We start from the raw sequence: 57,671 nt of genomic DNA on the forward strand, positions 1-57,671 counted from the left end.
GCAGCAGGAGGAGTTCGGGGAGAACCTGACGGACGTCCTCGTCGACATCTCCGGGGACGTGCAGATGGACATCATCCGCTCGCTGCAGCTGGTGAGCATGACGATCCTCGCCGACGAGCACGGCGGTGCCGACCCGTTCGCGGTCCTGGAGTACGCGCTGGATGCCGACGCCACCGACGACGTGCTGCTCGTGCACCTCACGAGCGACGGAGCGGTCCAGTCGGTCACGAGCGCCGACTGAACCGCTCCGCTCACACGGCCTGAGCGAACGAGGCCTCTTCGGCCGCGCGCCCGAGATGGGCGAGGTGCGGCGGCAGCTCCCGCCCCTTCGACGCCATGGACTGAGCCCAGAGGCGCCCGGCGCGATACGACGAGCGCACGAGCGGTCCGGCGAGGACGCCGAGGAAGCCGATGCGCTCCGCCTCCTCCTTGAACCCGACGAACTCATCGGGCTTGACCCACCGAGCGACCGGCAGGTGGCGCGGGGAGGGGCGGAGGTACTGCGTGATCGTGATGATGTCCGTGCCGGCGTCGTGCAGATCGTGGAGCGCCTGCACGACCTCTTCGGGCTCCTCGCCCATGCCGAGGATGAGATTCGACTTGGTGATGAGCCCCGCCGCACGCGCCTGCGTCAGCACGTCGAGGGAGCGCTCGTAGCGGAAGGCGGGCCGGATGCGCTTGAAGATGCGCGGCACCGTCTCGACGTTGTGCGCGAACACCTCGGGGCGCGCGTCGAACACCTCGTTCAGGAGGCGCGGCTCGCCGTTGAAGTCCGTCGCGAGCAGTTCGACGCCCGTCTCGGGGTTCATCGCGTGGATCTGTCGGATCGTCTCCGCATTGAGCCAGGAGCCCCCGTCGGGGAGGTCGTCGCGGGCGACGCAGGTGACCGTGGCGTAGCGCAGCTGCATCCGGCGCACGCTGTCGGCGACGCGGCGCGGCTCGTCGGTGTCGTAGTCGGCGGGCTTGCCCGTATCGATCTGGCAGAAATCGCACCGCCGGGTGCACTGCGAGCCGCCGATCAGGAAGGTGGCCTCGCGGTCCTCCCAGCACTCGTAGATGTTCGGGCAGCCCGCTTCCTGGCAGACGGTGTGAAGCTCTTCGCCCTTCACGAGCGCCTGGAGGGCCTGATACTCCGGCCCCATCTTCGCCTTCGTCTTGATCCAGTCGGGCTTGCGCTCGATCGGCGTCTGGGCGTTGCGCACCTCGAGGCGCAGGAGCTTGCGTCCGTCAGGCGCCGACGCGGGAGCAGACGATGCGGGGGTGCCGCAGGCGCTCATGCCGCCGCCTCCGCCGGGGCGAAGGATGCCTGGAACGCGGCCGTCACGGCATCCACGACATCCGCGGGGCGGACATCGCGCCCGAGCACCTCGCTGATCGTGGTGACGCCGGCGTCGGAGATCCCGCAGGGGATGATCTGGGAGAACGGCAGGAGCGAGTTGTCGCAGTTCAGCGCGAAGCCGTGCATCGTGACGCCGCGCTGGACGCGGACGCCGATCGCGGCGATCTTGTCTTCGGACAGCGGTCGGCGCACCCACACCCCGCTGCGTCCGTCCACGCGGTACCCCTCGACACCGAGGCCGGCGAGCACATCGATGAGGATGCCTTCGAGCCGGCGCACGTGCGCGACGACATCGACGGGCTCCCTCAGGCGGACGATCGGATAGCCGACCAGCTGGCCCGGGCCGTGCCAGGTGATCTTCCCGCCGCGGTCGACGTCGACCACGGGGGTCCCGTCGGTCGGGCGCTCGTGGCGAGCTGTCCGCGCGCCGGCCGTGAAGACCGGTTCGTGTTCGAGGAGCAGCAGCGTGTCGGGGCGGGTGCCGGCGACGACGTCGGCGTGGATCTCACGCTGTTGCGCCCAGGCGTCGGGGTAGGGGACGAAGTCGGGGGCGAGCCCCTCGATGCGGACGTCGAGCATGACGCTCCTTCGGATCGGTTTGTGTACCGAGTCCAACAATACGCCTCGGGAGAACGGGACGCCCCGACGGAATCGAACGACTCACTACAGTGGCGGGATGAGCATCGGCCGTCCGCGCGCGACATCGCGAGACGTGATCGCCGAAGCCGCCTGCGAGCTCTTCCTCGAGCAGGGGTTCGAGGGGACGACCGTCGCCGACATCACGCAGCGGGCCGGCGTCAGCAGGTCGAGCTTCTTCAACTACTTCACCGCGAAGTCGGATGTGCTCTGGGCGGGCCTGGACGAGCGGATCGCCACGCTGGAGACGCTCCTTCTGGGGGACACGGCGGGGGATGCCGCGGCGGAGGTCCGCGCCGCCGTCCGGGGAGTGGGTGAGGGCTTCGCGCCCGACAGCCTCGCGCTCGCGCTCGTCCACACCGATGCGATGGGCCTCGCCGACGAGCTCGAACGCGACGCGGGCATCCGACGATCCCGGATCGCCGCGGCCATCTCCCATCGGCTGCGCGCGGACGGAGTGGTGCCCCTTCGGGCCGAGGTCGCCGGCGCTGCGCACGCGGGTGCCGTGCTCTCCGCGATCGAGGTCTGGGCGACGGCGGGCCCCGGCCGAGCGCCCCTGGGCGTCGTCCTCGCCGAGGCGATGGACGCCGCAGGCCCCACGCTTCCGTAGAATCGGGGGATCATGGCGACTTTCGGCACCCTGAGCGACCGGCTCACAGAGACCTTCAAGAACCTCCGCACCAAGGGCAAGCTGACGCCCGCGGACGTCGACGGCACGGTCCGCGAGATCCGGCGGGCGCTGCTGGATGCCGACGTCGCCCTCGTCGTGGTGAAGGACTTCACCGCCAAGGTCCGCGAGCGCGCCCTCGGCGACGAGGTGAACCGCGCACTCAATCCTGCGCAGCAGGTCGTCCAGATCGTCAACGAGGAGCTCGTGGCGATCCTCGGCGGCGAGCAGCGTCGTCTGCAGTTCGCCAAGACGGCCCCGACGGTCATCATGCTCGCGGGGCTCCAGGGCTCGGGCAAGACGACGTTCGCCGGCAAGCTCGCCAAGCAGCTGGAGAAGGACGGGCACACCCCCCTCCTCGTCGCCGCCGACCTGCAGCGTCCGAACGCCGTGAACCAGCTCCAGGTCGTCGCGCAGCAGGCCGGGGCCGCCGTGTACGCCCCGCAGCCGGGCAACGGCGTCGGCAACCCCGTGCAGGTCGCGCGCGACGGCGTGGAGACCGCGCGGCGCCAGCAGCACGATGTCGTCATCATCGACACCGCTGGCCGCCTCGGCGTCGACGCCGAACTCATGAAGCAGGCGGCCGACATCCGCAGGGCGACCGACCCCGACGAGGTCCTGTTCGTCATCGACGCGATGATCGGCCAGGACGCCGTGAACACCGCCAAGGCGTTCCAGGACGGCGTGGATTTCACCGGTGTCGTGCTCTCCAAGCTCGACGGCGATGCCCGCGGCGGCGCGGCGCTGTCCGTGGCATCCGTCACCGGCCGCCCGATCATCTACGCGTCGACCGGAGAGGGCCTCGACGACCTCGAGGCGTTCCACCCCGACCGCATGGCGAGCCGGATCCTCGATCTCGGCGACATCCTGACGCTCATCGAGCAGGCTCAGGAGGCGTTCGACGAGGAGGAGGCGCGGAAGGTCGCCGAGAAGCTCGCGACCGAGACCTTCACCCTCGAGGACTTCCTCGAACAGCTTCAGCAGATGAAGAAGATGGGCTCGATGAAGAAGATGCTCGGGATGCTCCCGGGCATGGGCCAGATGAAGCAGCAGCTCGAGAACTTCGACGACAGGGAGATCGACCGCACCGAGGCGATCATCCGCTCGATGACGCCCGTCGAGCGGCGGAACCCCAAGGTCCTCAACGGGTCGCGTCGCCTGCGGATCGCGCGCGGCTCCGGCATGACGGTGACCGATGTGAACCAGCTGGTGCAGCGGTTCGAGCAGGCCGCGAAGATGATGAAGACCGTCGCGCGCGGCGGGGTGCCCTCGATGCCCGGGATGGGTTCGCTCGGCGGAAAGCCCGGTGCCTCCAGCAAGCGGGGCGGCAAGCAGAAGAAGAGCACCGGGTCCCGTTCAGGGAACCCGGCCAAGCGGGCCGCGGAGAATACCGGTCTCGCGGCCGCACAGACCGCTCCGACCGGATCCGGCTTCGGGCTCGGCGCCGGCGGTGGCTCGGGTCAGCCCAGCGAGGCTGATCTCGCCGAGATCCAGAAGCTCTTCGGCAAGGGCTGATCCGCTACGGCAGGATGCCGGCGCCCTGCAGGCTCGTCAGCACCGCGTGCTCGATCGCCTGCTGCCCGCGCGGGGTGGGGTGCACGTCATCGGCCTGCATCCAATCCGCGTGGCCGCTGAGGGGCTGACCCACATCGAGGAAGACCCCGTCCACCATCCCGACCGCGATGCGCAGGTCGTCGGAGGTCGAGGCCACGTCGTCGGGGAGGTCGGCGTCGTCGTTCCAGATCGTGCTGAGTCCGATGATCCGGGCGTCCGGCGCGGCGTCGTGCATCTCCTGCACCGTCGTGATCGTCTCGGAGCGGATGTCGTCGGGATCCTCGCCGAAGTCGTTGCTCGAGGACTGGACGATGACGACATCCGGCTGCAGGGCGGCCAGGGCCGGGACGAGGCCCGCGTACGGCGTGCCGCAGTCGCCGGAGACGACGAACCCCATGCCCCCGCAGGCGAGGTTGGTGAGGGTGATGTGCTCCTTGTCGGCGAGGAGCGTCGGCCAGGCCTGGCCGAGGTCGAGGCCGTACCCGGACATGAGCGAGTCGCCGACTGTCGTCACGCGCAGCCTGTTCGCGGTCTTCGACGTCGGATTCGGGGTCGGCACCGGTGCGGCGAACGTGGGCGCCGCACCGCCGGCGGCATCCGCGGCCGATCCCGGATCGGGCGCGCAGCCGGAGATGAGAAGGGCGGTGACCGCGGTTCCGGTGATCGCGGCGATCGCCGCGATGCGGGGCCTGGGCGGGCGGACGGTCGAACCGGAGCGCGGGCGTGGCATAGGCGCACCCTACGCCCGCTCGGCTAGGACTGCGCCGTGAGCCCGTCCCCGCCGGCGAGATCGCGCAGGTGGTCGCGCAGCGTGGGTCCGGCGCGGAACTCGCGGATGAGGTGCTGGACCACCTGGCGCAGGTCACCTCCGGCGGCGTCGGCGACGAGGAGCTGACGTGACGAGCTGCCGCCTTCGTCGAGGATCCGCGCGACGCCGGCGAACTCCCGGGCGCAGTGCAGCTCCTCGGCGATCGGGGCGAGCTCGGACAGCGTCTCGCGGAGATGCTCGGACACGTGCCGCTGCGTGCCCTCGCGATCGACGATGACGCGGGCCTCGGCGCCGTACCGCGCGGCGCGCCACTTGTTCTCACGGACGAACCACGGCTGCAGCGCGGGGAGGTCCCGCCCGGCATCCAGCTCGCGGGAGAAGTGCTCCACGAGGACCTGGACGAGTGCGGCGACGGCCGCGAGCTCGGGAAGGGTGGACATCCCGTCGCACGCGCGCACCTCGATCGTGCCCCAGCGCGGTGCCGGGCGGATGTCCCACCGCACCTCCGTGGCATCGTCCATGACCCCGGTGCGGATCATGTCGTCGAGGTAGGACTCGTACTGGGCCCAGTCGGTGAGCGGCCAGGGGAGTCCCGCGGTGGGGAGCTGCTGGAAGACGAGGGAGCGGTTGGACGCGTAGCCCGTGCGCTCGCCCGCCCAGAACGGGCTGGAGGCCGACAGCGCCTGCAGGTGGGGCAGATAGGTCGCGAGGGCGCCGATGATGGGGAAGACCTTGTCCACGTCCTCGACGCCGACGTGGACGTGGATGCCCCAGATCATCATGTTGCGCCCCCACCACTGGGTGCGCTCGATGAGCTTGTGATAGCGGGTCTTGTCGGTGACCTCCTGGTCGTACCACTGCGCGAACGGGTGGCTCCCTGCCGAGAGCAGCTCGATCCCGAGCGGATCGCTGACGGTCCGGATCTGGGCGATGGCATCGGCGATGTCATCGATCACCGCAGCGACCGTGTCGCCGATGCCGCTCGTCACCTCGATCGTGTTGGTGAGGAGCTCCTCCGTGATCGTGTGCCGTTCGAGGTCCGCGCCTGCGCCGATGGCGGCGAGCACCTCGGGAGCCCGGGGTACGAGGTCGCCCGTGTCGGCGTCCGCCAGCATGATCTCCCACTCGACGCCCATCGAGGAACGGGCGGAGGTCGCGAAGGGCACCGTCATGGCGCCAGTCTGACACGAGCGGGGCGGACCGAACGCGTCGGTTCGCGGCATCCGCAACAATCTGGCAAAATGGACCGTTGGACCACTCGCGCGACCCTCTAACCGGGCGGGGACGGTCCACCTCAGAGCTCCCGCCGGGTGTGCACCCCACGCTCCAGGCGACGTTCATCACCTCACAACACCATTCAGGAGAATTGTGGCTGTCAAGATCCGTCTCAAGCGCCTCGGCAAGATCCGTGCGCCCTACTACCGCATCGTCGTCGCCGACTCGCGCACCAAGCGCGACGGCCGCGTCATCGAGGAGATCGGTCAGTACCACCCGACCGAGGAGCCCTCGATCATCAAGGTCGACTCCGACCGCGCCCAGTACTGGCTCTCCGTCGGCGCGCAGCCGACCGAGCAGGTCGCGGCACTGCTGAAGCTCACGGGCGACTGGGGCAAGTTCAAGGGCGACAAGAACGCCGTCTCGACGGTGAAGGTCGCCGGCGAGAAGGAGGAGTTCACGCTGGACTCCGGCAAGAAGTCGGTCATCGTCCCGAAGGCGGAGAAGAAGGCCGACGCGCCCGCCGCCGAGGCGGCCGACGCCGAGACCGAGGCCCCCGCGGCCGACGCCGAGTAATCGCTGTGCTGTCCGCCGCGCTCGAACACATCGTCAAGGGGATCGTCGATCACCCCGACGACGTCGTCATCCATTCCTCCACGTCGCCCCGCGGCGACGTCCTCGAGGTGCGCGTGCACCCCGATGACCGAGGTCGGGTGATCGGGCGCGGCGGTCGCACCGCGAAGGCGCTGCGCACCCTCGTCTCCGCTCTCGCCGACGGCGCCCGCGTGCGCGTCGACGTCGCGGACGACTGACGTGGCGGGCAAGAACCAGCTGCGCGTCGGCCGTCTCGTCAAGGCGCATGGCCTCAAGGGTGCGTTCAAGCTCGAGCTGTACACCGACGATCCGGACGGCCGCTTCATCCCGGGGGCGGCGTTCACGCTGCAGGTTCCCGACGCGTCCCCGTGGCACGGCAAGACCCTCACGGTGCGCGAGTTCCGATGGATGAACAGCCACCCCGTGGCATTCTTCGAGGGCATCGATGATCGCGACGCCGCGGAGGAGCTGATCAAGGCCATCCTGTGGATCGATGAGGACACCGCTGCTCCCGCCGAAGACGACGCCTGGTACGACCACCAGCTCATCGGCCTCGATGTGGTTCGCGACGATCACGTGATCGGCAAGGTCGTCCGCGTGGACCACTTTCCCGCCCAAGACCTTCTCACGGTCCGCGTCGCGGGCGATCACGAGGTCCTCGTGCCCTTCGTCCGGGCGATCGTGCCGACGGTGGACGTCGCGTCCGGGCGCATCGTGGTCACACCGCCGGCCGGACTCTTCGAGGACATCGTCGACGTCGACGTCGACGAGGCCCTCGCGGAAGACCCGACGGATGCCGACGCGACCGACGGCGACGCGGCATCCGACCCGGAGGACGCGCCCGAGCGCGACTGACCCGGGCCGACCTCACTGCGGCGACGCGGCGTTCGTGCGTCGAATGTGACATCGAGGAAACACCCCGAGCGACCCGCCGGAACCTCGATCGCGGATCATCGTGCTGTGGGTGCCATCGCAGAGACATCGGGAGCGTCGCAGAGCCTTCGGGCGTCGGCGTTCCGCACGGTCTGCTCCTACTGCGGGGTGGGGTGCGGGATATCGGTGACGACGACCGCCGAGCCGGGGCATCCGATCGCCCTCGACAAGGCCGTCGGCGACAAGGCGCATCCCACGAATGCGGGCCGCCTCTGCACGAAGGGCGCGACGCACATCGACCTGATGCGCGCGCCGGGACGGATGACGACGGCCCTGCGGCGCGCCTCGCGCGGAGCGGAGGCGATTCCCGTGCGGCTGGAGACGGCGATCGACGACGCGGGGGCGCGCCTGCGCGCGATCATCGACGAGCACGGTCCGGATGCCGTCGCGGTGTACGTCTCCGGTCAGATGACGATGGAGGCGCAGTACCTCTCGAACAAGCTGGTGAAGGGCTACCTGCGCGGCCTGCACATCGAGTCGAACTCGCGGCTGTGCATGGCTTCGGCAGGCACCGGGTACAAGCAGTCGCTCGGCGCCGACGGACCCCCGGGCTCGTACGAGGACTTCGAGCACGCCGACCTGTTCTTCGTCATCGGCTCCAATATGGCGGACTGTCACCCCATCCTCTTCCTGCGCATGGCGGACCGCCTGAAACAGGGCGCACGGCTGATCGTCGTGGACCCCCGACGGACGGCGACCGCGGAGCGCGCCGACCTGTTCCTGCAGATCGCGCCGGGCACCGACCTCGCGCTGCTGAACGGCCTGCTGCTTCTGCTCTGGGAGGCGGGGCACGTGGACCGCGACTTCATCGCCGCCCACACGGACGGCTGGGATGCGATGCCGGCCTTCCTCGCCGACTACACCCCGGAACGCGTCGCGCAGATCACGGGTCTGGCCGAGTCCGACATCCGCACCGCCGCCCAGTGGATCGGCGAAGCCGGCGAGTGGATGACGCTGTGGACGATGGGGCTCAATCAGTCCACGCACGGCACGTGGAACACCAACGCGATCTGCAACCTGCATCTGGCGACCGGCGCGATCTGCCGCCCGGGGAGCGGCCCGTTCTCGCTCACGGGACAGCCCAACGCCATGGGCGGGCGCGAGATGGGCTACATGGGGCCGGGGCTGCCAGGGCAGCGCTCGGTCTTCTCGGCGGAGGACCGCGCCTTCACCGAGGACGTCTGGGGGATCGACCGCGGCACGATCCGGCCGGAGGCGGGCACCGGGACGATCGACATGTTCCGGCAGATGGCCGAAGGGGCCATCAAAGCGGCATGGATCATCTGCACCAACCCGGCCGCCTCGGTGGCCAACCGCGCCACGGTCATCGATGCACTGACCTCCGCCGAGCTCGTGATCGTGCAGGACGTGTACACGGATTCGGCGACGAACGCCTACGCCGACATCCTGCTGCCCGCCACCCTCTGGGTGGAAGGCGACGGCGTCACGGTCAACAGCGACCGCACGCTGACGCTCGTGCGCAAGATCGTCGACCCTCCGGGCGACGCCCAGCCGGACTGGATGACGATCTGCAAGATCGCCCAGGCGCTCGGCGTCGCGGACGGGTTCACGTTCTCCTCGACGGAGGAGGTCTTCGACGAGATCCGCCGGTTCCACAACCCGCAGTCCGGATGGGACCTCCGCGGGATCGACTACGACCGGCTGCGCAGCGGACCCGTGCAGTGGCCGAGCCCCCCGGGAGACGCAGCGGAGCGCCACCCGATCCGCTATCTCAACGACGGCATCAGCCAGACCCTGCACGTGAGGAGCGACGGCACGACGCCCGCACTCGCGTTCCCCACCGCCTCGCGGCGCGCCCAGTTCCTCCCGCGCCCGCACATGGACGCTCGCGAACTGCCCGACGATGACTACCCCTGGGTGCTGAACACCGGACGGCTGCAGCACCAGTGGCACACGATGACCAAGACCGGCCGGGTGGGGAAGCTCAACAAGCTGAATCCGGGACCGTTCGTCGAGATCCATCCGGACGATGCGAAGGCGCTCGGCATCGACGAGGGCGATCAGCTCGAGATCGCCTCGCGTCGCGGCCTTTTCGTCGCCCCCGCCGTCGTGAGCGATCGCGTGCGCCCCGGCGGGCTGTTCGCGCCGTTCCACTGGAACGACGCCCATGGCCAGAATCTCACCGTCAACGCGGTCACCAGCGACGCCGTCGACGCGGCATCCTTCCAGCCGGAGTTCAAGATCGCGGCGGTGTCGGTGCGGCGCGTGGGTCCGGCGACGGTGACCGCCGGACCGTCTCCGGCGACCGCTCGCGCCGGCGGGCTCGCCGTCGCCGCGCAGGTGCTCGGCCAGACCGTCACCGCCCCGACCTTGGACGACGACGAGCGCGCGTACGTGGGCGGTTTCCTCGCCGCCCTCGACGTGAGCGTTCTCGATGACGGGTCGGTCCCGGTCGTGCCGGTGACCTCGCCGCTGCGTCCGTCGACGCGCGCCTGGGTCGACGGCGTCCTGGCCGGGGCGTTCTCCCGCACGCGCGTTCCGCACGAGGTGCATCGTGCCGACGCCGCCGCTCCTGACCCCGTGACGGTGCTCTGGGCGTCGCAGACCGGCAATGCCGAGGATTTCGCGGCCACGACCGCGGCCGCGCTGGGGCGCCGCGGTGTTCCCGCCCGGGTGCTCAGCATGATCGATGCGCGCGTCGCGGATCTCGTGGACGTGCGTCGACTGCTCGTGATCACCTCCACCTTCGGCGACGGAGGGCCTCCGGACAACGGAGCCGACTTCTGGGGCCAGCTGAGCGCCGAGGGCGCACCGGCGCTCGATGACCTGCGGTACGCGGTGCTCGCGATGGGCGACTCGAGCTACGACGACTTCTGCGGGCACGGGCGCAGCGTCGACGACCGTCTCGGCGCGCTCGGCGCCACGGCTCTCGTGCCACGCGTGGACTGCGAACCCGACTTCGCCGACGCGGCATCGGCCTGGCTGGAACAGGTGCTCGGGGCGCTGACGAACACGAATGGTGCGGATGCGACGACCGTCCCCACCACCGCGCCCGCCGAGCCGGTCGCGGCGCGCCGTCTGTTCACGCGCGCGAACCCGGTGCGCGCCGCGCTCGTGACGAACGTGCTGCTGAGCGGGCCGGGGTCGGGCAAGGAAGTGCGCCAGATCGGTCTTGACCTCGCCGACTCCGGCGCCGAGTACGAAGCGGGCGATTCGCTGGGCGTGATCTGCTCCAACGCCTCCGGCGTCGTGAACGAATGGCTGGAGGCCACGGGACTCGCCGCACGCTCGGTCATCGAGCTCGACGGCGAGGAGCGCGCGCTCGGACACGCCCTGCGCACGCGCCTCGACATCACGAAGATCACGCCCGCCCTGATCGAGTTCGTCGCCGGACGGACGCCGGACACGGCACTGTCGGTGCTCACGCGACGCGAGAACAAGGCCAGGCTCGAGCAGTTCCTCTGGCGGATGCAGGCCGTGGACCTGCTTCGCGCGTTCCCCGTGATGGCCGACCCCGAGGAATGGGTGCAGGTGCTCAAACGCCTGCAGCCACGCCAGTACTCGATCTCGTCCAGCCCGAAGACGCACCCCGACGAAGTGCAGCTGACCGTCTCGGTCGTGCGCTTCCAGACCGACGCCGCGGTCGAACGCGGCGGCGTGTGCTCCACGTTCCTCGCCGATCGGGCGGCGGACACGGCATCCGGCGTCTACCTGCAGAAGTCCTCGCACTTCCGCCCTCCCGCGAACCCCGACGCGCCGATGATCATGATCGGTCCGGGCACCGGGATCGCCCCGTTCCGGGCGTTCCTGCACGATCGCCGAGCCGATGCGCACCGCGGCCGCAACTGGCTGTTCTTCGGCGAGCAGCACGAGGCGACCGACTTCTACTACCGCGACGAACTCGAGCAGATGCGCCGTGACGGCTTCCTCACGCGCCTGGACGTGGCGTTCTCGCGCGATCAGCGCCAGAAGATCTACGTGCAGGACCGCATGATCGAGCACGGAGCCGAGCTGTGGCGCTGGCTGCAGGACGGCGCACACGTGTACGTCTGCGGCGACGCGGCGCGAATGGCGCAGGATGTCGAGGCCGCCCTCGTCGCGATCAGTCAGACCCATGGGGGGATGCCGCACGATCACGCTGTCGAGTTCATCAAGAAGCTCGCCGCGCAGCGTCGCTACGCACGCGACGTGTACTGACGGCGGCACCCTCATCGGACCTCAGACAGACCGAACGGGCCGCATCCCGAAGGATGCGGCCCGTTCCGTTCGACTGCGTCAGATGCGCTGACCGGCCAGTGCCCGCCGAGGAACGACGTACACGGCCAGGGTGAGCAGCATGAGCACCACGTAGGCACCGACGAAACCGTAGAACGCCGCCGTGTACCCGCCGGTCGACAGCTGGGACGCGTTGAGCACCTGTGGCACGAGGAACCCGCCGTACGCGCCGATCGCCGAGATGAGGCCCAGCGCGGCGGCGGCCTTGCGCTGCATCGCCACGCCGTGCGCACCGCCGTCGGCGGAACGGGCGACGGCGCGGGCGGCGAAGACGCTCGGGATCATGCGGTACGTCGAGCCGTTTCCCGCGCCCGTCGCGGCGAAGAGGACGAGGAAGCACCCCAGGAACAGCCAGAAGTTCCCGACCGGCAGCGTCCACACGAGGGCGAGGGCGCCGACGGCCATCACCGCGAAGGCGATCGTCGTGATGCGCGCTCCACCGAACCGGTCGGCCAGGCGTCCGCCGAAGGGGCGCACGAGCGAGCCGATGAGCGCCCCGAGGAAGGCCAGTGACACGGCGGCCTGTCCGACCTGGATCGTGGAGAAGTCCGGGAACTGGTCGGCGATCAGCTTGGGGAAGACGCTGGCGAAGCCGATGAACGATCCGAACGTGCCGATGTAGAGCAGCGCCAGCAGCCACAGGTGCGGTTCGCGCAGCGCGGCCGCCGAGCCGGCGAAATCGGCTTTGGCGGACGTGAGGTTGTCCATGTGGCGCCAGGCACCCCAGATCGCCACGAGGATCAGCGGGATCCACATCCACCCGGCGAGGGAGATGCTCAGGCTCAGGCCTGCTGTGGTCGTCACGACGATGGGCACGGCGAACTGCGCGACAGACGTGCCGAGGTTGCCGCCGGCGGCGTTGAGTCCGAGCGCCCACCCCTTCTCCTTCTGCGGATAGAAGTAGGTGATGTTCGCCATCGAACTGGCGAAGTTGCCACCGCCGACGCCCGCGAGCGCGGCGACGGCCAGCATTACGCCGAACGGCGTCTCGGGGTTGGCCACGACGATGCCCAGTAGCGTCGTCGGGATGAGCAGGAGCGCCGCCGAGACCATCGTCCAGTTGCGGCCGCCGAACCGCGCGACCATGAACGTGTACGGAAAGCGCAGGGTCGCGCCCACGAGACTCGGGAGGGAGATGAGCCAGAAGATCTGCGACGTGGTGAAGGTGAAGCCCGCACTGGGGAGCATCACCACGACGATGCTCCACAGCTGCCAGACGATGAAGCCGAGGAACTCGGCGAAGATCGACCAGCCCAGGTTCCTGCGGGCGATGGATCGGCCGGTCGACTGCCAGAACGCGACGTTCTCGGGGTTCCACCCGTCGACCCAGCGGCCCGGGCGCCTGACGAGCGTCACGGTCTGGTCGGCCGGCGTCGTCTCGGCGGAGGGGGCGGGAGGTGTCACTGCAAGAGCCATGCGAACTCCTTCGGAAGGTATGAGCCGACGCTACGGAACGCGTGTTTCGGCCCGGCCACCCGAGCGATTACCTCTTGATCACCAGTGCGTCACCGCACGGCGGCGGCGCGCGTTAGGCCTTCGTCACACCCTCGAAACATGCGACGGCTCCCTACACTCGAGATCATGCGCATCGACATCGTGACGATCTTCCCGACCTTCTTCGACGTGCTCGATGTCTCACTGATCGGGAAGGCTCGTGCCCGCGGCATCCTGGATCTGCGCGTGCACGACCTGCGGGACTGGACCCACGACCGTCACCGAACCGTCGACGACACCCCGTACGGCGGCGGGGCGGGGATGGTGATGAAGCCGGAGCCGTGGGGCGAGGCGCTCGACGAGGTGCTGGGCACGGATGCGGTGCTCGTGGTGACATCGCCCGCGGGGGAGCTCTTCACCCAGCGGATGGCGCGCGAGTTCGCCGAGGAGGAGCAGATCGTGTTCGCCTGCGGACGCTACGAGGGCATCGACCAGCGGGTGGTCGATCACTTCGCGGCGCGCGGCCGCGTGCGCCTGATCAGTCTCGGCGACTACGTGCTCAACGGTGGGGAGGTGGCCGCGATGGCGGTGATCGAGGCGGTGACCAGGCTGGTGCCGGGAGTCGTCGGCAACCCGGAGAGCCTCGTGGAGGAGTCGCACGAGGACGGTCTGCTGGAGTACCCGATCTACACCAAGCCGCCGGTCTGGCGCGACCTCGAGGTGCCGCCGGTGCTTCTGAGCGGAAACCATGGTGCGATCACGGCGTGGCGGAGGGAGGAGAGCCTGCGCCGCACACGCGCGACCCGGCCCGATCTGCTGGGAGCGGGTCAGTCGTCCGAGGGGTCGACGACGTCGAGCCGGTAGCCGCGCTTGACGACGGTCTTGATGAGGTCAGGCACCCCGAGAGCCTCGCGCACGCGCGCCACCGCCATCTCGACGGCGTGACTGCTCTCGCCCGATCGGGGGAGCGAGGCCTGCAGCACCGGACGTGAGACGACGCGTCCGGCTGCCTCGAACAGCGTGCCGAGCACGTCGACGCCAGTGCGCGAAAGCGGGATGAAGCGTCCGTCGAGAACGGCGCCGGCGCTGCGGACCTCCAGGCGGCCCGCCGTCGTCACGAGCGAGACGGCATGGCCGCCTCCGAAGTGGGTCACGACCGAGCGCACGAGCGAGCCGAGACGCCCACGTTCGGCGATCAGCGGTTCGAGCCCCGCCTCGATCAGGGGACCGGCGGTGATCGGGCCGACCGCTGCGAGGAGGAGACGGCCCTTGCCGCTCCGCGCGCGGATGTCGTGCAGCGCGTCCGCCCGTTCCGCCTCGGCGATCCACTCGTAGGCTCCCGGCGCCGAGGTGAACAGCACCGCGTCGACCTCGCCCGCGGCTGCCGACACGACCGAGCGACGCACGGCGGTCGCATCCGGCGGGGGACCCCAGCGGTACACGGTGAGGCTCACGACATCCGCGCCGTGATCGGTGAACAGCTCGTCGAGCCCGTCGGCGCCCGAGCCGTGATGCTGCACGGCGACGCGGCGGCCGGTCACGCCCTCGGCGACCAGGAACTCGCCCAGCTCTCCGGAGGTCTCCGACTCCGCCACCCAGTCGGCGGCGAATCCCGCCTGCTGGATCGCGCCGCGCGCCTTCGGGCCGCGTGCCACGATCTGGGCGTCGCGCAGGGCGACGTGCACGTCGTCGATCAGCCCCGCTTCGTCGGCCGCCTCCATCCACCCGCGAAACCCGACGCCGGTCGTCACGACGAGGATCTCGGGCGGCGTACGGATCAGCTCGCGCGTGCGGGCGATCAGGGCATCGTCATCGATGTGCGACACAATCGTGAGCGCCGGGGCGTGACGCACGTGTGCACCGTGCCGCTCCAGCGCCGCCGCGAGCTCACCGGAGCGACGATCGACGGCGATCACGATGGTGCAGCCTTCGAGAGCAGAGGAGATCTGGGCGGGCGATGTCAACGGAGCGCGTCACCCGCCCATGTCGGAGACGGCATCAGCAGCTCGGCGCGCGCCACATCGCCGATCACGATGACCGCCGGATTTCGGACGCCCACCGCAGCGGCGTCGCCGAGCACCTGCGCGAGCGTGGAGCGTGTCGTCCGCTGCTGCGCGGTGTGCCCGCTCTCGATGATCGCCACAGGACGATCATCCGGCACTCCGGCACCCCGTGCGACCGCGATCAGCCGGGGGAGCGCGGCCACTCCCATCAACACCACCGTCGTCACGCTCGGATCGGCGAGGGCCGCGACGGTGCTGGGCGACGTCTCGGCCTGCCCGTTGACGATGTGCACCGACGCGGCGACACCGCGATGCGTGATCGGGATGCCGGCTGCCTGCGGCACGGAGACGACGCTGGTGAGTCCGGGCACGACGTCCACGGGCACGCCCGCGGCGAGGCACGCGGCGACCTCTTCGCCGCCCCGACCGTAGACGAACGGATCGCCACCCTTCAGTCGCACGACGCGGCGACCCGCCCGCGCATGCGCCACCAGGATCGCGTTGATCTCCTCCTGCGGCACGGGGTGATGCCCCGGCCGCTTGCCGACGTCGATCACCTCGACGTCGGCATCGAGTTCATCGATGACATCGATCGGACCGAGACGGTCCGCCACGACCACGTCGGCCTCGGCCAGGAGCCGGCGACCACGGACGGTCATGAGGTCGGTGGGCCCCGGGCCGCCACCCACCAGGTCGACGCGGCCGGCGGCCGATTTCCGCCGCCGTCGCACCGGCAGGCGGCCTTCGCGCAGCAGCGCGCCGATCGCGTCGCGCACGCGCCCGGCACGACGAGGATCGACACCCGCGTCGGAGACGACTCCCACGAGAACGTCTCCGGAGCGCGCCTGAGCAGTGAGGCGGGCGGTGCCGTGCGCGCCGTCGGACGCGTTCACGCAGAGCACGCGGAGACGTTCGGCCATCGCCGCGACGTCCGCGTCGACGCGCTGGTCGCCGGTTGCGGTGTGCACGAGCCACGCCGCGCCGATGTCGCCACGGCGCACGCGGCGGGGCGTCCACGACAGGCCGTGCGTCGCGATCGCGGCACGCACGTCGTCGCAGACCTCCGGTGCGACGACGCGCACGCGGGCACCCTCATCGAGCAGCCGAACGAGCCGTCGGGCGGTGACGGCGCCGCCGCCGACCATCAGGACGTCGCGACCGGCGAGATCGACTCCGAGCATCGTCGTCACGAGCGACCCGCCCATTTCACGTAGACCGCGCCGTCGCGCACGGTGGTCGGCCACGACCGCAGATGTGCGGGCTCCTTGCCCTGCGCGTCCACACACGCCCCGGTGCGCAGATGGAAGACCTGCTTGAACATGGGGGAGGCGACCGTGGGGGCATCCTGTCTCGTGCCGACGATGCCGCGGGAGATGACGTGCGCGCCGCTGAAGGGATCGAGGTTGCTCACGGCGAAGACGCGGCCGCTGTGCAGGAGGAAGAGCGCGACCTGGGTGTCATGCACGAGGGCCGCCCGCCCGCGCTCGATCTCGAGGTCGCCCAGCGCGCAGATGCGGATCCACGCCTCGGCTCCGGCCGCCTCCGGGGGTGCCGTCGCATCCGTGAGGGTCACCGTCGCACCTCCAGGGTGGTGCCGGCGATCAGAACCCGGGGGTCGTCGCGCTCGGCATCGGTGGCCGGCCGGGGCTGCCCGCGTTCGACCGTGTAGGCCAGGGATGGATCGGGAGTGGTGGGGGCGTTCACGAACGACGCGAACCGGCGGAGCTTGTCGGGGTCGTCGAGGGTCGCCTTCCACTCGTCTTCGTAGTTCGCCACGTGCAGGGCCATCGCGCGATCGAGGTCCTCGCAGATGCCCAGACTGTCCTCGAAGACCACGGCGCGCAGCGCCTCGACGCCGCCCTCCATGTCCTGGAACCAGGGTGCGGTGCGCTGCAGGCGATCCGCCGTGAAGATGTAGTACATCAGGAAGCGGTCGATCGCCTGCAGGAGCTCCGCGTCGCTGAGCCCTTCGGCGAACAGGACCGCATGCCGCGGGGTGAACCCGCCGTTGCCGCCCACGTACATGTTCCACCCGGACTCCGTGGCGATCACGCCGACGTCCTTTCCCCGGGCCTCGGCGCACTCGCGTGCGCAGCCCGATACGCCGAGCTTGATCTTGTGGGGCGAGCGCAGGCCGCGGTAGCGCAGCTCGAGCTGCACCGCCATCCCCACCGAGTCCTGCACGCCGTAGCGGCACCAGGTCGACCCGACGCACGACTTCACGGTGCGCAACGACTTCCCGTACGCGTGGCCGGACTCGAAGCCGGCATCCACGAGTCGCTTCCAGATCTCGGGGAGCTGCTCGAGGCGCGCTCCGAACATGTCGATGCGCTGGCCGCCGGTGATCTTCGTGTAGAGGCCGTAGTCCTGGGCGACCTGCCCGATCACGAGGAGCCCCTCGGGGGTGATCTCGCCGCCGGCGATACGCGGCACGACGGAGTAGCTGCCGTCCTTCTGGAGGTTCGCCATGACGTGGTCGTTCGTATCCTGCAATGCGGCGTTCTCGCCATCCAGCACGTGTCCGCCGACGAGCGTCGACAGGATGCTGGCCAGCGCCGGCTTGCAGATGTCGCAACCGCGGCCGACCCCGAAGCGCTCGATGACGGCGCTGAACGTGGTGAGACCCGACACCCGAACGGCGTCGAAGAGCTGACGGCGCGACATGTCGAAGTGCTCGCACAGCGCGGTGCTGAGCACGGCACCCGACTTGGCGAGCTCCGCACCGACGAGCTTTTTCACCATCGTCACGCATGAACCGCACGCCGCTCCCGCCTTCGTGCACGCCTTCACGGATGCCACGTCGGTGCAGCCCTGTTCGCCGACCGCGTGCCGGATCGCGCCCCCGGTGACGCTGTTGCACGAGCACACGAGCGCCGCATCGGGGAGATCGCCGGTCGGAGCTTCCACGCCATCGGCGGGGATGAGGTAGGCGACCGGGTCGCCTCCCAGCGGACCGCCCACGAGCGGACGCAGCGCGCCGTACGCGGAGGCATCTCCGACGAGGATGCCGCCGAGCAGCGTCTTGGCATCGTCGGAGACGACGAGCTTCTTGTAGACCCCGGCCACGGGGTCGACATACACCACATCGAGAGCTCCGGGGGTGGCGGCGAACGCATCGCCGAAGCTCGCCACATCGACACCGGAGAGCTTGAGCTTCGTCGACAGGTCGTAGCCGGGGAAGAACGCCTCCCCGCCGAGCAGCCGCGTGGCGGCGACCTCGGCCATGGCGTAGCCGGGGGCGACCAGCCCCACGCACGCGCCGTCGAAGTTCGCCACCTCGCCGATCGCGAAGATGCACGGATCCGAGGTCTGGCAGGCCTGATCGATCAGCACGCCGCCGCGAGGGTGCACGTCCAGCCGCGCGGTCCGGGCGAGCTCGTCGCGCGGTCGGACTCCGACGGTGAACACGACGACATCGGTGCGCTCCCACGAGCCGTCGCGGAACTCCAGGCCGGCGACCCGCCCGCTCCTGTCGGCATCGAGACGCGTGGTGCTCGTGCCGGTCTTGACTGCGATGCCCTTCGCCTCGATGAGACGCCGGAGCGCCGTCCCCCCCTGGAGATCGAGCTGTGCCGACATCAGCCGGTCGCTGGACTGCACGACCGTGCACTCCACATCGAGCCCCTGCAGCGCTCCGGCCGCTTCGAGGCCGAGGAGTCCTCCGCCGATCACCATGCCCGTGAGGGGACGCCCGAGTTCGTGCGCGCGCAGCTCGACGAAGGAACGCAGGGCCTCGACGTCGTCGAGGGTGCGGTAGACGAAGCATCCGTCGAGCCCGAACCCCTCCACCGCCAGGCGCGCCGCGTACGAACCGGTGGCCAGCACGAGGCGGTCGTAGGCGATGCTCGTGTCGGCGTCCGTGGTGACCCGCCGCGCCTCGCGATCGATGCGCGACACGGTGCGCCCCCGGAGGAAGCGCACTCGGGGGTCGGAGAGCGGAGCGGCGTCCAGCGACAGCTCGTCGGCGGTGGCGCCGCCGAAGAAGCCGGTCAGCCCGACGCGATCGTACGGGTGTCGGTCCTCCTCGCCGATCACGGTGACCTGCCAGGTCTCGTCTGCCCGCGCGAGCAGGCTCTCGACGAAGCGATGCGCCACCATGCCTGCGCCGACCACGACGATGTGGGGACCGCGACGCACGCTCTCGAGCATGCCGTCACCATACGGCGCGGTTGTTGCGCGGGCGTCAGGGCTGTGTTTCGGGCGATCGACGGATGCCCCGCGGGAGCTGCCCGGGGTCGTCGGTGGGGTTTCGGTCATGACCTCTCCTGCCGCCTGGTCTCTTCTGGACGTAGCGGCGAGGTTACGAGGACGGTGTTTCGCGCCTCCGCAGAGTTCGGTTACCCCGGTCGAACGTTTCCCTCACACCGACATCCGCGAGGTTGTGAGGCGCAGGCGCCGTGCAGGTGATCCGCGTGGTCGACCTGCGGGAATCGGCGGTCAGGCGACGCCGAGGAACGACCGGTCGGTGAGGATCAGGGGACCGTCCTCGGTGATCGCGACGGTGTGCTCGGCGTGGGCGCCGCGCGAGCCGTCCGCGCTGCGCAGGGTCCAGCCGTCGGGGTCGGTCACGAGCTCGTCCGTGCTCTGCAGGAACCACGGCTCGAGCGCGATCACGAGCCCCGGCCGCAGCGGGTACCCGCGGTTCGGCTTGCCGTCGTTGGGGACGTGGGGGTCGCCGTGCATCGTGCGGCCGACGCCGTGGCCGCCGAAGTCGGTGTTGATCGAATAGCCGTCTGCCCGCGCGACCTCGGCGACCGCGTGCGAGATGTCCCCGATCCGGCCGCCCGTGACAGCCGCGCCGATCGCGGCATCCAGCGCACGCTCGGTCATGTCGATGAGCGCAAGGTCCTCGTCGCGGGGGGACCCGACCACGAACGACACGGCGGAGTCCGCGACCCACCCGTCGACCGAGACCGCGAAGTCCAGCGAGACGAGGTCGCCGTCGCGCAGCGTGTAGTCGTGGGGGAGTCCGTGGAGCACGGCGTCGTTGATCGACGTGCAGATCACCTTCCCGAAGGGGCTGGCGCCGAAGGAGGGGTGGTAATCGATGTAGCAGGATTCGGCGCCGGCCTTGCGGATCATCTCGTGGGCCCGCTTGTCGATCGACAGCAGGTTCGTTCCCACCTTGGTGTCGTCGCGCAACGTGGCGAGCACCTCCGCGACGAAACGGCCCGCGGGTCGCATCGCATCGATCTCGGACGGGGTGCGCAGCTCGATCATCGTGATCCTTTCCTCAGGTTCCATTGTGGCGGGTCGGCGTACCATCGAGGACATGGCACTGCACGAGATGTTCTGGCTTCGTCGGGGGTTCTACCGCTGGCTGATCCCGGCGGCGTTCGTCCTGCCGCTTTGGCTGTTCGTCGGGTGGATCGTCTTCGGTGCCAACCCGCTGTCGCTCCTGTGGGTGCTGCTGTCGGCCCCGATCGTCTTCGTCGGCCAGCTGGTGCTCACCCTGCTCGTTCGCGCGCGTGGCACCGCCCGCGCCGAGCGCGCCGTCTCGTGGCCCGACCTCGGGCTCATCGGCGGCTGGAACGTCCTCGTCATCGCTCTTGGCGTGTTCTCGAACCCGTGGTGGTGGGCGCTGTTCTTCCTCACCATCGTCGTCGGGATCGGAGCGCTCTGGTCCACGCTCTCCCAGCTGTGGCGCGAAGCGCGGCCCAGCCGCCTCGTGATGCACACCGCCGAGGGCATCGGCTACGTCCCGGCTCCGTCGCAGGAGTCGGCCCCCCGGGCGGATGCCGAGGTCATCGTCATCCGTGAGAAGGGCGCCGGCCCCGTCGGCTGACCGCCGCGGCCCTCGCCGCGTTTTGGCCCCGGGCGCCCGGCATGGCAGAATGGATGTTTGTGCCCGATGAAGGCTCTGCCTCAGGGGAGCACGGCGATGCCTGGCGTCGCTGCGGGCACACCTCACCTTTCCAACTCATCTCGCGATCGACCTGTGGCGGTCGCAGGAAGTGACGATCATGCAGATCCTCGACTCCGTCGACGCGGCATCTCTCCGCTCCGACATTCCCGCCTTCGGCCCCGGTGACACCGTCAAGGTGCACGTCAACATCACCGAGGGCAGCCGCTCCCGCGTCCAGGTCTTCCAGGGCGTCGTCATCGGTCGCTCGGGCGACGGCGTGCGCGAGACCTTCACGGTCCGCAAGATCAGCTTCCAGGTGGGCGTCGAGCGCACCTTCCCGGTGCACTCCCCGGTGATCGACCACATCGAGGTCGTCACGCGCGGTGACGTGCGCCGCGCGAAGCTGTACTACCTGCGCGAGCTCCGTGGCAAGAAGGCCAAGATCAAGGAGAAGCGCGGCAACTGACGCGCCTCGCATCAGAAAGCCCCGGACCGGCCGAGCCGTCCGGGGCTTTTTGCGTCCGCCGCGTCATCGTGGGCCGCCGAGGGGCGCGGCGCGGCACGTGGGGGCGCGCGGATGTGCGAACCTTGTGGGGGCGCGCGCCGAGCCGCGGCGCGCCGGCGAGAAGGACGTGCATGACCTCCGACAACGTGGCCGCGCCCGGGGTCCCCGAGACCGGTCTGCTCCGGCGCCGACGCCGGCGGGGGATCTGGCCCCTCCTGCGCGACATCCTCATCATCGTGGTCGTCGCCGTCCTCGTCTCCTTCGTCATCAAGACGTTCTTCGTCCGCTCCTTCTACATCCCGTCGGGATCGATGGAGCAGACCCTCCTCGTGAAGGACCGCATCCTCGTCGACGAGCTGACGCCTCGGTTCGGGGGCTATCAGCGCGGCGACGTCGTCGTCTTCCGCGACCCCGGCGGCTGGCTTCCGGTGACGGTCTCCCCGCCGCGGCCGCCCCTCGTCGAGGCATCCGACTGGCTCCTGTCGATCGTGGGGATCTCCGCGCCGGACAGCGAGGATCACCTCATCAAGCGCATCATCGGCGTCGGCGGCGATCATGTCGTCTGCTGCAATGCGCTCGGACAGGTGACCGTCAACGGCACCCCGATCGATGAGACCTCCTATCTGGACCTCGCGGAGGGGCAGAGCGCTCCCCAGGTGGTGCCGTACGACGTGACCGTCCCCGACGGCTCCCTCTGGGTGCTGGGCGACAACCGCGATCACTCCAAGGACTCGCGCTACAACGTCGAGCAGCCCTCGCGCGGATTCGTTCCCCTCGACAACGTCGTCGGGCGTGCCTTCCTCATCACCTGGCCGTTCCCGAGGTTCGGTCTGATCGACTTCCACCACGACGTCTTCGCGGGCGTTCCCGCCGGGTCCGCGGCTCGTGGCGGCGCGGGCTGATGGCCGTCATCACGCCGCGGCTCACGGTGGAGCGCGCTCTGCTCCGCGAGCACACGCTCGTCATCGCGTGCGACGAGGTCGGGCGTGGCGCGCTGGCGGGCCCGGTCGCCGTCGGCGCCGTCGTGATGGATGCCGCGCACGCGCGTCGCCGGGTGCCGGAGGGCCTTCGCGACTCGAAGCTCGTCGCGGAGCATCGCCGCCCCGAGGTGGCCGCGCGGGCCGCCGCCTGGGTGTCTGCGTCAGCGGTCGGCTGGTCCTCGCCGGCCGAGATCGACGAGGTGGGGATCATCCGGGCCCTGGGGCTCGCCGCGCTCCGCGCGATCGCCGACCTCCGCGCGTCCGGAGTGGCGCCCGAGGAGGCGATCGTGATCCTCGACGGCAATCACGACTACATCACCCCCGCGGGAGGCGCCGGCCTGCGCGTGCGTCCGATCATCAAAGCCGACCGCGACTGCGCGTCGGCGGCCGCGGCATCCGTCCTGGCGAAGGTGGCCCGGGACGAGGTGATGGTGGGTCTCCACGACGCGCATCCGCACTACCGCTGGGAGCGGAACAAGGGCTACGCGAGCGCGGAGCACCGGGCGGCGATCCGATCGCACGGGCTGAGCCCGCAGCATCGCGCGTCGTGGGCGATCGCCGACGCGCCGACGCTCTTCTGACGCCCGCCTAGACTGGAGTCACCATGGATGACGAAGTCTTCGAGGATTACGACCGCGAGCTCGAACTGGCCCTGTACAAGGAGTACCGCGACGTCGTGTCGCAGTTCCAATACGTCATCGAGACCGAGCGGCGCTTCTATCTCGCCAACGATGTCAACGTGGTCCGCCGCGACACCGAGCACGACTTCTACTTCGAGATCTCGATGACGGACGTCTGGGTGTGGGACATCTACCGGGCGGACCGCTTCGTGAAGTCGGTGCGCGTGCTCACGTTCAAGGACGTGAACGTGGAGGAGCTTCAGCGTCGAGACTTCCAGCTCCCGGAGGAGCTGTCGCTCGACTCCTGAGGTCCGCCATCGCGCCGTCCCCAGCGGGCTTCTTCGCGAAACGATCCACAGATCGTTCCGAACCCCCGGCGCGGGCGCCGTAGCCGGGCACGATTCCCGGTATGGCTCAGAAGGACATCCGCGGACGGGACGGTGAGGAGCGCGCGGCGCGTCATCTGGCCGCGCTCGGGTACACGATCCTCGACCGAAACTGGCGGACGGCAGGCGGTGAGCTCGACATCGTCGCCGCCCACGGGGCGGATCTGGTGGTCGTCGAGGTGAAGACTCGACGCACGGACGGGTTCGGTCATCCGTTCGAGGCGATCGATGCGCGCAAGCGCGACCGCCTGTGGCGGCTGTCGTGCGCGTGGGCGGCATCCCATCCGGATGCCGCACGGCGTCGACGCCTGAGGCTGGACGTCATCGGGATCACGGGGGAGGATCCCGCCACCGCCACCGTCGAGCACCTCGAGGACCTCCGGTGACCGTCGGCCGGACGTGGGGGGTCGTGCTGACCGGACTGCAGGGCGACCTCGTCGAGGTCGAAGCGGACCTCTCCAACCAGACCCCGGGATTCGCGATCATCGGGCTGGTGGATAAGGCGATCGGCGAAGCGCACCAGCGTGTGCACAACGCCTGCGCGAACGCCGGTCTGCCCCTGCCGCGTCGAAAGCTCACGGTCAACCTGTCGCCCGCGAACCTGCCCAAGCACGGGACGGGTCTCGATGTGGCGATCGCGATCGCGGCGCTGGCCACGGAGGCGCCGATGGATGCCGCGTCGCTCCTCGCCACGGCGCATATCGGCGAGCTGGGCCTCGACGGACGGCTCCGCCCGGTCCCGGGCGTCCTCCCGGCCGTCGCGGCGGCGGCACGCGCCGGCATCCGCCGGGTGATCGTCCCGCACGCGAACCTCGCGGAGGCCGAACTCGTCGCGGACATCGAGGTCTGCGGCGCGGTGGGTCTGCGCGACGTCGCACGCCGGCACGGCCTGGACCTCGACCTCCCCGACCGCGAGCTCGAGCCGGTCCCGCTGAGCGCGAGCGCCGAGCCCGAGGCGTCGGCGGCGCCCGATCTCGCCGACGTGATCGGTCAGCGCGACGCCGTGGACGCCCTCGTCCTGGCCGCCGCCGGGGGCCATCACCTTTTGATGAGCGGCCCGCCGGGCGCCGGCAAGACGATGCTCGCCCGTCGGCTCCCCGGCATTCTGCCCGACCTCGACGACGAGGCAGCGATCCAGGCCGCCTCGATGCGGTCGCTCGCGGGGCTCCCCGTCGTGGCGCTGACCCGGACCCCGCCCTTCGAGGCTCCGCATCATTCCGCGAGTGTCGGAGCCCTCGTGGGCGGCGGATCGCGCGCGGTCCGCCCGGGGGCGATCGCCCGCGCGAGCGGCGGGGTGCTCTTCCTCGACGAGGCGGGCGAGTTCGGGGCGCATGCGCTCGACGCGCTCCGCCAGCCGCTCGAGACGGGCAGCATCGAGATCCACCGCGCGGGGTTCCGCGCCACCTTTCCCGCGCGGTTCCAGCTGGTGCTCGCGATGAACCCGTGTCCCTGCGGGAACTACGGCGTGCTCCACGCCGAGTGTCGGTGCCCCTCGCTCGCCATCCGCCGGCACGCGGGCAAGCTCTCCGGGCCGCTTCGAGACCGCATCGACATCGAGCTCGGGCTGCAGCGCGTCGCCGTCGCGCGGCTGCGCCGCGGCGACGACAGCCGCGTCACGACGGCCGCGGCGCGCGCGGAGGTCGTGGAGGCGCGGAGTCGCGCCGCGCACCGCCTCGCATCCACGCCCTGGCGGACGAACGCGGAGGTGCCGGGCACCTGGCTGCGGGATGGACCGCTGGCTCCCGAGCCCGCGATCCGACGGCCGCTGGATGCCGCGCTGCAGCGCGGGGCGCTCACGCTGCGCGGATATGACCGGGTGCTGCGGCTCGCATGGACGAGTGCCGACCTCGCGGCGCGCGACCGCGTCTCACCGCAGGACATCGGCCGCGCGCTCTATCTGAAGAACGGTGCGCAGGGATGAGCGGGATGCTCCCGGACGGAGCTGCGATGCGGCGGGCGTTGAGCGAGGTGTCGGACGCTGCCTCCGGCGGAGCGGCGGAAGACGCCTACGCGCGCGCGGTGTGGTCGACGCTCATCGAGCCGGGGGACCGCATCGCCGGGGCGCTCATCGAGACCGCGGGCCCGGTGCGTGCTCTGGAGATCGCGGTCGCCACGGGCAGCGTCCGCGGTGCGGAGCTCGGCGAGATCACCCCCACCGAGCTCCGCGCGGCTCGCGACCGCTGGGCCCCCCGACGGGGCCGGGCCGAGGAGGCGATCGCGCTGGCGCGACGGTCCGGCGTGCGTCTCGTGACCCCGGAGGATGCGCGCTGGCCGGCGCGTACGGCAGACCTGGGGCCGTTCGCTCCGGTCTGTCTCTGGGTTCGGGGAGACACGAGACTCCTGGATGCCGGGATCCCGGCGATCGCGCTCGTCGGCGCCCGCGCGGCCTCCTCCTACGGTGAGTTCCTCGCCGCGGAGTTCGCGGCGGAGGGCGGACAGGCGGGGATCACGGTCTACTCGGGAGGAGCCTACGGCATCGACGGCGCGGCGCACCGCGGCGCGCTCTCCGCAGACGGCGGCACTGTCGCTGTCATGGCGGGCGGTGTCGAGCGACCGTACCCGGCGGGGCACCGCGAGTTGATCGACCGGATCGCGCAGGTCGGGCTCGTGATCGCGGAGGTCCCCTGCGGCACGGCGCCGACGAAGCATCGCTTCCTCGCGCGAAACCGGCTGATCGCCGCGTGCAGCGACGCCACCGTCGTCGTCGAAGCGGGGTGGCGCAGCGGCGCGCTGAACACGGCACATCACGCCCAGGCGCTCGGCCGACCTCTCGGCGTCATCCCCGGTCCGGTGACGAGCGCGAGCTCGATGGGGTGCCACCGGTTGCTCCGGGAGGGGGAGGCGATCTGCGTGACGTGCTTCGCCGACGTGCGGGAGATGCTCGGTGACCCGCCCGCGTGCGGGGACCGTGGACGCCCTCCCGCAGGGGGTGATCGGGGAATGACCGACGACGCGACCCGTATCCGTGATGCTCTCAGCACGCGATCGGCACGCACCGTCGAGGACATCGCGCGCCGTGCGGGCTTCGGTGTTCACGAGGCCGCCGGGCTCCTCGGGATGCTCGAGCTCACCGGGCTTGCGGCACGGCGCGGCGCCGGGTGGGTGCACGTGTCCGGAGCAGGGCCCGTGACCCTGTGGTGAGCAACCCGGGCGCGGCGGAGCGTCCTCGCCCGGTCGGCGCGACATGCTGGGAGGGTGAGGATCTCCGAGGCAGCAGGCCGCTACGCGGCGCACCTCGAACGCGTGCGCCGGCTCTCCCCGGCGACGGTGCGCGCGTACGCCGCCGATCTGCGGTCTCTCACCGAAGCGGTCGGGGACACCGACCTTGCCGCCGTCGGCCTCGAGGACCTCCGGGACTGGCTGTGGCGCCTCGCCGAGAACGACGCCGCGCGCGCCACGATCGCGCGGCGCACGGCCTCCGCGCGCAGCTTCTTCACCTGGGCACTGGGCGAACGGATCATCGAGACCGATCCGAGCATCCGCCTCATCGCGCCGAAGCGCGGTCGCGCTCTCCCGAAGGTCGCGACGGCACAGACCCTGGACGAGGTGCTGGCGGCAGCACACACTCGCGCCGCCGAAGGAGATCCCGCCGCGCTGCGCGATGCCGCGCTTCTCGAGATCCTCTACGCGTCAGCCTTGCGTGTCGCGGAGGTGTGCGCATGCGACGTCGACGACCTCGATCATGACCAACGGACCGTCCGCGTCCTGGGCAAGGGATCCAAGGAGCGCGTCGTCCCGTTCGGCGCGCCCGCGGCCGGCGCGCTCACGGCCTACCTTGTCCGCGGGCGACCCGTCCTCGCTGCACGCGGCGCCGGGACCTCGGCGCTGTTCCTCGGGGCGCGCGGCGGAAGACTCGGGACCCGAGCCGCCTACGACATCGTCTCGGCGGCGCTCGCCCCCGCGATCGGGGCCGACACCGTGGGCCCACACGCGCTCCGGCACTCCGCGGCCACTCACCTGCTCGACGGGGGAGCGGACCTGCGGACGGTGCAGGAGATGCTCGGACACGCGAGCCTCGGGACGACACAGATCTACACGCACGTCTCGGCGGAGAAGCTCACGGCCGCCTACCGCCTCGCTCACCCGCGCGCGTGAGAGCCGGCGGCGCGCTCACGTAGCCTGGAACCATGCGGATTCCCACCACAGCCCTCGCGGTCGCCGCCGTGCTGGTCGCCGCCGTCACGCTCAGTGCCTGTGCGGCGGAACCGCGCCCCTTCCGCACCGTCGTCCCGCCGCCGGCGCAATCGTCCGCCTCGGTCCCGGATGCGCCGACGGGGGCAGCGCCGAGCCTCACCACGCCGCCCTTATCCTCCTCGGACGATGCGACCGCTGTGGCGTGCGTCGACGGAACCGCGACCGCGAGTGGTGAGGGAGGCATGTACCTCCTCGACGCGGACTGCGCACGGGTGGTGATCGGCGGCAACGCGATGACGGTGCGGATCACGGCGGCATCCACCGGCGAGGTCGTCGTGCGCGGCGAGGGGAATGCCGTCACGTCCGGGAGCCTCGAATCCGTGACCGTCGAAGGTCAGAAGAACTCCGTCGCGGGCGCTCGAATCGGCGCGGTCACCGTGCGAGGCGACGACAACCTCGTGAGCGCCCAGGAGGAGATCGGGGCCCTGGTCGTCTCCGGGAGCGGCAACACGGTCACCGCGCCCAACGTCGGGACGAAGGACGTCAGCGGTTCGGGAAACACCGTTCCCTGAGGACGACCGGCGGCTCATCCCTCGCAGCACGGCAGCAGGACGGCTCGGGGGAGGGTTCCGAGCAGCAGCATGGGGTTGATGTACGCTCCGTCCTTGCGGACGCCGAAGTGCACGCTGCCCGGTGCGGCGTGCCCGCCGGTACCCGCGCGCGCGACGACATCGCCCGCCTCGACCTCCCGGCCGATCGCGGCGGCGTCGCTGACCGGCTCCAACGTGGTGACGTACCCGTCCCCGTGATCGATCGTCACGACCCCGCGGCCCGCGACCGAGCCGGCGAAGGCGATCACTCCCGCGGCGGGGCTGGAGAGCGGCGTACCGAGGGGCGCGGCAAGGTCGATGCCGCGATGGCCGGGGCCGTACTCGTGCGCCGGCGCGGCATAGGGCGCCGTGATCCGCGGCGGGGTCACCGGCCACACCCATCCCGTCCTCGCCTCCGCCGGGGCGAGGACGGATGCCTGCGCGGCGGCACTGGCGGGGCCGATGAGCGCGCCGAGCATCGAAAGGCCGAGGACGAGCGCGGCGACACGCGGCCAGGCATCTCGGGTGCGGCGTCGGGAGGAGCCCGCAGCCGGGGCCCGCGGTCCAGGAGGAAACGGAGACATGCCGCCACTGTGCCGAGCCCGCCCGTCCGGGGACATCGGCACCCGCGATCTGTGGAGGGCTGGGGGGATCGCGGCGCTGGGGAGGAGGCGATGACCGCCCCGTCCGACCCCGACTGATACACTGGAGGCCGCACCCCGCTCGTCGGGGTGACTACGCGTGCCCAGAGCGCAGGCCGGACGAGTCCGGCAGCGCGGCATCCACACCCAGAGGTCTCACCGCTCCGGCGGTGGGCGGGTGCGTGCCGGGTACCAGGAGCATCGGCCGCCGGCCGAGCGAGAACCCAGAGAACAGAAGGAGAACGGCCATGGCCGTCGTCACCATTCGCCAGCTGCTCGACAGCGGCGTCCACTTCGGACACCAGACCCGCCGGTGGAACCCGAAAGTCAAGCGCTTCATCCTGACCGAGCGCAGCGGCATCCACATCATCGACCTGCAGCAGTCGCTCGGGTACATCGACAAGGCGTACGAGTACGTCCGTGAGACGGTCGCCCACGGCGGCACGATCCTCTTCGTCGGTACCAAGAAGCAGGCGCAGGAAGTCATCGCCGAGCAGGCGACGCGCGTCGGCCAGCCCTTCGTGAACCAGCGCTGGCTCGGTGGCCTCCTCACCAACTTCCAGACGGTCAGCAAGCGCCTGGCGCGCATGAAGGAGCTCGAGGAGCTCGACTTCGAGAACCCGGCCGACTCGGGCTTCACCAAGAAGGAGCTCCTGCTCAAGAAGCGCGAGCTCGACAAGCTCCACAAGTCCCTCGGCGGTATCCGCAACCTGCAGAAGACCCCGTCGGCCCTCTGGGTCGTCGACGCCAAGCGCGAGCACCTCGCCATCGACGAGGCCCGCAAGCTCGGCATCCCGGTCATCGGCATCCTCGACACGAACGCCGACCCCGACGAGTTCCAGTTCCCGATCCCGGGCAACGACGACGCGATCCGCTCCGTGGGCCTGCTCACGCGCATCATCGCGGACGCCGCCGCGGAGGGTCTGATCCAGCGCCACAACCCGACCGACGAGTCCGCCGAGGCCGAGCCGCTCGCCGACTGGGAGCGCGAGCTGCTCGAGGCTCCCGTGACCGAGGCTGCCGACGCCGCCGAGGCCGTCGAGGCTCCTGCCGACGAGACCCCGATCGTCACCGATGTGGCCGAGGTCGAGACGATCGCGACCGAGTCGGCCGCCGACGAGGCCGGCGCTGCGGCCAAGGCCGAGGGCGACGCCGCGGCCATCGCCGAGTAAGACATTTCCCGTTCGATGCGGGGCCGCCACCGATCCGGTGACGGTCCCGCATCGGCATCCACGAACGCACACAGTTTTCCACGCACTTAAGGAGCCACCACCCATGGCAAACTTCACGATCGCCGACATCAAGGCGCTGCGCGAGCAGCTCGGTACCGGCATGGTCGACACCAAGAAGGCGCTCGAGGAGGCCGACGGCGACCTCGAGAAGGCCGTCGAGATCCTGCGCCTCAAGGGCGCGAAGGGCAACGCGAAGCGTGCCGACCGCTCCACCAGCGAAGGGCTCGTCACCGCTGTCCAGCACGGCGACAAGGTCACGATCCTCGAGCTGAACACCGAGACCGACTTCGTCGCGAAGAACGAGCGCTTCATCGCCCTCGCGGAGAAGGTGCTCGAGGCGGCCGCCGCCGTCGACGCGGACTCGGTCGAGGCGGCCCTCGCCGCCCCCGCCGGCGCGCAGTCGGTGGCCGAGCTCATCTCGGACGAGGCCGCCATCATCGGCGAGAAGGTGGAGCTGCGTCGCGTGCGCACCCTCTCCGGCACGGCGTTCGAGATCTACCTCCACAAGACGAGCAAGGACCTGCCGCCGCAGGTCGGCGTCGTCCTCGCCTACGCGGGTGAGGATGCCGAGACGGCGCGGTCGATCGCGCAGCACATCTCCTTCGCCAACCCGACCTACCTCTCCCGCGAGGACGTCCCCGAGGACGAGGTCGAGAAGGAGCGCCAGATCGTCACCGAGATCTCGCGCAACGAGGGCAAGCCGGAGGCGGCGCTGCCCAAGATCGTCGAGGGTCGCGTGGGCGCCTTCTTCAAGCAGGTGGCCCTGCTCGACCAGGACTACGCGAAGGACAACAAGCAGTCCGTCGCGAAGGTCGCCGGCGACGCGGGGATCACGATCGAGGGCTTCGCCCGCTTCAAGGTCGGCGCGTAAGTCACGGACGGGGTCCGCATCCTGAGGGGTGCGGACCCCTTTCCATGCCCGCCACCCGGTAATCTGCAACGAGACGAGAGGACCCCCCTGTGACCGATGAGAACACCGGACGCCGCCGCGTCCTTCTGAAGCTGTCCGGAGAAGCGTTCGGCGGTGGCCAGCTCGGAGTGAATCCGGACGTGGTCGGCCAGATCGCCCGCGAGATCGCCGAGGCCGTCGACCGCGTGGAGATCGCGATCGTCGTCGGCGGCGGGAACTTCTTCCGCGGCGCCGAACTCAGCCAGCGGGGGATGGATCGTGGCCGGGCGGACTACATGGGCATGCTCGGGACCGTCATGAACGCGCTGGCGCTGCAGGACTTCCTCGAGCAGGCCGGCGCCGCCACGCGCGTCCAGTCCGCCATCTCGATGACCCAGGTCGCCGAGCCGTACATCCCGCGCCGGGCGGAGCGGCACATGGAGAAGGGGCGCGTCGTCATCTTCGGCGCGGGGGCGGGTCTGCCCTACTTCTCGACCGACACGGTCGCCGCCCAGCGCGCGCTGGAGATCGGGGCCGACGAGGTGCTCGTCGCCAAGAACGGCGTCGACGGGGTCTACACCGCCGACCCGAAGAAGGATGCCACGGCCACCAGGATCGACGAGATCACCTACCAGGACGCATTGCGGCAGGGCCTCAAGGTCGTCGACTCGACCGCGTTCAGCCTCTGCATGGACAACGGCATCGACATGCGCGTGTTCGGCATGGAGCCCGAGGGCAACGTGACCCGGGCGCTCCTGGGCGAGCGCATCGGCACCCTCGTCACGGTGTGACGGGGCACGCCCCACTAGACTCGTGAACTGACGTAACAACGAATGGAGTGACCGTGATCGCCGAGATCCTGGCCGACACGTCCGGGCGCATGGACCGCGCCGTCGAGGCCGCGAAGGATGACTTCGCGACCGTCCGCACGGGCCGCGCGAACCCCCAGCTCTTCCAGAAGGTCATGGTCGACTACTACGGCTCGCCGACGCCCCTCTCGCAGCTCGCGTCGCTGAACGCCCCCGAGGCGCGGATGCTGGTCGTCACGCCCTACGACAAGTCGGCCCTCAAGGCGATCGAGCAGGCGATCCGCGACATCCCGAACCTCGGCGTCAACCCGACGAACGACGGCAACCTCGTCCGCGTCACGATGCCCGAGCTCACCGCCGACCGCCGCAAGGAGTACGTCAAGCTCGTCCGCACCAAGGGCGAGGATGCCAAGGTGCACCTCCGTGGCATCCGCCGCAAGGGGAAGGACGAGCTCGACGCGCTCAAGAGCGAGGTCGGCGAAGACGATCTCGTGCGCGCGGAGAAGGAGCTCGACGCCATCACGCGCTCCCACGTCGATGAGATCGACGAGGCCCTCAAGCGCAAAGAGGCCGAGCTTCTCGAGGTCTGAGCGATGACCGATCCTTCCGGTGAGCCCGCCGAAGGCTCGGACGCTCCGCCGACCCCGGCGACACGCGCCGACGCGCGTCGGGACGGGGATTCGTCGACCGCGTTCCAGGAGCACGTGCGGGCGGCGCGCAGCGAGTTCGAGCATCAGATCGACCGTGCGCGGGCCGACTTCGACAAGGCGCGGGCCGACTTCGAGCAGGTCAACGATCGGATCAAGGAGCGGACGGGTCGCAACCTCCTCATGGCGACCCTGATCGGAGTCCTCGTCGGCGCCGCGGTGCTGGCATCCCTGCTCTTCGTGAAGTGGCTGTTCCTCCTGTTCGCCATCCCCGTGTGCCTCCTGGGGGTGTTCGAGTTCTCCCGCGCGCTGCAGACAGCCGGGCGGAAGGTCGACGTCATCCCGCAGCTGGTGGCGGGCGGCGTGATCATGCTCGCGGGGTTCTTCGTCGGGCACTGGACCCATTGGGTGCTGAGCTTCGCCTGCGTCGCCGCGCTCATCATCTGGCGCCTGCTCGCGCAGATGGCCGCCCGAGACGGACGCCGCTACAGCGATGTGCTCGACGACGTTCTCGCCGCAGGATTCGTGCCGATCTACGTCTCGTTCCTCGCATCGCTGACCCTTGTGCTCCTGCGACTCGAGCAGGGGGAGTACTGGCTGCTCGGGATGGTCATCGCCGTCGTCGCCGCCGACACCGGCGCCTACGCGAGCGGTCTCGCCTTCGGATCCCACCCCATGGCCCCGCGCATCAGTCCCAAGAAGACGTGGGAGGGGTTCGCCGGCGGAGCGCTCGCGACCGTCGTCGTCGCCGTCGTCTACGGGATCTTCGTGCTGCACATCCCGTGGTGGTCCGGCATCATCTTCGGCCTCGTGATGGTCGGCTGCGCGACTCTGGGCGACCTCGGCGAATCCATGATCAAGCGCGACCTCGGCATCAAGGACATGAGCTCGTGGCTCCCTGGCCACGGCGGCGTCCTCGACCGGCTCGACTCCATCCTCCCGTCCGCCGCGGCGGCCCTTGCGATGTACTTCCTGTTCTTCCCGCTGGTGAGTGTATGACCGATCAGATGACCGCCGAATCCGCCCATTTCCCGCACGCCGTGGGCCGCCAGAAGGGCTATCGCGCGCAGGAGGTGGACGACTTCCTCGCCCGCGCGCGCGCCGCCTTCGAGAATCCGGAGGCCGCCGACATCGACGCCGGCACGGTCCGGACCGTCGCTTTCCCCTTGGTCAAGCGCGGCTATCAGGTGGCAGCCGTGGATGCGGCGCTCGGACGGATCGAAGACGCCTTCGCGGCCCGCGAGCGCGAAGACGCCCTCGGGCGCGCCGGGGCCCGCGCATGGGTCGGCCAGTCGCGCCGGCTCGCGCAGGAGATCCTCGATCGCCTCAGCCGTGCCCGCGGGCACCGGTTCCGCCGAGTGGGCATCCTCCGCTACGGCTACCGGATCGATGAGGTGGACATCGTGGCCGACAAGATCGCCGCCTTCCTCGAGGCGGGCGAGCCGGTGACCGTCGACCAGGTGCGCACCGTGGCCTTCCGGATGCAGCGGCGCGGCTACAGCGAGGCGCAGGTGGACGCCGTGCTCGATGCCGTCGTGGGAGTGATGCTCGCCGTCGTCTGAGTTTGGACGTGCGACGGGGCCGACGTGCGCCGCGGCGTGGACCCGGCGCGGACGCGTCGGTAGAATCGGACACTGTGACCCCCGACGACCTCGAGACCCGCGCGCGGACGCGCGAGCTCTCGACGCGCGCCGCTGCGACGCCGCGTCAGAGCCCGCCGACTCGGTGGTCGCGGCGCCGCGGCGTCGTCGCTGTCTTCGCCGCCCTCGCCGTCGCGGGGCTCGGTGCCGCCTACGTCGGCCCTTTGGGCGCCGCCGCGCCGCGGGCGGAGGCCGCGCAGCTCGACCCGGTGTCGCTGTACGCGACGACGATCGCCGACGCGCAGTCGCTCGTCGCGGCATCCCGCGCCGACGGCTCCCTGGGCCGCGAAGCGATCACCTACTCGGTCTACATGACACCCAAGCCCACCCCCACCCCGACACCGTCGGCGTCGGCGTCGGCGGGGAGCGACAGCGGCGAGGCCGCCGCGGAATGGTCGCCGCCGTTCGTGTCTCCCGATCCGGGCACGGCGCAGGCGATCGCCTACGTCATGGTCCAGGAGCGAGGCTGGGGTGACGGGGAGTTCGCCTGCCTCGTGGCGCTCTGGAACAAGGAGTCCGGGTGGCGGGTGAACGCGTACAACGCGGGAAGCGGCGCCTACGGCATCCCGCAGTCGCTGCCGGGAAACAAGATGGCATCGGCCGGCGGGGACTGGGAGACGAACCCGGCGACGCAGATCGCGTGGGGTCTCGGCTACATCGGCGGTCGCTACGGGTCTCCGTGCGGCGCATGGGGGCATTCGCAGTCCTCGGGTTGGTACTGACGCGATGCCCCGCGCGAACCGTCGCCGTCCCGAACGCGGCGATGACTCCCTCGATCGCCTGCTGAGCGGGTGGAAGCGCACCGAAGACCGTCGCGGGGTCACGTGGACCGTGCAGCCGGTCAGCGCGGCCGCGGCCCAGAAGGCGTATTCCTGCCCCGGCTGCGGGCGGGAAGTATCCCCGGGCACCGCACACGTCGTGGTGTGGCGTGCGGACGGGGTCCTTGGCGATGCCGCCGACCTGGCGGCGCGCCGGCATTGGCACACGAACTGCTGGAGGATCGGCTGACATGGAGATCCGAGGACCGGTGCTCCTCCCCGCCCGGCGGGAGGACGTCGAGCTGCGCACGCTGGACGAGTTGACCCTGGTCGGCGAGCTCGCCCTTCCCGCGGAGCGCGAGCCCGTCGCGACCCTCGTCACGCTCCATCCGCTGCCGACGGCAGGCGGGTTCATGGACTCGCACATCCTGCGGAAGGCGGCGGCGCGCCTGCCGGCGCTCGCTGATCTCGCGGTTCTCCGCTTCAACACGCGCGGGACCACCTCACCGCGGGGGACGAGCGAGGGCGCCTTCGACGGGGGACGCTCCGAGGAGTTCGACGTCGCCGCGGCGATGGATCTCGTCCGCGACCGCGAGCTCCCGCGGCCGTGGCTCGTCGGCTGGTCGTTCGGGACCGAGCTCGCGCTCAAATTCGGGCGCGACCACGACATCGAAGGCGTGATCCTGCTCTCACCGCCGCTGCACCGCGCGACCGACGCGGACGTGGCCGCGTGGGCGGGGGACAGACGGCGAATGGTCGTCGTCGTTCCCGAGCTCGATGACTACCTGCGTCCGCCGGAGGCGCGGGAGCGCTTCGCGTCGGTGCCGGACGCGACCCTCGTCGCCGTCGACGGCGGCAAGCATCTGTGGGTGGGGGAGTCCCAGACCCGTCGGGTGCTCACCGAGATCGTCGCGGCCGTCAACCCGGACGCACTGCCCCTTCCGACCGAGTGGGACGACTGATCACTTCTCGTTCTGCCGCGGGATGATCACCTGGCGGTAGATGATCAGGATGCTCGCGGCGACGGGGATCGCGATCAGTGCGCCCAGGAGGCCGAGGAGCGACCCCCCCGCGAGGGCCGCGATCACGACGACGGCGCCGGGGACCGAGACGGCTCGGTTCATGATGCGGGGCGACAGGAAGTACGCCTCCACCTGCATGTAGATCGCGTACCAGATGAGGGCGACCAGTGCCGTCAGCGGTGACCCGAGGCCGGGGATGAGGCACGTGAGGACGATGATCGCGGAGCCGGTGAGCGTTCCGACGAGCGGGATGAGCGAGAAGAAGAACGCGATGACGGCGAGCACGGCGGGGAAAGGGGCCTGGATGATGGTGAGGAAGATCGCGCTCAGGACACCGTTGATGACGCCGAGGGACACCTGCCCCATGACATAGAACCCCACCGAGGCGGTGATCTGCTCGGAGAGGTCGATGAACCGCGCGCGCTTGGAAGCGGGCACGAGCTGGTAGACGGAGGCCTTCAGGTTCGGCGTCGAGGCCGTGAAGTAGATCGTCAGGATGAGCACGATGATCGCACCGGTGAAGCCGGCGATGATCCCGGCGCCGATGTTGAGGATGACGCCCGTCGCCGCCCCGCCGATCTGGCCGTAGTTGAGCGAGTTCATCCACTCGGTGATGTACTGGAACACCTCGTCGACCTTGAGCGTCGGGAAGGTGGACTTCAGCCAGGTGCTGAGCTCCTCCGTCGGGTTCCACGATCCGTCGACGATCTTGGCGATCAGCCCCTGGACCTGGGTGATCAGCTGGGTGATCTGTCCGACGAGCACCGGGATGACGATGAGGATGATCCCGGCGAAGACCGCGAGCACGACGGCGAAGGTGATGAGGAGCGCAGCCCAGCGCTTCAGTCCCTTCCGCTCGAGCCACGACACCGCAGGATCGAGGCCGAGCGCGAGGAAGAGCGCCGTCCCCACGTAGAGGAGGACGGTCGAGAGCGACTCGACGCTCGTGATGAGCAGCACGCCCACGCCGACGCCGAGGGTGGCGATCAGCGCGGTGCGGAAGGGGTGGTGCAGCTTCACTCGTACTCCTCTGGAACCGGGCACGCGAGGAGCCGGACACGGTCTGCTGACGGACTGTCAGGATATGCACGCTAGCGCGCGGGGGACGGCGGCGCGCGGGGTTGACACCTTCCCGGGCGACACACAGGTCGTTTTCGCTAGTCTGGAACGTCGTATGCGCGCCGAGATCGCTCCCGTGATCACCCCGGCGGCGAGGAGGTTGGATTCGTGCGTTTCGTCTGGGCCGTGGCCGCTTTCGTGCTGGCCGCTCTCATGATCGGCGCCGGCATCGCCCAACGGACGGTGTTCGAAGGCCCGACCACCGCGAGCCAGGCCATCGCCGTGGATGCCGACGCGCCGTACGTCCTCATCGACGGCGCCGTGCTCGGCGCCCACCCCGGCGCGCAGAACGTGCGCATCGAGGGCTCAGGGCCGATCTTCGCCTCCTACGCCCGCACCGCGGATGCGACGAGCTGGCTCTCCACGAGCGACTACGTGCACGTGACTCCCGCCGCCGACGGCGCACTCGACTCCGCGCTCGTCGCCCCTGCATCCTCCGACACCGCCGACGGCGCGAGCTCCGAGCCGCCGACGCCGAAGGGCTCGGACCTCTGGCTCGACGAGTACGAAGGCACGGGAACGCTCGACGAGACCCTTCAGCTCCCCGACGGCATGAGCCTGCTGATCGCCGCCGACGGGACCGCGCCCGCGCCCGCCGCGATCACCGTCACCTGGCCGATCCGCAACGCGACGCCGTGGGCGGGCCCGCTGATCCTCGGGGGCTGCGTCCTCCTCGTCGCCGGTCTCGTCCTCTACCTCCTGGCCCTGCGCCACGCGCGCCGCTCGCGCGGGCCGCGGCGCAAGGGCCTCCCCATGCCGGTCACCGAGCCGATCGACATCGCGGCAGCCGACGACCAGAAGGGCGTCATCAGCGCGACGCCGACCCGTCGTCGACTCACCCGTGGTCGACGTGCGTTCGCGGCGGTTCCCGCGGTCGCGGTGTCCGCTCTTCTGTTCGCCGGGTGCAGCGCCGACGCGTGGCCGCAGCTCGCGCCGAGCGCCACGCCGAGCCCGTCCGCGACGGTCGTGGCTCCTAAGGATCAGGAGAGCCCCGTCGTCACCGAGGCTCAGGCAGAGCGCATCGTCGCGCGGATCGCCGACGAGGTCGCGACCGCTGACGCGGCGCGCGACGGCGTGGCGGCGGCGACGCGTCTGGACGGGACCGTCCTCGCGGCGCGGCAGACGAACTACACGCTCCTCGCCGCGATCCCCGACTACAAGCCGCTGCCGGCGATCCCGAGCGGCCGTCTGCAGGTCATCCTCCCCGAGGCGAACGACGAGTGGCCGCGCACGTTCTTCGCCGTCGCTCCGCCCGCAGGCAGCGACGAGGCGTCGACCGTCATGAGCATCACCCAGAAGGACCCCTGGGCGCCGTACAAGCTCACGTACCTCGCGCAGCTGACGTCGGACACCGATCTCAACCTCGCGCCCGCGTACGTGGGCGCGATCGCGATCCCGAAGGACTCGCCGTTCCTCGCGATCGCGCCGGAGAAGCTCGCCGGCGCCTACGCGGACATCCTCACGAAGGGTTCGGGGAGCGAGTTCGCCTCGCTGTTCGACAACACCGACGACGCGTTCCAGACCCAGTTGGAGAGCGATCGGTCGACGCGTCTGACCGCCTTCAACTCGACGGGGGCGACAACCGGTGCGATGACCTTCTCGGCGACGGCCGGCACGACCGAGCCGGTGGCCCTGGCCACCCTGGATTCGGGTGCCATCGTGGCCGTCACGGTCGATGATCTCGACACCGTCGCGCCGACGAACTCCGACGCCGTCATCAAGACGGGCGACAACACCGCCGTCCAGGCGCTCGCGGGAGTCGACCAGTCTTCGACCGGGTTCGTCACGACGTACGGAAACCAGCTCTTCTTCTTCGTCCCCAGTCAGAGTTCCAAGGAGCGCATCCAGCTCCTCGGCTACTCCTCCAACATCCTGACCTCGAAGGTGGCCGGCTGATGACCGATTCCCGTCCCGAGGCCGTTCTGCGCGGCGCCGTCGACCTCTCCTCCCTCCGCTCGCGCCCCGCCGCGCCGCCGGTCGATGCGGATGCCGGGGCCGCTGCCCCGGTCTCGCTCGTGTTCGACGTCACCGACGCCTCCTTCCCCCAGGTGCTCGAGCTCTCCCGCACCGTTCCCGTCGTCGTCGACCTCTGGGCCACGTGGTGCGGGCCGTGCACGCAGCTCAGCCCGATCCTGGAGAAGCTCGTCGTGGAGGCGTCCGGCTCACTCGTCCTCGCGAAGGTCGACGTCGACGCGAACCCGCAGCTCGCCCAGGCGTTCCGTGCGCAGTCGATCCCGATGGTCGTCGCGCTCGTCGCCGGTCAGCCCGTCCCGCTGTTCACCGGTGCCGTTCCCGAGCAGCAGGTGCGCGAGGTGTTCGCGCAGCTCCTCCAGCTCGCGGCACAGCAGGGCGTGACCGGAGTCGTCCCCGTGGGCGAAGCGGCCGCCGAGGCATCCGAGGCCACCGAGATCCCGCTGCCGCCGCACCACCAGGACGCCTTCGACGCGATCGAGGCGGGCGATTACGCCCGCGCGGTCACGGCGTACGAGGCTGCACTGGCCGAGGACCCTCACGACGAGCAGGCGCGCGCCGGTCTCGGACAGGTGCGACTGCTGGACCGGGTGCAGAACCTGGACCTGCAGGCGGCGCGTGATGCCGCAGCGGCCGCGCCCACCGACCCGGTCGCGCAGTTCGCGGTCGCCGACCTCGACCTCGCAGGGGGCCATGTCGACGACGCGTTCGCACGCCTGCTCGACCTGTTCGCCGTCCTGCCCGACGAGGACCGCGCGCCGGTGCGCGAGCGCCTGCTCGAGCTGTTCGGGCTCGTCGGCGACACGGACCCGCGCGTCATCCGTGCGCGCGGGCGCCTGTCCAGCCTGCTCTTCTGAGTCCGCCCGCGCGCGTTCCGGTCAGGCCCGGTGGCCGAGCCACAGCACGCCGAGCGGGGGCAGCACCATGGTCGCGCGTCCGTTCTCGTCCGCGTGCACGCTGCCGAGGTTCCCGACACCCGATCCGCCGTAGGCCATCGCGTCCGAGTTGAGGAGCTCGGTCCATTCTCCGGCCTCGGGGAGATCGAGCGTGTACCCGGAGATCGGCTCGCCGGAGAAGTTGCAGACGATGGCGACCGTGTTGCCGTGGTGGTCGACGCGCGAGAAGGCGATCACGTTGGGGTTCCAATTCGGCTCGCCCAGGCGGCGGAACGCACTCCCGTCGCTGTCGCGGGACCAGAGCGGCGCCTGCTCCTTGTAGACGCGGTTGAGCGCCCCGACGAACTCCCACAGCTGACGGTGCGGCGGCTGATCGAGGATCCACCAGTCGAGGCTGCGCGACTCCGACCACTCCGACATCTGCCCGAAGTCCTGGCCCATGAACAGGAGCTGCTTGCCGGGGTGACCCCACATGTAGGCGAGGAAGGCGCGCATGTTCGCGAGCTTCTGCCAGTGATCTCCGGGCATCCGGGTGAAGAGCGTCCCCTTGCCGTGGACGACCTCGTCGTGGCTGATCGGCAGGACGAAGTGCTCGCTGAAGGCGTAGACGAACGAGAACGACAGCTCGCCCTCGTGGTGTGAGCGGTACATCGGGTCACGCTTGAAGTACTCGAGCGTGTCGTTCATCCAGCCCATGTTCCACTTGAGCCCGAACCCGAGTCCCCCCGCGCTCGTGGGCGCCGTGACACCGGGGTAGCTCGTCGACTCCTCGGCGATCATCGCGATGCCCGGGTAGCGCTTGTAGGCGGTCGCGTTGACCTCCTGGAGGAACCGGATGGCTTCGAGGTTCTCGCGGCCGCCGTAGATGTTCGGCTCCCACTCGCCGTCCTCACGGGAGTAGTCGAGGTAGAGCATCGAGGCGACCGCATCCACCCGCAGTCCGTCGACGTGGAACTCCTCGTACCAGTACAGCGCGTTAGCGACGAGGAAGTTCCGCACCTCATTGCGTCCGTAGTCGAAGATGAGCGTGCCCCAGTCCTTGTGCTCGCCGCGACGCGGGTCCGGGTGCTCGTAGAGGGGCGCGCCGTCGAAGCGCGCGAGGGCGAAGGCGTCCTTCGGGAAGTGACCGGGAACCCAGTCCATGATCACGCCGAACCCGGCCTGGTGCAGACGATCGATGAGATAGCGGAGGTCATCGGGCGTACCGAACCGGCTCGTGGGCGCGTAGTAGCCCGAGACCTGGTAGCCCCACGAGCCGCCGAAGGGGTGCTCGGACAGCGGCAGGAACTCCACGTGCGTGTAGCCGGTCTCGGTGAGATACTCCACGAGCGGGTCGGCTGCGTCCCGATAGCCGAGGCCGGGGCGCCACGATCCGAGGTGCAGCTCATAGGTGGACATGGGCTGATCGATGGGGGAGCGCTGGGCGCGCGCGTCCAGCCACGCCCCGTCTCCCCAGGTGTAGGAGGACTCGGTGACGACCGATCCGGTCGCGGGAGACACCTCGGCCTGCTGCGCCATCGGGTCGGCCTTCATGATCCAGCCGTCATGCGGCGTGAGGATCTCGTACTTGTACGTCGTCCCGGCGCCGAGCCCGGGGACGAAGATCTCCCAGACCCCCGACGATCCGAGGCTGCGCATCGCGTGCGAGCGGCCGTCCCAACCGTTCAGGTCGCCGACCACGCGCACGGCGCGGGCATCAGGCGCCCAGACCGCGAAAGAGACGCCGTCCACACCCGCGTAGTGGCGCACGTGCGCCCCGAGGACGCGCCACAGCTCCTCGTGGCGTCCTTCGCGGATGAGGTGCTGATCGATCTCGCCGAGGCTCGGCAGGTGACGGTACGGATCGTCGCTGCGGAAGTCCGGTGCGCCGTCGTAGGTCGCGACGATCTCGTACGCGGTGGGCCGCGTGTCGGCGCGCCCCTCCCAGATGCCGCCGCGGAGGTGCTGAAGAGTGACATCCGTGCCGTCGGAGGTGACGGCGGTCACCGTTTCGGCCATCGGGCGCCGGGTGCGGATCAGCCAGCCCGTGTCGCCCTCGTGGACGCCGAGGACATCGTGGGGCGCGTGGTAGGAACCGTCGGCGACGGCGTCGAGGATACCCTCGGGGACGGTGCTCATCTGCGCTCCTTCACGTGCAGGATGTGGACGGGTTCGGCGAAGGCGTCCAGGCGCACGAAGGCATCCTGGTTCCAGGTCCAGACGGCGCCGGTGATCAGGTCCTCGACCTCGAACGGGGTCCCGGGCTCGACGCCCCAGATGCGCGTGTCGAGATGGATCGTCGTCTGACGCACGGAGTGCGGGTCGACGTTGGCGACGACGATGATCGTGTCGCTACGACCGTCGGGGGAGAGGGCGGCATCGAGGTGCTTGGAGTAGACGAGGATGGCGTCGTCGTCGCTCCAATGCGCCGACCAGTTGCGCAGTTGCCGGAGCGCGGGATGGGCGGTGCGGATCTCGTTGAGGCGGCGGAGATAGGGGGCGAGCGACTCGCCTCGGGCTTCGGCGCCCTCCCAATCGCGCAGCTTGTATTCGTACTTCTCGTTGTCGATGTTCTCTTCGGAGCCGGGCCGGGCGATGTTCTCGACGAGTTCGTAGCCGGCATACACCCCCCACGAGGGGGCCGACGTCGCCGCGATCGCCGCGCGGATCTTGTACGCGGGCCACCCGCCGTACTGGAGGTATTCGGTGAGGATGTCGTGCGTGTTCACGAACAGGTTCGGGCGCATGTAGTCGCTCGTCTCGTGCGAGACGGACGCGAGGAACTCCTCGAGCTCGGCCTTCGTGTTGCGCCACGTGAAGTACGAGTAGCTCTGCTGGAAGCCGACCATCGCGAGCGCGCGCATCACCGCCGGGCGGGTGAACGCCTCGGAGAGGAAGATGACGTCGGGGTCCGCGGCGTTCACCGTGCCGATGAGCCATTCCCAGAACTGCAGCGGCTTGGTGTGCGGGTTGTCGACCCGGAAGATCTTCACCCCCTGCGACACCCAGTGCTGCACGACTCTGAGCATCTCGGCGTAGCTGCCCGTCGGGTCGTTGTCGAAGTTCAACGGGTAGATGTCCTGGTACTTCTTCGGCGGGTTCTCCGCGAACGCGATCGTTCCGTCCGGGAGAGTCGTGAACCACTCCGGATGCTCGGTGACCCAGGGGTGGTCGGGCGCCGCCTGGAGGGCGAGGTCGATCGCGACCTCGAGACCCTCCGCGCGCGCGGCGCGCACGAAGAAGCGGAAGTCGGCAGGCGTTCCGAGATCGGGATGGATCGCGTCGTGGCCGCCGAGGGGCGAGCCGATCGCGTACGGCGATCCCGGGTCCTCGGGCTGAGCCTTCAGGGTGTTGTTGCGTCCCTTGCGATTGATCTCGCCGATGGGATGGATCGGCACGATGTAGATCACGTCGAAACCCATGCCGGCCACGCCGGGAAGGCGCTTGGCGGCGGTGCGGAAGGTGCCGCTCTTGATCGATCCGTCCTTGCGGCGAACAGCGCCTTCGGAGCGTGGGAAGAACTCGTACCAGGACCCGACACCGGCGCGCTCGCGCTCGACGAGCAGGGGGAGATCGGGCCCGAGCGTCACGAGCGACTGCACCGGCCGATCCCGGAAGTACACGGCGATGGCGGGGTCGCGGACGATCTCGAGCGCGACGTCGTCGCTGAGCGACGCGTCGCGCAGGCTACCCGCTGCGGCCTTCAATGCGCGGACCTGCGCGGCGCCGCGGTCCTTCTCGGTCGCCGCGCGAGCGAACAGCAGAGCGCCCATCTCGCGCATCAGAGCACTGTCCACCCCCGCGGCGATCTTCAGATCCGCGGCGTGCTGCCAGGTCGCGAACTCGTCGGCGAACGCTTCGAAACGGAACGTCCACCGCCCCTGCTCGAGGAGGACGACGGATGCGCGCCAATGGTCGAGGCCGTTGCGCAGAGGGCTCAGCCGATGGAGCGACTCGACGCCTGCGGGCGACGTGAGACGGACGTTCACGCCGATCAGGTCGTGCCCCTCGCGGAAGGCCGTCACCTGGAACGGCACAGCCTCGCCGACGAAAGCGGAGGGGGCGAACCGCGGATCGAGTGTGGACGGGTACGGGCTCAGCAGCGGGATCCGACCCATGAGGGTGGCCGGAGCTCCCGTCCACGGATCGGCGGGCCGGAGCGGAACCGAGGAAGCGCTGCGGACCGTGGATGCCGGTTCAGGTCGGGCTGGGGTTCGCGTCGTCGAGGCCACGTGTCGAACCTACCGCCGTCATCCCTCCATCCGGAACAGGTGAAGGGCCGTGCCGGGCAGGATCACCGTATCGCCGGGCGCGAAGGACGGTGCCTCGTCGGCGGGACGCTCGGGCACACTGGACCAGAGCGACGTGTACCGGGCGACCCCTTCGATGCGGGGCAGGGTCACCTCGATGGCACGCTCATTGCCGTGCACGATCAGGAGGATCGCGTTCGGCTCCTCGTGTTCGGGCGTCGAACGGGCGGCGTACTGCAGGGTGCGGTGCTCGGCGCTCGTCCAGCGGTCGTGCGACATCGTCTCGCCGTTCTCGTCGTACCAGTCGATGACGGAGGCGTTGGGCACGATCTGCGTGTCGTGGGCGAACCGACGCGGCCGGATGGCGGGGTTCTCGTGCCGCAGCCGGATGAGCGTCCGCGCGTGGGCGAGAAGGTCCTCCTGCCACGGGGCGAGGTGCCAGTTCACCCAGGTCAGCGGGGAGTCGTGGCAATACGCGTTGTTGTTGCCGCGCTGCGTCCGCCCCATCTCGTCGCCGGCGGTGATCATCGGGACCCCGGCCGACAGGAGCAGCGTCCCGAGGATGTTCCGCATCGCCTTGCGGCGGGTGGCCAGGATCTGCGGGTTGTCCGTCGGGCCCTCCGCACCGTGGTTGAACGAGCGGTTGGTGTCGGTGCCGTCGCGGTTCTGTTCGCCGTTTCCCATGTTGTGCTTGACGTCGTAGGAGACGAGGTCGCGCAGGGTGAACCCGTCGTGCGCCGTGACGAAGTTGATGCCCGCAAGAGGGCCGCGGCGCTCGTCGAAGGTGTTCGAGGACCCCGCCAGGCGCGTCGCGAGCCCCCCGACGCCCGCGGGCGGGGTGCCCGCGCGGCGCGAGTAGTCCACGTCGCTGAGCCAGAAGTTGCGTACCCGGTCGCGGTACCGGTCGTTCCATTCACTCCACCCGGCGCCGAAGTTCCCGGTCTGCCAGCCGCCCATCCCGACGTCCCAGGGCTCGGCGATCATCTTGCGACCGGCGAGCTGCGGGTCGGCGATGATCTGCCGGAGGAGAGGGTGGTCGGGGGTGAACTCGTGCCGGGCATCGCGGCCGAGCGTGGCGGCGAGGTCGAAGCGGAAGCCGTCGATCTGCACCTCCTGCACCCAGTAGCGCAGGGAGTCGACGATGAGGCGTGCGGCGGCATCCGTCGACGTGTTCACGGAGTTCCCGCATCCCGTCACGTCGATGTAGGCGCCGTCCTCGTGCTGGCGGTAGTAGCCCGCGTTGTCGATCCCGCGCAGGCTCGACCGGGGGGCTCCCAGATCCAGCTCGGAGGTGTGGTTGTAGACGACATCGAGGATCACCTCGATCCCCGCGGCATGCAGCGAGCGGACCATGTCCTTGACCTCGCGCAGGACCGCGTCGGGACCTGCGGCGATGGCCTCCGCCGTCGCGTACGCGCCGTGCGGGGAGAAGAAGTTCAGCGTGTTGTAGCCCCAGTAGTTCGTGAGGCCGTGATGGAGGAGGCGCGGCTCCGTCTCGAACGCGTGGATCGGCAGCAGCTCCACGGCGGTGACGCCGAGGGTCTGCAGGTGCTCGATCGCCGCGGGGTGGCCGAGCCCCGCGTAGGTGCCGTGCAGGGCCGGAGGCACACCGGGATGCCGCTTCGTGAGCCCCTTGAGGTGCGCCTCGTAGATGACCGTCCGATCCATCGGCGTCTCAGGGTGGGCGACGCCCGCCCAGTCGTAGGAGGTGTCGACGACGACCGATCGCCACTCGCCGATGCGCACCGGCGCGAGCCCCCGCGCGTACGGATCGAGGAGCAGCGTCTCCTTGTTGAACGTGTTGCGCGCCCCGGTGGGACCGTCCACGCGCAGAGCGTAGTGAGCGCCCGGCCGGAGCTCCGGCGTCGTGACCTCCCACACGTCGCCGCCGACGGGAGTCAGCGGGAGCGACCCGATGATCCAGTCGAGGTCGGTGGCGTCGACGAGGACGAGCTCGACGGCGGATGCCCCTTCCGACCACACCCGGAGGGTGCCGCCGGTCGGGCCGAGCGTCACCCCGAGACCGTCGTAGACGGGGGAGCGGAACGCAGGACGAGGGAGCGGCTTCGGGCTGGCCATGCGAACTACAGTAGTAACGCCCGGGGCGGGCGGCGTGCCGCTTCTCGGCATCGACGACCGGAACGGCGGAGGAGGCGCATGGTCTACCTCGATCACGCGGCATCCACCCCCCTGCGAAGCAGCGCCCGGGACGCGTGGCTCGCCGCGTCGCAGACGGCCGCGAACGCCTCGTCCGTGCACGGCTCCGGGCAGGCCGCGCGCCGCCTCCTGGAGGATGCCCGGGAGGGAGTGGCCGAGCTGCTGGGGTGCCAGAGCATCGAGGTCGTGTTCACCAGCGGCGGCACGGAGGCGGTGAACCTCGCCCTCCAGGGCCTCTGGTGGTCGCGCGAGGACGGCCGCGAGGCGGTGGTCCTGCCTGACGGCGAGCACCACGCGACCCTCGACACGGTCGCCTGGCTGCAGACGCAGGGCGCCGACGTGCGCTCCGTCCCGCTCGACGCGCTCGGACGGATCGATGCGGACCTGTTCGCGGAGCGCCTCCCCGGCGCCGCGCTGGCCACCGCTCTCGTGGTGAACAACGAGGTCGGCACGGTGCAGGATGCCGCGGCCCTGACGGCGGCAGCCGCGGATGCCGACGTGCCGCTGCACCTGGATGCCGTCGGCGCGATCGGGCACCTCCCCGTGTCCTTCGCCGCCCTCCGGGGCCCGGGGGCGGCGCCCACGGGACTCGTGGCGCTGAGCGCGTCCGGCCATAAGTTCGGCGCGCCCGTCGGAACGGGAGTCCTCGTCGTCTCACGTCACGCGCGCCTCGCGCCGATCCTGCACGGCGGCGGTCAGCAGCGCGGCCTCCGGTCGGGCAGCCCCGATGTCGCCGGTGCGGCCGCGTTCGCGGCGGCCCTGGATGAGGCGACGCGCGAGCGGGATGCCGAGGCGCAGCGGTTGACCGCACTCGGCGCGCGCCTGGCGGACGGCATCCTGCGCCTCGTGCCGGGCGCGGAGATCCTCGGAGACCGGGTCGCGCGCGTGCCGGGGAACGTGCACGCCCTCTTCCCCGGAGCGCAGGGCGAGTCGCTGCTGTTCCTCCTCGACCGCGCGGGCATCTCGGTGTCGACCGGGTCTGCGTGCCAGGCCGGCGTCGCGGAGCCCTCGCACGTCGTCCTGGCCCTCGGTCGCGACGAACGCGCCGCGCGATCGGTTCTGCGGATGACGCTCGGACGCACCTCGACGGACGGCGACATCGACGCTCTGCTGGCCGCGCTGCCGGATGCCTACGCGCGCGCCTCCGGGGCTCGCTCAGCCAGGCGCTCGTAGACTGGTCGCATGCGGATCCTGGCGGCCATGAGCGGCGGCGTCGACTCCGCGGTGGCGGCTGCCCGGGCCGTCGAGGCGGGGCACGACGTCGTCGGCGTGCACCTCGCGCTCTCGCGGGCCGGCGGGACGCTCCGCACCGGAAGCCGCGGCTGCTGCACGATCGAGGATGCGATGGATGCCCGCCGTGCGGCGGACCTCCTGGGCATCCCGTTCTACGTCTGGGACTTCTCCGAGCGCTTCCGCGAGGACGTGATCGCCGACTTCGTCTCCGAGTACCAGGCGGGCCGTACGCCGAACCCGTGCATGCGCTGCAACGAGAAGATCAAGTTCGCCGCGCTTCTCGAGCGCGCTCTCGAGCTCGGCTTCGATGCGGTCTGCACCGGCCACTATGCGACTCTCGTCCACGCCCCGGAGGGACTCGAGCTCCATCGCGCGAGCGACGAGGCGAAGGACCAGTCCTACGTGCTGGGCGTCCTGACCGCGGAGCAGCTCGCCCACACCTACTTCCCGCTGGGGACGACCCCCTCCAAGGCCGTCGTCCGTGCGGAGGCCGCGGCGCGCGGACTCACCGTCGCGCAGAAGCCGGACAGCCATGACATCTGCTTCATCCCCGACGGGGACACCCGCGGGTGGCTTGCGGAGAAGGTGGGCACGCAGACGGGCGATATCGTCGACCGCTCCGGTGCCGTGGTCGGCAGTCACGAGGGTGCGCACGCCTTCACCGTCGGCCAGCGCCGAGGGCTCTCGCTGGGCATGCCGGCACCCGACGGCAAGCCGCGGTTCGTGCTCGAGGTGCGCCCCGTGACGAACACGGTCGTCGTGGGCCCGAAGGACGCCCTCGCGACGGCGGAGATCGCCGGCGTGCGGCGCAGCTGGGCGGGCCGAGCTCCCGCATCCGACGCGTTCCGGTGCCACGTGCAGATCCGGGCCCACGCCGAACCCGTTCCCGCGCACGCCGTGATCGGGTCGGACGGCGTCGTGGTCCGTCCGGACGTGCCGTTCGAGGGCGTCGCGCCCGGTCAGACGGCGGTGCTCTACGAGGGCACCCGTGTCATCGGCCAGTTCACGATCGACCGCACCGTGTCGGCCGCGCCGCTGCCCGTCTGACCTCTCGCGGGTCCTCGCGTCCATCCTCTCGTCCACACGCGGGCGATCCGGAGCCCTGTCCACTGATGCGGCGGATCCGCCTCCGCGAGCAGACGCGCGTGGGTAGCGTGGCGCCCGACCGAGCCGGACGGAAGAGGTGCGCATGGGCGAGCACACGCGGGGCGACGAGCCACGGAAGCGGAGGCGACGGAGGCCGGCCGTTCTGGCCGGAGGTGCCGCCGTCGCGGCCATCGTCGTGATCGCCCTCACGACCGGTGCGATCACGTCGGGCGGGCACGGCCCCGTGGGCCCGCCGGCAGCGACCGGGAGCGCGCGGCTCGTCGAGGTGATCGGGACGGAGGCCATCCGGCAGGACGGCGCCGTCATCGCGACCCCGTGCTTCGCATACCGCCTCCCGGACGTCGGCGCCGCGTGGGAGCTCGTCGAAGGCTCGCGCGGCTGCGCGAGCTCGGTCGTGCCCGCCGGGGGCGATGCGCTGTCCCAATTCCATGTGCGCGGGATGCTCCGACCCGCCGATCCCGCGGCGGCTCTGGAGGAGGCGGTGCGGGACGCCCGGGATGGCGGCGAGCACGTGGACAGCGCGGAGCTCGTGGAAATCGAGGGCCGGACCGTCGCGCGGCTGACGCTGTCGACCCGCGACGGGCTGCGGATCGCGACCTACCTCGTGCCCATCGCGCCCGTCGCGGCGCACGAGGGGACCGCCGTCGCCCTCGTCGACATCGGGTCGGTCGTCGGGGAGTGGTCCGACGGCGTCGTCGCCCACATCATCGGCTCCCTTCCCGACGCGGGAGCACCCCCGCCCGCCGGTGTCGGAGGTGGTTCGTAGACTGATCCGGTGGCACAGACACCGGAGGCCGACCTCGCGCTCGCCCAGGCACGCGACGAGGCGCAGCGACTGACGGAGCAGATCGTGGGGGCGCGCGACGCCTACTACGGCCGCGACGCGGAGATCGTCGACGACGCGACCTACGACGGGTGGATGCGGCGCCTGCAGGAGCTCGAGCGGGCGCACCCCGAGGTGCAGGGCCAGGATTCGCCGACGCTCAGCGTCGGCGCCGCCGAGTCGTCGATGTTCGCGCCCGTGGAGCACGCCGAACGGATGCTGAGCCTCGACAACGTCTTCACTCCGGACGAGCTGCGCGACTGGTGCGTGAAGACGCAGGCCGCGGCCGCCCGCCCCGTGCGGTGGCTCCTCGAGCTCAAGATCGACGGGCTGGCGATCAGCCTCCGCTACGAACGCGGCATCCTCACCTCGGCGGCGACCCGAGGCGACGGCAGGATCGGCGAGGACGTCACCGTCAACGCGGTCCGAGTCGCCGGGATCCCCAGCAGGCTGTCGGGGGAGGGACACCCCGAGATCGTCGAGGTGCGCGGGGAGGTCTACATTCCGGTCGCGGCATTCGACCGGCTCAACGAGCTGCAGGCGGCGATGCGAGAGAAGGTCGCAACGGACATGCGTGCGCGGGGAGCCGATGAGGAGCGTGCCGAGCGCAGTGCCGCGCGCCGGTTCCCCGCCTTCGCGAACCCGCGCAACGCCGCCAGCGGCGGCCTGCGTCAGCAGCTGGACAAGAAGTCCGGCCTGGAGCTCGACGCGGGCGAGGCGCGCCTCGGGTCCCTCCGGCTCCTGGTGCACGGCATCGGCGCCTGGCCGGCGCCGCCCGTCGACTCGCAGAGCGAGGTGTACGGCCTCCTCGCGGAGTGGGGTCTCCCGACGAGTCCGTCCTTCCGCACCTCCGATGATGTCGAGGGCGTCCTCGATTACGTGGCCTTCTACGGCGAGCATCGCCACGATGTCGAGCACGAGATCGACGGAGTGGTCGTCAAGGTCGACGAGCTCGCCCTGCACGAGGAGCTCGGCGCGACCAGTCGCGCACCGCGCTGGGCGATCGCGTACAAGTACCCGCCCGAGCAGGTCAACACGAAGCTCCTCGACATCGTCGTCTCCGTCGGCCGGACGGGCCGGGCCACACCTTTCGCGATGATGGAGCCCGCTCTCGTCGCGGGGTCCGTGGTCCGCCAGGCGACCCTGCACAATCAGGACGTCGTCAAGGCGAAGGGCGTCCTCATCGGCGACACCGTGGTGCTGCGCAAGGCCGGGGATGTCATCCCCGAAGTCCTCGGACCGGTGGTCGAGCTGCGCGACGGCAGCGAGCGCGCCTTCGTCATGCCGGCCGACTGCCCCTCGTGCGGAACCCCTCTCGCGCCGTCGAAAGAGGGTGACATCGATCTGCGGTGCCCGAATACGCGTTCCTGCCCCGCGCAGGTGCGCGGCCGGGTGGAGCACATCGGGTCGCGGGGTGCGTTGGACATCGAGGCACTCGGCGAGGTGACCGCCGCGGCCCTCACCCAGCCCTCTGTTCCGACCGAGCCGCCCCTGGTCACCGAGGCCGGGCTGTTCGAGCTCACCCTCGATGAGCTCGTGCCGATCGAGGTCATCGTCCGCGACGGGGAGACCGGCGAGGAGAAGATCGACGAGAAGACCGGGACGCCGGTGCGCCGCGCCCCCTTCCGGCGCAATCCCACGCCGGCGGAGAAGAAGGCGGGGCTCACTCTTCCGCAGCCCTCGGCGCAGGCGCTGACCCTTCTCGCCGAGCTGGAGAAGGCCAAGAAGAAGGACCTCTGGCGGTTCCTCGTGGCCCTGAATATCCGCCACGTCGGTCCTGTCGCCGCCCGGGCGCTCGCGCAGTGGTTCGGGTCGGTCACGGAGATCCGCGCCGCGACCCGAGACGACCTCGCCGCCGTCGAGGGCGTCGGCGGGATCATCGCCGATTCGCTCCGCGAGTGGTTCGACGTCGACTGGCATCGCGAGATCGTCGACCGGTGGAGCGCGGCCGGGGCGCGACTGGAGATCCCCGGCCACCCGGGCCCGGGCGCCGCCGTCGCCGCCGGCGGCGTGCTCGAGGGGCTGACGGTGGTGGCCACGGGTTCCCTCGAGGGGTACACCCGCGAGGGCGCCGAGGAGGCGATCCTCGCCGCCGGAGGGAAGGCCGGATCGAGCGTCTCGAAGAAGACCGACTTCGTGGCGGCGGGCCCGGGAGCGGGGTCCAAACTCGGCAAAGCGGAGGCGCTCGGCATCCGGATCATCGATGCCGCGCAGTTCAAGATCCTCGTGGAGGAGGGGCCCGCGGCGCTCGATGCGCTCGCTCCCGACGCCGGGTGACGCCTTCTCGGGCCGTGCCCCGCGCTCAGCCGCGGGTGAGCTTCAGCAGCGACTCGCGCACCTGTCGGCGCAGCACCTTCCCGATGAGCGAGGTGGGCAGCTCGTCCACGACGAAGATGCGCCGCGGCACCTTGTAGGGCGTGAGAATGCCGCGCGCGAACTCGCGGATCGAGTCGACGTCGACGTCTGCGGCATCATCGAGCACCACCGCCGCGACGACCTCCTCGCCCGAGTGGTCGCTCGGAAGGCCGACGACCGCCGCATCGACGACGTGGGGATGCTGGCGGAGGGCGTTCTCGACCTCGGTCGGAGCCACGTTGAACCCGCCCGTGATGATGAGCTCCTTGATGCGATCGACGATGCGGACGAAGCCCTCCTCGTCGATCTGAACGATGTCGCCGGTGCGGAACCAGCCGTCGACGAAGACGTCCTCGGTGGCTTCGGGCTTGCCGTAGTAGCCCTGGAAGACCTGAGGCCCGCGCACGATCAGCTCGCCGCGTTCACCCGGCGGCACGTCGCGGGTCGGCTCGTCGGGGTCGACGACGCGGCACTCGGTGCCGGGCAGCGGCAGGCCGACGGTGCCGGGCTTGCGGTTGGGAGCGACGGGATTCGCCATGAGGACGGGCGAACACTCCGAAAGGCCGTATCCCTCGACGAGGTAGCCGCCCGTGGCGGCTTCGAACGGCACCACGAGGTCGTGCGGCAGTGCCATCGCGCCGGAGATGGCGACCTCGGTCCCCGCGAGGGAGACACCCTCGGCCTGCGCGGCCTTGAGGAGCCGGTCGGCGATCGGCGGCACGAGCGGGAGGAAGGTCGCCGGGTGCTTTTTCGTCACGTCGAGCACCATCGCCGGGTCGAAGCGCGGGAAGAGGACGAGGCGGGCGCCCATCGACATCGCGAAGGTCAGGCAGAGGGTCAGCCCGTACGCGTGGAACATGGGGAGCACGGCGTAGACCACGCATCCCTCGCCGGGACGGATCGAGGGGACCCAGGCCTGCGCCTGCCGCGCGTTGGCGAGAAGGTTCCGGTGCGTGAGCACGGCGCCCTTCGGCGTTCCGGTGGTGCCGCTCGTGTACTGGATGATCGCGACGTCGTCGGTGGCGGGCTGCGGGAAGGACTCCGGGAGCGGCGGCACCTGCAGGAGCTTCTCCCAGGCGACGGCCCCGGTCGTGCGCTCGGTGAGCGCGGAGCGCGACGCGCGGGCCTTCGCGACGGGGAGCCGGAGCGCGATGCGGAGCGAGAAGGGCATGGCGCGTGTCACATCGACGCTGATGAGGTTCGTCACGGCGAGGTCGGCGGGGAAGTCCTGGACGGTCTGGACGACCTTGCTCCACACGATCGCGGTCTTCGCGCCGTGGTCCTCGAACTGCTTGCGCAGCTCCCGGGGCGTGTAGAGCGGGTTGTGCTCGATCGCCACCGCTCCCAGGCGCAGGATCGCGTAGAAGGCGATGATGTGCTGGGGGCAGTTCGGCAGCACGATCGCCACCGTGTCGCCCTTGCCGACGCCGAGGGTCCTGAGGGCTGCGGCGGCGCGCGCAACGGCATCCACCAGCTCGCGGTACGACATCGTCCTTCCGAAGAACTGCAGCGCGGGCGCGTCGGGGTAGTCGCGGGCGGAGGCGTCGACGATGTCGAGCAGCGACCCGGCGACGGGGTCGAGGTCGTCCGGAACTCCGTCTGCGTAGCTGCGGATCCAGGGGCGAGGAGGCTCGTACGTGCTCACGCGGGCCAGCCTAGCCGCGGCGACGGAGCGGGCGGGGCGCGCAACTAGACTGTCGTGGTGTCTGAAATCACCCCTGATCTCGTCCGCCATCTCGGCGTGCTGGCCCGCATCCAGCTCGACGACGACGAGGTGGAGCGCCTGACCGGCCAGCTCTCCGCGATCGTCGACAACATCGCGAAGGTGTCCGAGGTCGCGACCCCCGACGTCCCCGCGACGAGCCACCCGATCCCGCTCGAGAACGTCTTCCGCCCCGATGTCGTCGGCCAGATGCTGACGACCGCGCAGGTGCTCCAGAACGCGCCGGATGCCACCGACGACCGCTTCAAGGTCACCGCCATCCTGGGGGAGGAGCAGTGAGCGCCGACCTCATCCGCCTGAGCGCGGCGGACCTCGCGGACAAGATCGCCTCCGGCGAGGTGTCCAGCGTCGAGGCGACGCAGGCCCACCTCGACCGCATCGCCGACGTCGACGGCGACGTGCACGCCTTCCTCCACGTGAACGCACAGGCCCTGGATGCCGCGCAGGACATCGATCGCCGCCGCGCCGCGGGCGAGGAGCTGGGCGAGCTCGCCGGCGTGCCGCTCGCGATCAAGGACGTCCTCGTGACGACCGACATGCCCTCCACGAGTGGATCGAAGATCCTCGAGGGGTTCCTCTCGCCGTACGACGCCACCGTCGTGGCGCGTGCACGGGCGGCGGGTCTCATCCCGCTCGGCAAGACCAACATGGACGAGTTCGCGATGGGCTCCTCGACCGAGCACTCCGCTTACGGTCCGACGCACAACCCGTGGGACCTCGACCGGATCCCGGGCGGGTCGGGCGGTGGCTCTGCCGCCGCCGTCGCCGCTTTCGAAGCGCCGTTCGCCCTCGGCTCGGACACCGGCGGCTCCATCCGTCAGCCGGCCCACGTCACCGGCACCGTCGGGATGAAGCCCACCTACGGCGGTGTGAGCCGCTTCGGCGCGATCGCGCTGGCTTCGTCCCTCGACCAGGTGGGGCCGGTGTCTCGCACCGTCCTCGATTCCGCCCTCCTGCACGACGTCATCGGCGGCCACGACCCGAACGATGCGACCTCCCTCGCGGATGCCTGGCCCTCGTTCGCCGCCGCGGCGCGCGAAGGTGCGACCGGGGAGGTCCTCACGGGACTCAAGGTCGGCGTGATCCGCGAGCTTCCCGACTCCGGCTTCCAGGCCGGCGTGTCGGCGTCCTTCCGCGCGTCGCTCGCCCTCCTCGAAGCCCACGGCGCCGAGATCGTCGAGGTCAGCGCGCCGCACTTCGAGTACGGCGTCGCCGCCTACTACCTGATCCTCCCGGCGGAGGCGTCGAGCAACCTCGCGAAGTTCGACTCGGTGCGCTTCGGGCTGCGCGTCGACGTGCCCGGTGGCACCGTCGAGGACGTCATGGCACGCTCGCGCGAGGTCGGGTTCGGCGACGAGGTGAAGCGACGGATCATCCTCGGCACCTACGCCCTGTCCGCGGGCTACTACGACGCGTACTACGGCAGCGCGCAGAAGGTGCGCACCCTCATCCAGCGCGACTTCGACGCGGCCTTCGCCGGCGTCGACGTGATCGCGACCCCCTCGGCTCCGACGACGGCGTTCCGTCTCGGCGAGAAGGTCGACGACCCGCTGCAGATGTACCTCAACGACGTCACGACGATCCCGGTGAACCTGGCGGGGGTGCCCGGCATCTCGATCCCGTCCGGGCTCGCGGAGGAGGACGGGCTGCCGGTCGGCATCCAGTTCATCGCGCCGGCTCGTCAGGATGCGCGCCTGTACCGTGTCGGGGCGGCGCTGGAGACGCTGCTGGTCGACGAGTGGGGCGGTCCCCTGCTGGACCGTGCCCCCGCGCTCGGCTCGGCACGCAGCGATGTGGAAGGAACCCGCTGATGGCCAAGGCTGCCCTGATGGACTTCGATGAGGCGCTCGAGCGCTACGAGCCGGTCCTCGGCTTCGAGGTGCACGTCGAGCTCAACACCGAGACGAAGATGTTCTCCGCCGCCGCGAATCCGGCGAATGAGAAGAACCACAGCGCGGGGCCGAACACGCTCGTCGCGCCCGTCGACATGGGTCTGCCCGGCTCGCTGCCCGTCGTCAACGAGACGGCGGTCCGCTACTCGATCAGCCTCGGGCTCGCGCTCGGCTGCTCGATCGCGCCGTCGAGCCGGTTCGCGCGGAAGAACTACTTCTACCCGGACCTCGGCAAGAACTACCAGATCAGCCAGTACGACGAGCCGATCGCGTTCGAGGGTCAGGTGGAGGTCGAACTCGAAGGCGGCGACATCGTCACGGTGCCGATCGAGCGCGCGCACATGGAGGAGGATGCCGGCAAGCTCACCCACATGGGCGGCGCCACCGGCCGCATCCAGGGTGCCGAGTACTCGCTCGTCGACTACAACCGCGCCGGAGTGCCGCTCGTGGAGATCGTCACGAAGCCGATCTTCGGGGCCGAGCATCGCGCTCCCGAGCTCGCCGCGGCGTACGTGCGCGCGATCCGTGACATCGTGATCGGGCTCGGCATCTCCGAGGCGCGGATGGAGCGCGGAAACCTCCGCTGCGACGCCAACGTCTCCCTGCGACCGCGGGCCGCGGCAGGCGAGCCCGCCGCGCCGCTCGGCACGCGCACGGAGACGAAGAACGTCAACTCCATGCGGTCGGTCGAGCGTGCCGTGCGCCACGAGATCCAGCGTCAGGCGGCCATTCTCGCCGCGGGTGGGACGATCACGCAGGAGACCCGCCACTGGCACGAGGACACCGGGACCACCTCCCCGGGGCGCCCGAAGTCGGATGCGGACGACTACCGCTACTTCCCCGAGCCCGACCTCCTGCCCGTCGCGCCCTCGGCCGAGCTGATCGAGAGCCTGCGCGCGGCGCTCCCCGAGCCGCCGGCCGTGCGTCGGCGCCGTCTCAAGGCGGACTGGGGCTTCGCCGACATCGACTTCCAGGGCGTCGTCAACGCCGGCCTGCTGAACGAGGTCGAGGCGACGGTCGCGGCAGGCGCCGCCCCGGCTGCGGCACGGAAGTGGTGGATGTCGGAGATCTCCCGCATCGCCAACGCCGACGGCGTCGAGGCATCCTCGCTCGTCTCGCCGGGCTCCGTCGCAGAGCTCCAGAAGCTCGTCGACGCGGGAACGCTCACCGACAAGCTCGCCCGCCAGGTGCTGGAGGGGGTCATCGCCGGTGAGGGCTCGCCGCAGGAGGTCGTCGACGCCCGCGGGCTCGCCGTGGTCTCCGACGACGGTGCGCTCATCGCGGCGATCGACGAGGCCCTCGCGTCGCAGCCCGACGTTCTCGCGAAGATCCGCGATGGCAAGGTGCAGGCCGCCGGTGCCGTGATCGGCGCTGTGATGAAGGCGATGAAGGGGCAGGCGGACGCCGCGCGCGTGCGCGAGCTGATCCTCGAGCGCGCGGCGGGCTGAATCCGGCTCCACTCCAGGCCCGCCGCGCCGCCCGGATGTCGGCGGCACGCGCGAGAATGGACACATGGGGCGTGGCGACGGCAGCGGACGGAGGGTGTCCGCGCCGGATGCCGACGATGCGGGAACTCGGATCCTCCACGTCGACATGGACGCGTTCTACGCATCGGTCGAGGTGCTCGATGATCCGACTCTCGCGGGCACGGCATTGATCGTGGGCGGGATGGAGGGCCGAGGTGTCGTGTCCAGCGCGTCCTACGAGGCCCGCCGCTACGGAGTTCGGTCGGCGATGAACGTCGCGCAGGCCCTGCGCCTGTGCCCGCACGCGATCGTGGTGCCGCCGCATTTCGAGCGGTACAGCGCCCTCTCCCGGCAGGTGATGGGCATCTTCCACGAGATCACGCCTCTGGTCGAGCCGCTCTCGATCGACGAAGCCTTCCTCGATGTCTCCGGCGCCGGGCGCCTCTGGGGGAGCCCCGGGACGATCGCACGGGCGCTCCGTGCGCGGGTGCGGGAGGAGACCGGGCTCGTCTGCAGCATCGGGGTCGCGGCGACCAAGCACGTCGCCAAGATCGCGTCGACCCTGTCCAAGCCGGACGGGCTACTCATCGTCAGCGGGCAGGAGACGAGCACCTTCCTCGCC

General features: G+C 70.5%; 53 protein-coding genes (2 of these 53 cut by a window edge). 37 read left to right on the forward strand and 16 right to left on the reverse strand.

Annotated elements, in window-relative coordinates:
- A protein-coding gene (locus J0P97_RS12050; RefSeq protein WP_215488031.1) for a DUF2004 domain-containing protein crosses the window boundary here: on the forward strand, positions 1-241 show its 3' end. 260 nt of this gene lie to the left of the window's left edge; 241 of the gene's 501 nt are visible here — the last part of the coding sequence; its start codon lies off the left edge, out of view; it ends in the stop codon at positions 239-241.
- A gap of 10 nt (positions 242-251) precedes the next feature.
- Here the strand turns inward: J0P97_RS12050 and lipA are convergent, their stop codons facing one another.
- Positions 252-1,277, reverse strand: coding sequence for a lipoyl synthase (lipA, locus tag J0P97_RS12055; protein ID WP_215488032.1), 1,026 nt, complete (start codon positions 1,275-1,277; stop codon positions 252-254).
- Entirely contained in the window at positions 1,274-1,918 is a 645-nt protein-coding gene (gene lipB, locus J0P97_RS12060; protein ID WP_215488033.1) for a lipoyl(octanoyl) transferase LipB, read from the reverse strand. The genes lipA and lipB overlap by 4 nt, the downstream gene beginning before the upstream one ends.
- Positions 1,919-2,015: 97 nt before the next feature.
- Between lipB and J0P97_RS12065 the strand changes: the two genes are divergently transcribed.
- Together J0P97_RS12065 and ffh are read left to right on the forward strand one after the other, a co-directional pair.
- The gene (locus J0P97_RS12065) at positions 2,016-2,585 is read left to right on the forward strand and encodes a TetR/AcrR family transcriptional regulator (protein WP_215488034.1); all 570 of its coding nucleotides are present in this window, start codon (positions 2,016-2,018) and stop codon (positions 2,583-2,585) included.
- Between the two features lie 12 nt (positions 2,586-2,597).
- Positions 2,598-4,157: a signal recognition particle protein gene (gene ffh / locus J0P97_RS12070; protein WP_215488035.1), complete on the forward strand. Its 1,560-nt coding sequence runs from the start codon at positions 2,598-2,600 to the stop codon at positions 4,155-4,157.
- A 4-nt stretch (positions 4,158-4,161) separates the two neighbouring features.
- On the opposite strand, the gene J0P97_RS12075 is transcribed toward ffh, so the two are convergent.
- Both J0P97_RS12075 and J0P97_RS12080 read right to left on the reverse strand, forming a co-directional pair.
- The gene (locus tag J0P97_RS12075) at positions 4,162-4,926 is read right to left on the reverse strand and encodes an SGNH/GDSL hydrolase family protein (RefSeq protein WP_215488036.1); all 765 of its coding nucleotides are present in this window, start codon (positions 4,924-4,926) and stop codon (positions 4,162-4,164) included.
- A gap of 23 nt (positions 4,927-4,949) precedes the next feature.
- The gene (locus J0P97_RS12080; protein WP_215488037.1) at positions 4,950-6,137 is read right to left on the reverse strand and encodes a glutamate--cysteine ligase; all 1,188 of its coding nucleotides are present in this window, start codon (positions 6,135-6,137) and stop codon (positions 4,950-4,952) included.
- Positions 6,138-6,333: 196 nt separating this feature from the next.
- Here J0P97_RS12080 and rpsP point away from each other — a divergent pair, with 196 nt between their 5' ends.
- From rpsP to J0P97_RS12100, 4 genes are all read left to right on the forward strand, one after another.
- Positions 6,334-6,756: a 30S ribosomal protein S16 gene (gene rpsP, locus J0P97_RS12085; RefSeq protein ID WP_215488038.1), complete on the forward strand. Its 423-nt coding sequence runs from the start codon at positions 6,334-6,336 to the stop codon at positions 6,754-6,756.
- 5 nt (positions 6,757-6,761) lie between these two features.
- The gene (locus J0P97_RS12090; RefSeq protein WP_215488039.1) at positions 6,762-6,992 is read left to right on the forward strand and encodes an RNA-binding protein; all 231 of its coding nucleotides are present in this window, start codon (positions 6,762-6,764) and stop codon (positions 6,990-6,992) included.
- Between the two features lies 1 nt (position 6,993).
- Positions 6,994-7,629 (forward strand): ribosome maturation factor RimM, encoded by a 636-nt coding sequence (gene rimM, locus J0P97_RS12095; protein ID WP_215488040.1) that lies wholly within the window; start codon positions 6,994-6,996, stop codon positions 7,627-7,629.
- Positions 7,630-7,734: 105 nt separating this feature from the next.
- A complete protein-coding gene (locus tag J0P97_RS12100; RefSeq protein WP_308163559.1) occupies positions 7,735-11,865 on the forward strand; it encodes a bifunctional nitrate reductase/sulfite reductase flavoprotein subunit alpha in 4,131 nt (1,376 codons plus the stop codon).
- Positions 11,866-11,943: 78 nt separating this feature from the next.
- On the opposite strand, the gene J0P97_RS12105 is transcribed toward J0P97_RS12100, so the two are convergent.
- A complete protein-coding gene (locus J0P97_RS12105; RefSeq protein WP_215488041.1) occupies positions 11,944-13,359 on the reverse strand; it encodes an MFS transporter in 1,416 nt (471 codons plus the stop codon).
- A gap of 165 nt (positions 13,360-13,524) precedes the next feature.
- Between J0P97_RS12105 and trmD the strand changes: the two genes are divergently transcribed.
- Positions 13,525-14,241 (forward strand): tRNA (guanosine(37)-N1)-methyltransferase TrmD, encoded by a 717-nt coding sequence (gene trmD / locus J0P97_RS12110; RefSeq protein WP_215488042.1) that lies wholly within the window; start codon positions 13,525-13,527, stop codon positions 14,239-14,241.
- Here trmD and J0P97_RS12115 read toward each other — a convergent pair.
- The 5 genes from J0P97_RS12115 to map form a co-directional block, all read right to left on the reverse strand.
- Entirely contained in the window at positions 14,205-15,293 is a 1,089-nt protein-coding gene (locus J0P97_RS12115) for a uroporphyrinogen-III synthase (RefSeq protein WP_372449711.1), read from the reverse strand. The genes trmD and J0P97_RS12115 overlap by 37 nt on opposite strands.
- A 44-nt stretch (positions 15,294-15,337) precedes the next feature.
- Complete coding sequence (cobA, locus tag J0P97_RS12120) at positions 15,338-16,561, reverse strand: uroporphyrinogen-III C-methyltransferase (RefSeq protein WP_246540392.1); 1,224 nt, start codon at positions 16,559-16,561, stop codon at positions 15,338-15,340.
- 5 nt (positions 16,562-16,566) lie between these two features.
- Positions 16,567-16,953: a nitrite reductase small subunit NirD gene (nirD, locus tag J0P97_RS12125; protein WP_215488045.1), complete on the reverse strand. Its 387-nt coding sequence runs from the start codon at positions 16,951-16,953 to the stop codon at positions 16,567-16,569.
- Positions 16,950-19,529, reverse strand: a complete 2,580-nt coding sequence (nirB, locus tag J0P97_RS12130; protein ID WP_215488046.1) for a nitrite reductase large subunit NirB — start codon at positions 19,527-19,529, stop codon at positions 16,950-16,952. Before nirB ends, nirD begins: the two co-directional genes overlap by 4 nt.
- Positions 19,530-19,817: 288 nt before the next feature.
- On the reverse strand, positions 19,818-20,600 hold the full coding sequence (map, locus tag J0P97_RS12135) for a type I methionyl aminopeptidase (RefSeq protein ID WP_215488047.1): 783 nt from the start codon (positions 20,598-20,600) through the stop codon (positions 19,818-19,820).
- A gap of 52 nt (positions 20,601-20,652) precedes the next feature.
- Here map and J0P97_RS12140 point away from each other — a divergent pair, with 52 nt between their 5' ends.
- The 10 genes from J0P97_RS12140 to J0P97_RS12185 all read left to right on the forward strand — a co-directional run bounded on the left by J0P97_RS12140 (position 20,653) and on the right by J0P97_RS12185 (position 28,422).
- Positions 20,653-21,165 carry an MFS transporter permease gene (locus tag J0P97_RS12140; RefSeq protein ID WP_246540354.1) on the forward strand — a complete coding sequence of 171 codons (513 nt, stop codon included), beginning with the start codon at positions 20,653-20,655 and terminating at the stop codon, positions 21,163-21,165.
- A gap of 178 nt (positions 21,166-21,343) precedes the next feature.
- Positions 21,344-21,691: a 50S ribosomal protein L19 gene (gene rplS / locus J0P97_RS12145; RefSeq protein ID WP_215488048.1), complete on the forward strand. Its 348-nt coding sequence runs from the start codon at positions 21,344-21,346 to the stop codon at positions 21,689-21,691.
- A gap of 170 nt (positions 21,692-21,861) precedes the next feature.
- Entirely contained in the window at positions 21,862-22,632 is a 771-nt protein-coding gene (gene lepB / locus J0P97_RS12150) for a signal peptidase I (RefSeq protein WP_215488049.1), read from the forward strand.
- Positions 22,632-23,291 carry a ribonuclease HII gene (rnhB, locus tag J0P97_RS12155; RefSeq protein ID WP_215488050.1) on the forward strand — a complete coding sequence of 220 codons (660 nt, stop codon included), beginning with the start codon at positions 22,632-22,634 and terminating at the stop codon, positions 23,289-23,291. The genes lepB and rnhB overlap by 1 nt, the downstream gene beginning before the upstream one ends.
- Positions 23,292-23,314: 23 nt before the next feature.
- The gene (locus tag J0P97_RS12160; protein ID WP_215488051.1) at positions 23,315-23,638 is read left to right on the forward strand and encodes a DUF2469 family protein; all 324 of its coding nucleotides are present in this window, start codon (positions 23,315-23,317) and stop codon (positions 23,636-23,638) included.
- A 101-nt stretch (positions 23,639-23,739) separates the two neighbouring features.
- Positions 23,740-24,102 (forward strand): YraN family protein, encoded by a 363-nt coding sequence (locus J0P97_RS12165; RefSeq protein ID WP_215488052.1) that lies wholly within the window; start codon positions 23,740-23,742, stop codon positions 24,100-24,102.
- Positions 24,099-25,637, forward strand: coding sequence for a YifB family Mg chelatase-like AAA ATPase (locus J0P97_RS12170; RefSeq protein ID WP_215488053.1), 1,539 nt, complete (start codon positions 24,099-24,101; stop codon positions 25,635-25,637). Before J0P97_RS12165 ends, J0P97_RS12170 begins: the two co-directional genes overlap by 4 nt.
- A gap of 5 nt (positions 25,638-25,642) precedes the next feature.
- Positions 25,643-26,857, forward strand: coding sequence for a DNA-processing protein DprA (dprA, locus tag J0P97_RS12175; protein WP_246540356.1), 1,215 nt, complete (start codon positions 25,643-25,645; stop codon positions 26,855-26,857).
- A gap of 54 nt (positions 26,858-26,911) precedes the next feature.
- Complete coding sequence (locus J0P97_RS12180; RefSeq protein WP_215488055.1) at positions 26,912-27,811, forward strand: tyrosine-type recombinase/integrase; 900 nt, start codon at positions 26,912-26,914, stop codon at positions 27,809-27,811.
- Between the two features lie 32 nt (positions 27,812-27,843).
- On the forward strand, positions 27,844-28,422 hold the full coding sequence (locus tag J0P97_RS12185) for a DUF3060 domain-containing protein (RefSeq protein WP_215488056.1): 579 nt from the start codon (positions 27,844-27,846) through the stop codon (positions 28,420-28,422).
- A gap of 14 nt (positions 28,423-28,436) precedes the next feature.
- Here J0P97_RS12185 and J0P97_RS12190 read toward each other — a convergent pair whose 3' ends face one another.
- Positions 28,437-29,024 (reverse strand): murein hydrolase activator EnvC family protein, encoded by a 588-nt coding sequence (locus J0P97_RS12190; RefSeq protein ID WP_246540358.1) that lies wholly within the window; start codon positions 29,022-29,024, stop codon positions 28,437-28,439.
- A 305-nt stretch (positions 29,025-29,329) separates the two neighbouring features.
- On the opposite strand from J0P97_RS12190, the gene rpsB reads away from it, so the two are divergent.
- The 9 genes from rpsB to J0P97_RS12235 all read left to right on the forward strand — a co-directional run bounded on the left by rpsB (position 29,330) and on the right by J0P97_RS12235 (position 36,018).
- Positions 29,330-30,253: a 30S ribosomal protein S2 gene (rpsB, locus tag J0P97_RS12195; RefSeq protein WP_215488057.1), complete on the forward strand. Its 924-nt coding sequence runs from the start codon at positions 29,330-29,332 to the stop codon at positions 30,251-30,253.
- A gap of 103 nt (positions 30,254-30,356) precedes the next feature.
- Positions 30,357-31,184, forward strand: a complete 828-nt coding sequence (tsf, locus tag J0P97_RS12200) for a translation elongation factor Ts (RefSeq protein WP_215488058.1) — start codon at positions 30,357-30,359, stop codon at positions 31,182-31,184.
- Positions 31,185-31,273: 89 nt separating this feature from the next.
- Entirely contained in the window at positions 31,274-31,993 is a 720-nt protein-coding gene (gene pyrH, locus J0P97_RS12205) for a UMP kinase (protein WP_215488059.1), read from the forward strand.
- A 53-nt stretch (positions 31,994-32,046) separates the two neighbouring features.
- Positions 32,047-32,601 carry a ribosome recycling factor gene (frr, locus tag J0P97_RS12210; RefSeq protein ID WP_215488117.1) on the forward strand — a complete coding sequence of 185 codons (555 nt, stop codon included), beginning with the start codon at positions 32,047-32,049 and terminating at the stop codon, positions 32,599-32,601.
- Positions 32,602-32,604: 3 nt separating this feature from the next.
- Positions 32,605-33,657 (forward strand): phosphatidate cytidylyltransferase, encoded by a 1,053-nt coding sequence (locus tag J0P97_RS12215; protein ID WP_215488060.1) that lies wholly within the window; start codon positions 32,605-32,607, stop codon positions 33,655-33,657.
- Positions 33,658-33,665: 8 nt separating this feature from the next.
- Positions 33,666-34,220: a DivIVA domain-containing protein gene (locus J0P97_RS12220; RefSeq protein ID WP_246540360.1), complete on the forward strand. Its 555-nt coding sequence runs from the start codon at positions 33,666-33,668 to the stop codon at positions 34,218-34,220.
- A gap of 74 nt (positions 34,221-34,294) precedes the next feature.
- Positions 34,295-35,020: an aggregation-promoting factor C-terminal-like domain-containing protein gene (locus J0P97_RS12225; RefSeq protein WP_308163560.1), complete on the forward strand. Its 726-nt coding sequence runs from the start codon at positions 34,295-34,297 to the stop codon at positions 35,018-35,020.
- Between the two features lie 4 nt (positions 35,021-35,024).
- Positions 35,025-35,306, forward strand: coding sequence for an Rv1322 family protein (locus tag J0P97_RS12230; protein WP_215488062.1), 282 nt, complete (start codon positions 35,025-35,027; stop codon positions 35,304-35,306).
- Between the two features lies 1 nt (position 35,307).
- Positions 35,308-36,018, forward strand: a complete 711-nt coding sequence (locus tag J0P97_RS12235; RefSeq protein WP_215488063.1) for an alpha/beta hydrolase — start codon at positions 35,308-35,310, stop codon at positions 36,016-36,018.
- Here the strand turns inward: J0P97_RS12235 and J0P97_RS12240 are convergent, their stop codons facing one another.
- Entirely contained in the window at positions 36,019-37,098 is a 1,080-nt protein-coding gene (locus tag J0P97_RS12240; RefSeq protein ID WP_215488064.1) for an AI-2E family transporter, read from the reverse strand.
- Positions 37,099-37,305: 207 nt separating this feature from the next.
- Here J0P97_RS12240 and J0P97_RS12245 point away from each other — a divergent pair, with 207 nt between their 5' ends.
- Positions 37,306-39,093, forward strand: coding sequence for a DUF8094 domain-containing protein (locus J0P97_RS12245; RefSeq protein WP_215488065.1), 1,788 nt, complete (start codon positions 37,306-37,308; stop codon positions 39,091-39,093).
- A complete protein-coding gene (locus J0P97_RS12250) occupies positions 39,093-40,025 on the forward strand; it encodes a tetratricopeptide repeat protein (protein WP_215488066.1) in 933 nt (310 codons plus the stop codon). The genes J0P97_RS12245 and J0P97_RS12250 overlap by 1 nt, the downstream gene beginning before the upstream one ends.
- A 21-nt stretch (positions 40,026-40,046) precedes the next feature.
- Here the strand turns inward: J0P97_RS12250 and glgB are convergent, their stop codons facing one another.
- The 3 genes from glgB to glgX all read right to left on the reverse strand — a co-directional run bounded on the left by glgB (position 40,047) and on the right by glgX (position 46,372).
- Entirely contained in the window at positions 40,047-42,182 is a 2,136-nt protein-coding gene (glgB, locus tag J0P97_RS12255; protein ID WP_215488067.1) for a 1,4-alpha-glucan branching protein GlgB, read from the reverse strand.
- The gene (locus J0P97_RS12260) at positions 42,179-44,146 is read right to left on the reverse strand and encodes an alpha-1,4-glucan--maltose-1-phosphate maltosyltransferase (RefSeq protein WP_372449714.1); all 1,968 of its coding nucleotides are present in this window, start codon (positions 44,144-44,146) and stop codon (positions 42,179-42,181) included. Before J0P97_RS12260 ends, glgB begins: the two co-directional genes overlap by 4 nt.
- Positions 44,147-44,293: 147 nt before the next feature.
- A complete protein-coding gene (gene glgX, locus J0P97_RS12265) occupies positions 44,294-46,372 on the reverse strand; it encodes a glycogen debranching protein GlgX (RefSeq protein WP_215488068.1) in 2,079 nt (692 codons plus the stop codon).
- Positions 46,373-46,450: 78 nt separating this feature from the next.
- On the opposite strand from glgX, the gene J0P97_RS12270 reads away from it, so the two are divergent.
- From J0P97_RS12270 to ligA, 4 genes are all read left to right on the forward strand, one after another.
- Complete coding sequence (locus tag J0P97_RS12270) at positions 46,451-47,623, forward strand: cysteine desulfurase family protein (protein ID WP_215488069.1); 1,173 nt, start codon at positions 46,451-46,453, stop codon at positions 47,621-47,623.
- Positions 47,624-47,632: 9 nt separating this feature from the next.
- Positions 47,633-48,730 (forward strand): tRNA 2-thiouridine(34) synthase MnmA, encoded by a 1,098-nt coding sequence (mnmA, locus tag J0P97_RS12275; RefSeq protein ID WP_215488070.1) that lies wholly within the window; start codon positions 47,633-47,635, stop codon positions 48,728-48,730.
- A 142-nt stretch (positions 48,731-48,872) separates the two neighbouring features.
- On the forward strand, positions 48,873-49,556 hold the full coding sequence (locus tag J0P97_RS12280; protein WP_215488071.1) for a hypothetical protein: 684 nt from the start codon (positions 48,873-48,875) through the stop codon (positions 49,554-49,556).
- Positions 49,557-49,565: 9 nt separating this feature from the next.
- The gene (ligA, locus tag J0P97_RS12285) at positions 49,566-51,890 is read left to right on the forward strand and encodes an NAD-dependent DNA ligase LigA (RefSeq protein WP_215488072.1); all 2,325 of its coding nucleotides are present in this window, start codon (positions 49,566-49,568) and stop codon (positions 51,888-51,890) included.
- 25 nt (positions 51,891-51,915) lie between these two features.
- Here ligA and J0P97_RS12290 read toward each other — a convergent pair whose 3' ends face one another.
- Positions 51,916-53,613, reverse strand: coding sequence for a long-chain-fatty-acid--CoA ligase (locus J0P97_RS12290; protein ID WP_282837182.1), 1,698 nt, complete (start codon positions 53,611-53,613; stop codon positions 51,916-51,918).
- Positions 53,614-53,670: 57 nt separating this feature from the next.
- Here J0P97_RS12290 and gatC point away from each other — a divergent pair, with 57 nt between their 5' ends.
- The 4 genes from gatC to dinB all read left to right on the forward strand — a co-directional run.
- On the forward strand, positions 53,671-53,970 hold the full coding sequence (gene gatC, locus J0P97_RS12295) for an Asp-tRNA(Asn)/Glu-tRNA(Gln) amidotransferase subunit GatC (protein ID WP_215488074.1): 300 nt from the start codon (positions 53,671-53,673) through the stop codon (positions 53,968-53,970).
- Entirely contained in the window at positions 53,967-55,502 is a 1,536-nt protein-coding gene (gatA, locus tag J0P97_RS12300; RefSeq protein WP_215488075.1) for an Asp-tRNA(Asn)/Glu-tRNA(Gln) amidotransferase subunit GatA, read from the forward strand. The genes gatC and gatA overlap by 4 nt, the downstream gene beginning before the upstream one ends.
- Entirely contained in the window at positions 55,502-57,031 is a 1,530-nt protein-coding gene (gatB, locus tag J0P97_RS12305) for an Asp-tRNA(Asn)/Glu-tRNA(Gln) amidotransferase subunit GatB (protein WP_215488076.1), read from the forward strand. Before gatA ends, gatB begins: the two co-directional genes overlap by 1 nt.
- Before the next feature lie 64 nt (positions 57,032-57,095).
- Positions 57,096-57,671, forward strand: partial view of a DNA polymerase IV gene (dinB, locus tag J0P97_RS12310; protein ID WP_215488077.1) — the 5' end (the start) only. It continues 696 nt past the right edge of the window; only the first 576 of its 1,272 coding nucleotides appear in the window; it begins with the start codon at positions 57,096-57,098; its stop codon lies beyond the right edge, outside the window.

The organism is Microbacterium flavum (assembly GCF_018717645.1).
In the GTDB taxonomy this organism is placed as follows: domain Bacteria; phylum Actinomycetota; class Actinomycetes; order Actinomycetales; family Microbacteriaceae; genus Microbacterium; species Microbacterium flavum.

Excerpts from the sequence above, each read along its gene's own strand:
- lipA (WP_215488032.1), bottom strand. The coding sequence starts at position 1,277 with ATGAGCGCCTGCGGCACCCCCGCATCGTCTGCTCCCGCGTCGGCGCCT.
- lipB (WP_215488033.1), bottom strand. The coding sequence starts at position 1,918 with ATGCTCGACGTCCGCATCGAGGGGCTCGCCCCCGACTTCGTCCCCTAC.
- J0P97_RS12065 (WP_215488034.1), top strand. The coding sequence starts at position 2,016 with ATGAGCATCGGCCGTCCGCGCGCGACATCGCGAGACGTGATCGCCGAA.
- ffh (WP_215488035.1), top strand. The coding sequence starts at position 2,598 with ATGGCGACTTTCGGCACCCTGAGCGACCGGCTCACAGAGACCTTCAAG.
- J0P97_RS12075 (WP_215488036.1), bottom strand. The coding sequence starts at position 4,926 with ATGCCACGCCCGCGCTCCGGTTCGACCGTCCGCCCGCCCAGGCCCCGC.
- J0P97_RS12080 (WP_215488037.1), bottom strand. The coding sequence starts at position 6,137 with ATGACGGTGCCCTTCGCGACCTCCGCCCGTTCCTCGATGGGCGTCGAG.
- J0P97_RS12105 (WP_215488041.1), bottom strand. The coding sequence starts at position 13,359 with ATGGCTCTTGCAGTGACACCTCCCGCCCCCTCCGCCGAGACGACGCCG.
- trmD (WP_215488042.1), top strand. The coding sequence starts at position 13,525 with ATGCGCATCGACATCGTGACGATCTTCCCGACCTTCTTCGACGTGCTC.
- cobA (WP_246540392.1), bottom strand. The coding sequence starts at position 16,561 with ATGCTCGGAGTCGATCTCGCCGGTCGCGACGTCCTGATGGTCGGCGGC.
- nirB (WP_215488046.1), bottom strand. The coding sequence starts at position 19,529 with ATGCTCGAGAGCGTGCGTCGCGGTCCCCACATCGTCGTGGTCGGCGCA.
- map (WP_215488047.1), bottom strand. The coding sequence starts at position 20,600 with ATGATCGAGCTGCGCACCCCGTCCGAGATCGATGCGATGCGACCCGCG.
- J0P97_RS12140 (WP_246540354.1), top strand. The coding sequence starts at position 20,653 with ATGGCACTGCACGAGATGTTCTGGCTTCGTCGGGGGTTCTACCGCTGG.
- rplS (WP_215488048.1), top strand. The coding sequence starts at position 21,344 with ATGCAGATCCTCGACTCCGTCGACGCGGCATCTCTCCGCTCCGACATT.
- lepB (WP_215488049.1), top strand. The coding sequence starts at position 21,862 with ATGACCTCCGACAACGTGGCCGCGCCCGGGGTCCCCGAGACCGGTCTG.
- rnhB (WP_215488050.1), top strand. The coding sequence starts at position 22,632 with ATGGCCGTCATCACGCCGCGGCTCACGGTGGAGCGCGCTCTGCTCCGC.
- J0P97_RS12160 (WP_215488051.1), top strand. The coding sequence starts at position 23,315 with ATGGATGACGAAGTCTTCGAGGATTACGACCGCGAGCTCGAACTGGCC.
- J0P97_RS12165 (WP_215488052.1), top strand. The coding sequence starts at position 23,740 with ATGGCTCAGAAGGACATCCGCGGACGGGACGGTGAGGAGCGCGCGGCG.
- dprA (WP_246540356.1), top strand. The coding sequence starts at position 25,643 with ATGCTCCCGGACGGAGCTGCGATGCGGCGGGCGTTGAGCGAGGTGTCG.
- J0P97_RS12185 (WP_215488056.1), top strand. The coding sequence starts at position 27,844 with ATGCGGATTCCCACCACAGCCCTCGCGGTCGCCGCCGTGCTGGTCGCC.
- J0P97_RS12190 (WP_246540358.1), bottom strand. The coding sequence starts at position 29,024 with ATGTCTCCGTTTCCTCCTGGACCGCGGGCCCCGGCTGCGGGCTCCTCC.
- rpsB (WP_215488057.1), top strand. The coding sequence starts at position 29,330 with ATGGCCGTCGTCACCATTCGCCAGCTGCTCGACAGCGGCGTCCACTTC.
- tsf (WP_215488058.1), top strand. The coding sequence starts at position 30,357 with ATGGCAAACTTCACGATCGCCGACATCAAGGCGCTGCGCGAGCAGCTC.
- J0P97_RS12215 (WP_215488060.1), top strand. The coding sequence starts at position 32,605 with ATGACCGATCCTTCCGGTGAGCCCGCCGAAGGCTCGGACGCTCCGCCG.
- J0P97_RS12220 (WP_246540360.1), top strand. The coding sequence starts at position 33,666 with ATGACCGCCGAATCCGCCCATTTCCCGCACGCCGTGGGCCGCCAGAAG.
- J0P97_RS12230 (WP_215488062.1), top strand. The coding sequence starts at position 35,025 with ATGCCCCGCGCGAACCGTCGCCGTCCCGAACGCGGCGATGACTCCCTC.
- J0P97_RS12235 (WP_215488063.1), top strand. The coding sequence starts at position 35,308 with ATGGAGATCCGAGGACCGGTGCTCCTCCCCGCCCGGCGGGAGGACGTC.
- J0P97_RS12250 (WP_215488066.1), top strand. The coding sequence starts at position 39,093 with ATGACCGATTCCCGTCCCGAGGCCGTTCTGCGCGGCGCCGTCGACCTC.
- glgB (WP_215488067.1), bottom strand. The coding sequence starts at position 42,182 with ATGAGCACCGTCCCCGAGGGTATCCTCGACGCCGTCGCCGACGGTTCC.
- glgX (WP_215488068.1), bottom strand. The coding sequence starts at position 46,372 with ATGGCCAGCCCGAAGCCGCTCCCTCGTCCTGCGTTCCGCTCCCCCGTC.
- J0P97_RS12270 (WP_215488069.1), top strand. The coding sequence starts at position 46,451 with ATGGTCTACCTCGATCACGCGGCATCCACCCCCCTGCGAAGCAGCGCC.
- mnmA (WP_215488070.1), top strand. The coding sequence starts at position 47,633 with ATGCGGATCCTGGCGGCCATGAGCGGCGGCGTCGACTCCGCGGTGGCG.
- J0P97_RS12280 (WP_215488071.1), top strand. The coding sequence starts at position 48,873 with ATGGGCGAGCACACGCGGGGCGACGAGCCACGGAAGCGGAGGCGACGG.
- gatB (WP_215488076.1), top strand. The coding sequence starts at position 55,502 with ATGGCCAAGGCTGCCCTGATGGACTTCGATGAGGCGCTCGAGCGCTAC.